The organism is Ensifer sp. GW823-FHT05D09 (assembly GCF_058795755.1).
This window is the reverse complement of record NZ_JBXAIA010000013.1, coordinates 1-57,671: the sequence shown is the minus strand read 5'-3', so window position 1 is coordinate 57,671 and position 57,671 is coordinate 1. Positions and strand designations below refer to the sequence as shown.

The window sequence follows — 57,671 nt, the reverse complement described above, 5'->3', positions numbered from 1 at the left end:
CTCCGGCCAGCGCTGCACGGCCGTCAAGCGCATCCTCTGCCAGGAAAGCGTCGCCGACCGCTTCGTGCCGCTGGTGCTGGAGCGCGCAAAGAAACTCCGCTTCGGCGACCCGATGGATCGTGCGACGGACCTGGGCACGGTCGTGCATGCCCGTGCCGCCGAAACCTTCGAGCGCCGGGTGCATATGGCGGCCGAGCAGGGTGCTGAGATCCTTTACGATCCCGGTCGCCGTGGTGCCCTTCTGCCGCCGATCGTGGTCGATCGCGTGCCGCATTCGAGCGAACTCGTGATGGAGGAAACCTTCGCGCCGATCATTCCGATCGTGCGGGCGCCTGATGATGACGATGCGCTGATCGCACTTTCCAACTCGACCGCCTTCGGCCTTTCGTCGGGGGTCTGCACCAACGATTTCCGCCGGATGCAGAAGTACATCGCCGGGCTCAAGGTCGGGACGGTCAACATCTGGGAAGTGCCCGGCTACCGCATCGAGATGTCCCCCTTCGGCGGCATCAAGGATTCCGGCAACGGCTACAAGGAGGGTGTGATCGAAGCCATGAAGAGCTTCACCAACGTCAAGACGTTTTCCCTGCCCTGGTAAGCTGGGCCCCGGTGATCCGGGCGTCCCCGGCCTGGCCACCATTTCTGGGAGCTGCCGATCGGCAGCTCCCTTTTTCTTGGCCTGCTGCAGCCCTTTTCGGCGTATGCCGCTCGGTGATGCAGCCGGTGGCAGTTTCATCGTCAATTGCCCCGCGGGTGCTCAATAAAGCGGCAGAAGATCCATAGTTTTTACTTTGCCAACGATAAGAATAATAAATTTTACTAATTGAAATGACCCACGCAGAATGCCTCCTGAAGCGTGCAAGACAAGGGCAGCGACAGATTGCCAGCCATGCTTCCCGGATTTTTTCCAGGCCTCCAGAGGAGATTTTCAGCATGAACCGTCATATGTTTTTTATGCTTGCCGGCGCCATGTCCGTGGCGCTTCCCGCCATAGCATCCGCCCAGACAGAACTCACAGTTTACACCGCCGTCGAGGCTGTCGACCTCGATCGCTACAAGGCGACGTTCGAGAAGTCGCACCCCGATATCAAGATCAACTGGGTCCGGGATTCGACCGGCGTGATGACGGCCAAGTTGCTCGCCGAAAAGGACAACCCGCAGGCGGACGTCGTCTGGGGGCTGGCTGCGACATCGCTGCTGCTCCTGAAGACGGAAGGCATGCTGGAAGCCTATCAACCGAACGGCGTCGAGGCGCTCGACAAGAAATTCGTCGACAAGGACAACCCGCCGAGCTGGGTCGGCATGGATGCCTATGTCGCGGCCCTGTGCTACAACACGGTCGAGGGCGAGAAGCTCGGCCTGAAGGCTCCCAAGAGCTGGGACGACCTGACAAAGCCCGAGTACAAGGGGCATGTCGTCATGCCGAACCCGGCCTCATCTGGCACAGGCTTCCTCGACGTGTCCGGCTGGATGCAGATGTGGGGCGAGGAGAAGGCTTGGTCCTTCATGGACAAGCTGCATGAGAACATCTCCGCCTACACTCATTCCGGTTCGAAACCGTGCAAGATGGCAGGTGCCGGCGAAGCCGTGATTGGCGTTTCGTTCGAGTTCCCTGGCGCCAAGGCCAGGAGCGCCGGCGCACCGATCGACATCATCTTCCCGTCGGAAGGATCGGGTTGGGAAGCGGAGGCGACGGCAATCATCGCTGGAACGGCGAACCTCGAAGCCGCAAAAACCCTGGTCGACTGGTCGGTCACCAAGGAAGCCAACGAAATGTACAATGCCGGCTATGCCGTGGTCGCCTATCCCGGCGTCGCCAAACCGGTCGAGCATCTGCCTTCCGACATCGCTTCAAAGATGATCGACAACGACTTCGAATGGGCCGCGAACAATCGCGCCACCATCCTGAAGGAATGGCAGAAGCGCTACGACGCGAAGTCGGAACCGAAGAGCTGACCTCTGATCGACAAAGGGCGGAGTGCATCGCGCTCCGCCTTTCGCATTCTCGAAAATTGCCTGACGGCCAGCGGAGCTTGCAGATGAGACATGCCCTGTCGATCGAACCGACACCCACGAGCATTCCCCCCACCGCCGCAGACGCGGCGTCCTATCTGGAAATCTCCGATCTCTGGAAGAGCTATGGCGACTTCGTCGCCCTTCGTGACATCTCCCTGAGCATAGCAAGGGGTGAATTCATCTGTTTCCTTGGTCCCTCCGGTTGTGGCAAGACGACCCTCCTGCGGGCGATCGCCGGCCTCGACCTTCAGTCCAGTGGCAGGATCCTGCAGGGCGGCCACAACATCTCGACTCTGCCTGCCTCCAACCGGGACTACGGCATTGTCTTCCAGTCCTATGCGCTCTTCCCCAATCTCACCATTGAGCAGAATATCGCCTTCGGTCTTGAAAACGCCGGCCGATCGAGAGCGGAGATTGCTACGCGCGTCGCCGAGCTGCTGGCAACGGTCGGGCTGTCTGAACAGAGCAGGAAATATCCGGCCCAGCTTTCTGGCGGCCAGCAGCAGCGCATCGCGCTTGCACGTGCTATCGCGATATCGCCCGGCCTGCTTCTGTTGGACGAGCCGCTGTCCGCCCTAGACGCCAAGGTTCGGGTACATCTGCGCCATGAAATCAAGTCGCTGCAGCGAAAGCTCGGTGTTACCACCATCATGGTAACGCACGACCAGGAAGAGGCACTGGCGATGGCGGATCGGATCGTGGTGATGAACCACGGCGTCATCGAGCAGGTTGGGTCACCGACCGAAATCTACAGCCACCCGAAAACCCTCTTCGTTGCCGATTTCATCGGCGAAACCAACCAATTCCCTGCAACGGTGTTGAAGGACGGGACGGTCGAGATTGGCCACTCGGCCTTCGATTGCTCAACGAAGGATCTTGTGGTGGGCGCGACTGCGACAGCCGTGGTGCGCCCCGTCGATATCATTCCGCATGGGGCCAACGCCCACGCCGTCAATGCCGTCGACCGGCCTGCGACGCCACAAAACCTTATCGATGCCGAAGTACGCGAGATGGAGTTCCTGGGCATGTTCTGGCGCACGCGCCTGACGGCGCCGCGGCTTGGCGAGCGCACCCTGGTTGCCGACTTCTCCGTCAATGCGGTGCGCAGGCTACACATAGAGACGGGTGGGGTGATCCAGGTGGAAATCCCGCGCGATCGTCTGCTGCTCTTTCCAAGGAGTGCCTGAGGATGAACATCGCCCTCGAAGCACCATACCTGCCGCTAGCCGGCAAGCGACTGCGGCAGGAAACGTCCCGCGACGACCGCATCAAGTTTGGCCTCATGGCCGTCATCGGGCTCTACCTGATCGTCGCCCTGGGTGCGCCGCTTTTCGTCATGCTGTCGAAGTCGCTGTCGACCTATCGCTTCGATCTCGCCGCTTTCGAGTTCCAGGTCAGCGACGAAACGGGCGCGAAATGGGGCCCGGTCGTGACAGCGGATGCGCTCAACAGGAAGCTTGGCGCCGTGGCGGAAGGTGACCTTGCGAGCAGTACTGATGGCCGGCTCGCAGCCACCAAGTTCTTCCCGGACTTCAGCTTCCGCAGTCCTGTCCAGTACCGAATTCGTGGCACCACGGATGATGCTGCGTTTCTCGCCGGTTCGACGTTGGAGAAGGGCACCGAATGGCGTGAGTATGATTCAGGCACCTTCCGGCGCATTATGCTGCGGCCGGCACGCACTCTCGGCCTCGACAATTTCAAGACCTATTTTTCGACGCCGGCACTTGCCCGCTCGATCTACAACTCGGTCCTGATGGCAACGATCAGTACGGTGGTGACGATCTCCATCGCCTTTGCTCTCGCCTACGGGTTGACGCGCAGTTGCATGCCGCTCAAAGGTCTGTTCCGCGGCATCCTCGCCATACCGATCCTCGTGCCGTCGCTCTTGCCCGGAATCGCGCTCGTTTACCTCTTCGGCAATCAGGGCATCTTCAAGGATTGGCTTCTCGGCTACTCGATCTACGGCCCGATCGGCATCGTCATTGGCTCGGTGTTTTTTACCCTACCGCACGCCTTCCTGATTATCCTGACCGCGCTCTCCATCGCAGATGCCCGCCACTACGAAGCCGCTGCATCGCTCAAGGCCAGCAAGTGGCGCACGTTCACGACCGTCACCTTACCAGGCGCACGCTTTGGCATCGTCTCTGCCGCATTTGTCGTCTTCACGCTTGTCATCACCGACTTCGGGTTGCCCAAGGTAATCGGCGGTCAATACGGCATGCTTGCCGTCGATATCTACAAGCAGGTGATCGGCCAGCAGAATTTCGAGATGGGTGCGGTCGTTTCGGTCATTCTGCTGGTGCCCGCCATCCTCGCCTTCGCCGTGGACCGCCATATGCAGAAGCGCCAGGTGGCGCTGCTTTCGGCGCGGGCGGTGCCCTATGTGCCCAAGCCCAATGTCCGCATGGACGGCATCTGTCTTGCCTTCGCATGCCTCGTCAGTTTCTTCATCCTCGGCATGATCGCCATGTGCCAGATCGCAGCGGTCGTGAAGTTCTGGCCCTACGACCTGACGCTGACCGCGAAGAATTTCGCCTTCGACCTGATGGACGGCGGCGGCTGGACGGCCTATGCCAACTCGATCAAGCTTGCGTTGCTGACGGCGTTGTTTGGTTCGGTGATCGTCTTCGCCGGCGCCTATATGGTGGAGAAGGCGGACGCTTTCCGCTTCGGCCGGAACGTCTTCCATTTCCTGGCGATGATGCCGATGGCCGTGCCGGGCATGGTGCTCGGACTTGCCTACATCTTCTTTTTCAACAATCCGGCCAATCCGCTGAATGCCATCTACGGGACGATGACAATCCTCGTCGTCTCGACGGTCACACATTTCTACACGGTTGCACACCTGACGGCGCTAACGGCGCTGAAGCAGATGGATCCGGAATTCGAATCCGTCGCGGCCTCCTTGAAGCAGCCCTTCCATCGGCTGTTCTTCCGGGTAACTTTACCTGTCTGTATGCCGGCGATCCTCAACATCGCGATCTATCTCTTCGTCAACGCCATGACGACGGTCTCTGCGGTGGTCTTCCTCTACGCTGCCGATACCAAGCTTGCCTCGGTCGCCGTGCTCAACATGGATGATGCGGGCGACATCGCGCCGGCGGCAGCCATGGGCATGATGATCTTCTACACCAACGTCGCCGCCAAGCTCATCCACGCGCTGTTCGCCCGTGGTCTCTTGGCCCGAACGCAGGCCTGGCGATAGGCTGAGCTGCCGCTGGCGGAGCATTCCACTTCGCCCGCGCGCCGCCGCTTCTGGTAAGTCGAACGTGGGGAATTGAGGCCGATAACGTCGGTCACACGAACGGTTTTGATGTCGTTTGCGGAAACCGAACGAGGATGCCGACCGAAAAACTTCAATGACGAGTTCGTTGCGATCGGCGGCATCGTCCCACATCGAAATCGCGGGTCGTCATGTTGCGGTCATCTGGTTGACGTACCAGCGAACGTAGCGATCGACATTCGCCTCCTTGGTCGGCGAATAGGGGCCGGGCTCGAAACCGGGGGAGGTGACGCCGAACCATTGGCGGCGGCAGATTTCCCAGTCTTCCGACATCACCTGGTGATGAAAGGCGGCAATTGCTTCCGGATCGTAGTCGCGTCCCTCGACGGCATTTTCGTCCACGAGCCAGTAACCCCGCACGATGGTCTTCGTCGGCGATACCGGCGTTATGCGCACGGTATGGGCATAGTCGGAATTGGCGTGGCACCAGAAATTGATGTTGGTGTTGGCGCGCGCGGTGCCCATGTCGGCATCTGTAAAACCTGCCATCAGCACCCTGCAAACCACCTGCCCATCAGGGCTCTCGGTGACCATGCCCTTTCGCACAGGCGTGCGATTGGCGCGGAACCATTCCGCTGTGTTGTTGGACGAGGTGTTGACGCGCGCAACGTCGAGACCGGCTTTCTCCCAGCGAAGTCGACACTCGCCCAACCGCTCGGCAATTTCGTCCTGGAGATCGGGATTGTCGTTCTCCGTGTCGTACTGCACGGAGACATACCCATGGTGATTGGCCTCGCAGTGATAGCACTCGCGATTGTTCTCGACGACGATTTTCCAATTCACATCGAGTTCATAATCACGGATCAGGGCGACCTTGGCCCGTGCCATGCCCTGTGATTTCAAGATTGGCGACAGATGGTCGCGCAGGTCGTGGAAAGGGGAGGGTGTGTCGGCGAGGTTGACGAAGACAAGCCCATCGACCTCCTCCACACATACCTTCTTCAGCCCATGTATCGTCTTGTCGAAATCCTCACCCATGATCGGCGCCCCGATGAGCCGTCCATCATGCGCGTAGGTCCACGAGTGATAGGGACAAACCAGTCGGGCCGACCGACCCTTCTCCCCGGTACAGATGATGGAGCCACGATGGCGACAGACGTTGTGGTGTGCGTGCAGTCTGCCATCGCGATCACGGACCACGACGACCGGCACCCCACCGGCAGTGAACGTCATGTAGTCGCCCGAATGGGTAAGCTCCACGGAATGGCCTGCGAAGAACCAGCTGTTGCGGAATATAAGCCGTTGCTCTTCGGCGAAGACCTCGGGATCCGTATAGAATGCGCCGGGCAGGCCGGAGCCGGGACGATATGCTTGCAGCCAATGGACGTTCATAAGAATGCCTCCAGTATACTGAACCGAGGGCATTGGAGCTGTTCTTGCCAGGCAGGGCAAACGCGATTACCTTGGGGAAAGGATTAGAAAAATTAAGGGTGACATGGCGTCCGCACACTTGCCGCTGAATTGGCTTCGAGCCTTCGAGGCCGCCGCGCGGCTCGGCAGTTTCGCCGGAGCCGGCGCTGAACTGAACGTCACACCGTCTGCGGTGTCGCAGCACGTTCGAGCGCTGGAAGGAAGGCTCGGCAAGGCTTTGTTCGCCCGCCATGCCAATGGGGTCAGGCTGACGGATCGCGGCCGGCGTTATGCTGAGGAGCTTGGCCGGGCTTTCGCTGCGATCGACGAAGCCAGCCGCCGGATTGCCGGGCATGGCGCGCGCGAGATGCTCGTCGTGCACGTGCCCACGTCGTTTGCCAGTCAATGGATTGCACCGCGGCTCGACCTTTTTCGCGCCAGCCACCCTGACATCGACCTCAGGCTGACGGCACTCGACCAGGGCGAAGACAAGGTCGACGCCACGATCGCCTTCGGACTGGGCAACTGGCCGAAGCATGATGCCATGCTCCTGCTGCGTGACGAGGCATTTCCGGTCTGCGGACCCAAATATGCCGAGGCGCTCACTGACCCCCAGGACCTGGATGGCCATGATCTGCTGCATGTGCCCGGATATGCTGAAGATTGGGACACTTGGTTCACGCATGCGGGCGTAAACGGCGTCGATACCTCGTCAGGGTCGTTCTTCGATCAATCGATCATGGCAATACGTGCAGCCGTGGAGGGAAAGGGCGTCCTGCTCGGCCGTGCAGCACTTGTTGAGCGTGAGCTTTCGAGTGGCTTGCTGGTGGAGCCTTTCGGTGTCCGGCTTCAAGCCGCCGGGTCATACTGGTTCCTGACGTCAGGGCCCAAGGCAAGACTGCCGAAGGTTATGGCGTTTCGGGATTGGCTGACCGAAATGACCTCAAGCTAGCGGGCCTCAAGAAAATTGACCGCCACTTGCCTCGCGCGTCAAAGACCGAGCGGTTGCGAAGAACGCGTGGATTGACTTGCTGTTGCGGCGATCCTTCAGGCAGATCAGCTTTTCATGCATCGAAAGGGGTTGATGTTCGAGCGCGATTTTTACCAGCCGCGGATCGTCGTCGAATTCAGCCTCCGAAACGATCCCAAGACCCGCGCCGGCGGCAACGATCCGCCGGACGGCTTCGCGGCCTTCGGCCTCAATTGCAAAGCGCAGGGGCACGCCTTGTGCCTCAGCGAGCTTCTCGAACATCTGCCTGGTGCGTGAACCCTGCTCACGCATGACCAGAGGCCATGCGCTCAACGCTTCGAGGGGGACACTCTCCCGTGTCGCAAGCGGATGAGAGCGCGCGGCGAAGAGAACGACGGGAGAAACATTGAGCGGAAAAACGTCAAACGGGCGCTCGTCGAGCAGTTCGCCGAGGACGCCGATATCCACGTCATAGGCAAGCAGTGCCTCCACGATGCTGTGAGAATTGCCGCCCACGATCTTGATCTGGATACCGGGAAACCGCTCCCGGAAAACGGTAAGGACGTCGAGCACATGATCGACCGAATCGGCGGCAATCCTGAGTACGCCCGCCCGCAACGATCGTTCCTCCTGCAGGACGTCGAGCGCCTCGCCTTCGGCATCAAAGAGGCGGCGGGTCGTCACAAGGAGCCGGGCGCCCGCGGGAGTCAACTCGATTTGCCGGCGTTTTCGCACAAACAGGGCAACGTCATATTCCTCTTCCAGCCAGCGCACCTGGTCAGAGATCGCAGGTTGCGTGAGGTGCAATGCGCGCGCCGCCATGGAAAAGCTGCCGGTGAGAGCCACGTGATGGAAAGCCCGAAGCTGGACATAGCGCATGATAGGACAAGACCGTTGGCGTGAGAATTCGTTATATCGATAAAATCTTAATTCGGTTAGATAATATCGATTTTGTTCCGCTTCCGATAGATGCGATAGTTTACGCGTCCCAGCACGATGTTACGTCGATCGGAGAGAAGATGAGCGCCACAGCATCCGCATTGGTTCACACGGAGGGCGAAGCCAACACCTCGGTAGCAAGGGGGATCTGGAACGCTCGGGTAAGCGATGAGCGGACGACATCCCTGGTGACACGGGACGCAGACGCGTTTCTCCACCAGAGCCTTTCCAGCCCCTGCCTGACGGCTATCGCCAAAGCGGAGGGCATCTGGATCGAGGATACCGCCGGCCGCCGCTACATGGACTTCCACGGCAACAGCGTCCACCATATCGGTTACGGGCATCCCCGCCTGAAACAGGCGATCAAGGCCCAGATCGACGACTTGTGTTTCGCACCGCGACGTTTCACCTGCGAACCCGCCGTCGAGCTTGCAGAAACACTGGGTCGACTGGCGCCTGGCGATCTCGGCAAAGTGCTGTTTACCACGGGCGGTTCAGATGCGATCGAGGTCGCGCTGCGACTTGCGCGCGCTGCCACGGGCCGCTTCAAAACACTGTCCTTCTGGGACGCCTTCCACGGTGCCGGTTTCGGCGCATCGAGCGTCGGCGGCGAGGCCACCTTTCGCTCTGGGATCGCCGGACCGCTGTTGCCGGGCGCCGAACACGTCGCGCCCTGGGCCAACCGTCATTGCGCCTATGGCCAGGACACGCTCGAAAGTTCTGCCCGCGCCTGCGCCAGCATGGTCTCCTACGTGCTGGCCCGCGAAGGCGATTTTGCCGCGCTGGTCGCCGAGCCCATGCGGGCAACGCCCAATCCGCCGGCGCCCGGCTTCTGGAAACAGGTACGCGAGGCTTGTGATCGGCACGGAACCTTGCTGATTTTCGATGAAATTCCCACGGGCCTCGGCAAGACCGGGCGCTTTTTCGCCTGCGAGCACGACGACGTCGTCCCCGATATACTCGTACTCGGTAAGGCACTCGGCGGCGGCATCCTGCCGATCGCCGGCGTAGTCGCCCGGCGCGATCTCGACGTGGCGGGTGACTATGCGATCGGCCATTACACGCATGAGAAGAACCCGGTGACGACACGCGCGGCGCTGACCACCATTTCGATCATCATCGAGGAGGGACTTGCGGAGAGGGCGGTCGAACTTGGGGGGTATGCGATGGAGCGGCTCAGCGCATTCGGCGAACGCTGCGAGGCTATTGGCGATGTCCGCGGCCGCGGCCTGCTCTTCGGTGTCGAGATCGTTCGCGACCGCGCAGACTTTGCGCCCGACAATGCGCTTGCGGAACGCGCCTATTATCGCTGCCTGGAGGCGGGGTTGAGCCTGAAGATCAGCGGGGGCAATGTCATGACGCTCTCGCCACCGCTGGTGATCACGCGCCAGGAGCTCGACCGGGCTCTGACGATTGTCGAGCAGTCGATCCTGGCGGGCTGACCGAACCGGTAGTGGACAAATCAGGAGCATTGCCATGAAAGCCATTCGAACGGACCAGGAACTCGAATGTCGGGAAATCGACGCGGGACTGCGCGCGCGTGGTGTTGAGCTCGTCACCTTGCCCGATGGCGTTTCGCAGGACACGCTGATGCGCGAGGCGGCGGATGCCGATCTGCTGCTGACGTGCTACACGCCGATCACTGCCGGCATTATCGCGCAGTCAAAGCGCCTGAGGGGTATTGTCAAATATGGCGTCGGTATCGACGCAATTGATATATCGGCTGCCATGGCGCGAGGCATACCTGTCGTCAACGTGCCGGACTACGCTGAGGAGACCGTTGCTGAAGCGGCCTTTGCATTCATGATCGCGCTTGCCCGGCGCCTGCCGGAGGTCGGCCGAGCCATGGAGCGCGACGGCTGGATCTGGCCGGAACGGCGCTGGCTGGGACGCGACATCGCGGGCGCGACAGTCGGGTTGGTTGGAACCGGAAGGATCGGCCGCAGCATGGCGCGCATGGCGGGAGCCGGTTTCCGGGCGCGCATTCTCGGCTACGACCCGCATGTTGACGCGTCGGTGATGGCAGGATGCGGAATCGAGAAGGTCGACGATCTTCACGCGATGCTGCGGCAGAGCGATTTCGTTTCGCTGCACACCGTTTTGAACGCATCGACGCGCCATCTGATCGGCAGGGCGGAGCTTGCCTGCATGAAATCGACGGCGGTTCTGGTCAACGTTTCGCGTGGGGCACTCATCGACGAGGCGGCGCTGGTCGAAGCGGTGCTCGCAGGTCGTCTCCAAGGCGTCGCGCTGGACGTCTACGGTCAGGAACCTCTGGCGAAGGAAGGGCATCCCCTCAGCGCACTCTTCGGACGCCCCGACATTATCCTCTTTCCGCACCTGGCCTTCTTCACCAGCGAGGCGATGCAGCGGCTTTCGGAGGAGACGCTGGCCCGTTGCTTCGAGCTCCTGGATAGCCGGCCTGTGACAATCCGGTCGCACGACCCACGCCTGCGTGCACAGGAGCGCAACGTCCTGTTCGTTTGAGGCAATTTCCCAGCTATTCGGCAGGGCATTGCAATCGCTGTAACGGTGAGGCGCATGATGCATAGCGGGAAAGCCTTCAACCTTCTCGCGGGTCCTGCTCTGTCGAACAATGGTGTGGCGGATGCCCGGACAGAGCGCGGGCGTCTTATGCGATCAACACCGACGCTCCGGAGTTGCGCGACGCAACACTCATTTTCTCCATTTTTTACGCATTCCCGACTGAAAGCCGTTGCGCACTATTCTTGAAAATGACCTAGGCGACACGACGCTCCTCCAAGATCATTCGTCTCTCCTCGCCGCCCGCAAGGGTGCGGCGTCGGCGCTCCAGTTCTGCCGTGCGCGTGTGCTGCGGCGTACAGCCGTAGGTCTCCCTGTAGGTCCGGGAGAAATGCGACGCCGAGGAAAATCCACAAGCCACAGCGATCTCGAAGACCGCAAGCGACGAATTGACGAGAAACAGGTGCGCGCGCTCCAACCGCATCTGGAGATAGTAGCGTTTGGGGGAGCGCCCCATCTCCCGCTTGAACAGGCGTTCGACCTGGCGCCGCGACAGGCCTGTCGATGGTGTCATATCGGCAAGTTTCAACGGTTCGGCTATGTTTGCCTCCATCTGCTCGATGATGTCGATCAGCAGACGGTTGTCGATGCCGACGCGGGTCTGAAGCGGCAGCCGCTGGCGTTCTCCAGCCCCGCGAACGTGCTCCGACAGCGCCACTTCGCAAACGCGGTTTGCCACGTCGCGGCCCAGGTCGTCTTCGACGATGCGCAGGAACATGTCGAAGGGGGCATTGCCGCCGGCGCAGGTATAGAGTTCGCCGTCGATCTCGAATGCCGTCTGGCGGGCTTTCGTTTCGAAGAACCGCTCGGAGAAATCAGGAAAGTGTTCCCAATGTACGGCACAGCGACGCCCGTCTAGCAGGCCGGCGCGTGCAAGGCTGTAGAGGCCGCCTGCGAGCCCGGCGACGGGAATCCGGCCCCGCCGCGACATGCGCAGCCAGCCTTCGGCCTTTCCATCCGCTGGAGGAACAGCACTGCCGCCGCAGACAACGGTCATGTGTGGACGATCTAGCTGCTGCAGTCCGTCCTGCTCCGAGGTGAGCGCTCCATCGGCCGCCATGCGCATTCCGCAGCTTGACCGCGCCGGTTGGCCGTCGCGTGTCAGCATACGCCAGCTGTAATAGGGCCTGCCCATCACGTCGTTGGCGAGCCGCAGCGGCTCGAGCGCGGAGCTGAATGCGTGCTGGTTGTAGCCGTCGAGAAGGTAGAAGGTAAACCGGCGGCCTTGTGTGCATGCCTTTTGCACTGCTCTGCCTCCCTTTGAGTTCATCAGCGCTCGGGACATAATGCAAATAATAGTTACATTATGCAACATAAATAGACTTTCAGGCCCGTAATTTCGCGTGACCGGGCGATGTCGTCGGCCTCACTGTGCAAAACACAACTCAATCAGGCGACGACTCGCCGTGGGAGGCACATCTTGTCAAAACGCCAAAAATGATCGCAGATAACAACATGTCAGATAGTCAAAGCGCTCGCGCCCTCGCTCCCCGCCGCCATGGCGAGATCCTCCGCCGGCTGGTCTCCGATGGCACTGTCAGCATTACTGAGCTTGCCGACCATTTCGATGTGTCGCGGCAGACGATCCGGCGTGACCTGAAACATTTGGCCGAGCGCGGCCAGTTGGATCTTGTTCATGGCGGGGCGACGTTGTTTGAGTCGACCGAAGCTGCCTTCACCGAAAGGCGAGGTGAGAACGCATCGGCTAAGGCATCAATCGGCCGGGCCGCGGCTGCGCTCGTGCGCGACGGCATGGTGGTATTTCTCGACTCTGGCACCACCACGCTCGCCGTGGCACATGCACTGGCGGACCGGAAAGACCTAACGATTTGTACAACTTCGCTGTCAATCGCGCTGCAGATGTGTCGTCAGCCGCAGGTGCGGGTGCATATGCTCGGAGGCGAGATCGACCCGGCGGAAGAGGCGGCCGTCGGCATTGATGCACTGGAGGCAATCAGCCACTTCCGAGTGGATGTGGCGTTCCTCGGTGGCGGCGGATTGTCTCCTGATGGCGAAGTGACGGACTTTACCCGCAACGGCGCGGAGCAGCGCTCCCGCATGACGGCGACGGCGGGCAAGGCCTATTTCGTGCTCGACAGCTCGAAGTTCGGCCGGCTGACTCCGTTGCGGATTCCAAGATTCGAGCTCGCAGCCGGAGTGATCGTCGATCGGCGCCCACCGGAGGCGATCTGCGAGGCGCTGAAGCGCAAGGGGCCGATCGTGATCGTCGCAGAGTGACGTGATGTAATTTTTTGTAACATTCTGTCTTGTTCTTTGCGCCTCTGTTGTTATGGTGTGGCCTTCCATGGCATCGGGAGGTCGTTTCATGGCTCAGAATTTTCCAACGCATGCACAGGTCGTCATCGTCGGTGGCGGTATTATCGGCTGTTCGGTCGCCTATCACCTGACCAAGCTCGGCTGGACGGACGTCGTACTCTTGGAGCAGGGGCAATTGAGCGGCGGCACCACCTGGCACGCGGCCGGCCTCGTCGGCCAGCTGCGTAGCCATGCGAACATGACGAGCCTGATCAAATATTCGACGCAGCTCTATAGCGAACTGGAGGCCGAAACCGGGCTCGCCACCGGTTGGAAGAACTGTGGTTCCGTTTCGGTGGCGAGGTCTGCCGACCGCATGACGGTGCTGAAGCGCACCGCCGCGTCTGCGCGCGCCCAGGGCGTTGCCATCGAGGTGATCTCGCCGAAGGAGGCCCAGGATCTCTGGCCGGTGATGGCGATCGACGATCTGGCGGGTGCCGTCTGGTTGCCCGGCGACGGCAAGGCCAACCCAACCGATCTCACGCAGTCACTGGCAAAGGGCGCGCGCAACCGCGGCGCTCGGATCATAGAGCGCGTCCGCGTCACCGGGATTTCTGTTGCCGATGGGGTCGTGACCGGCGTCGAAACCGACCAGGGAACGATCTCGGCCGAGATCGTCGTCAACTGCGCCGGCCAGTGGGCGCGCAAGGTCGGGCTGATGTGCGGCGTGTCGGTGCCGCTGCATTCGGCCGAACACATGTATATCGTTACCGGCAGGATCGAAGGCGTGCATCCGGATCTGCCGGTGATGCGCGATCCCGACGGCTATATCTACTTCAAGGAAGAGGTCGGGGGGCTGGTCATGGGCGGTTTCGAGCCGGAGGCGAAACCGTGGGGCATGAAGGGCATTCCCGACGATTTTGAATTCGCCTTGCTGCCCGACGACTGGGACCAGTTCGAAATCCTGATGCACAGCGCCCTGCAGCGCGTGCCGCAGCTGGCGACAGCAGAGGTGAAGAAGTTTTACAACGGTCCTGAAAGCTTTACGCCGGACAACAACTTCATGCTCGGCGAGGCGCCAGAGCTGAAGAATTTCTACGTCGGCGCCGGCTTCAACTCGATGGGCATTGCCAGTGCCGGGGGCGCCGGTCGGGCGCTTGCCGAATGGATCGTCAACGGTGCGCCGACCATGGATCTGTGGCCGGTGGATATCCGCCGCTTCGCAACCTTCAACAACAATCCGCGCTGGCTGCATGACCGCGTCAAGGAGACGCTGGGGCTGCACTATGCCATGCCCTGGCCCAACCGCGAGCTGGACACGGCGCGGCCCTTCCGCCGCTCGCCGCTCTATGACCGGCTTGCGGCCAGGGGCGCCTGCTTCGGTTCGAAGATGGGCTGGGAGCGCGCCAACTGGTTTGCGACCGAGGGAGAAAAGCCGGTCACGGACTATGCCTTCGGCCGGCAGAATTGGCACGAAGCGGTCAAGCGCGAGATGAAGGCGACGCGCGAGGCGGTTGGCATCTTCGATCAGACGTCCTTCGCCAAGCTTCTCATCCAAGGCCGGGATGCCGCAGTCACCCTCAATCGCATTTGCGCCGCCGATATCGACGTTGCCATCGGCCGGTCGATCTATACCGGGCTCCTGAACGATCGCGGCGGCTACGAGAGCGATCTGACGGTCATGCGTCTTGCGACCGACCGCTTTCTTCTCGTCACCGGTTCGGCGCAAGCGGTGCACGACGCGGATTGGATTCGCAAGAACCTGCCGGCAGACGCCCATGTGTCGCTCACCGACGTTACCTCGGCCTATTCAGTCCTGGCGTTGATGGGGCCTAAGTCCCGCGATATTCTTACCCGTCTTACCTCTGCCGATCTTTCCAACGAAGGCTTCCCCTTCGCCACGATCCGCGAAATCGATATCGGCTACGCCACGGCCTACGCCAACCGCATGACCTATGTCGGCGAACTCGGCTGGGAGTTGATCGTCCCGACGGAGTTCGCCGTCGGTGTCTACGAGGCGCTGCATGATGTCGGGCGCGATTTCGGGCTGACCGATTGCGGCTATTATGCGCTGGAGGCGCTTCGGCTGGAAAAAGGTTATCGCGCCTGGAGCCGTGAGCTGACGCCGGATATCACACCTTATGAGGCCGGTCTCGGCTTTGCCGTGTCGCTCGATAAGCCTGATGGTTTCATCGGCCGTGAAGCGCTCGTGGCGGCGAAGACGAAGGGCACATCTTCCAAGCGCATCGTGCAATTCACCGTGGACGATCCCTTGCCGATGCTTTGGGGCGGCGAATTGATCCTGCGTGACGGACAGCCGATAGGGGAAGTCCGGTCGGCCGCCTACGCCCATACGCTCGGCCGCTCCGTTGCCCTCGCTCTCGTCGACAATCCCGCAGGCGTCGACCGGGCGTTCCTGGAAACCGGCCGTTTCGAAGTTGAATTGGCCGGTGACAGCTTCGCTGCAACGGTGCATCTTTCCCCCGCCTATGACCCGAAAGGTCTGAGGGTGAAGGTGTAGGGCGAAGCGCGACGCGCACCGTCGACGAAAGCGTCGAGCGGCGGCTGCCGCGCCACTAAATGTGCCGAGCCAGGAACGACGTCTTGTCCAACCCGAAAGTACCCGTTGGTATCGTCGCCGCGCTCGGCATGACCCTGATCATCGGCTAAGGCAGCCTTCGTTACAGATTCAACATCCCGGCGCCTGGTGTGGCGCCGGGCAGCGGTCGCCGCCATACGCGATCGTCCGACCCGTGATGCTGATTGTCAGGTTTTTCCGACCGGTGGTCGCACGCGCCACTACAATCGCCGTTGTTCGGGTACCGAGGAACACCACCATGCCTTCTTCGACAAGCGCGGCCGCCGTCCGCCCGAACGCCTCGTTGACGGACATATTCTTTTGGCTGCCCGCTGTGAGGGCCAGTTCCTTCGTCTGAAATAGAGGGCACTACCCAGGACGAAGCCGAGTTGGCCGCGCTCCGCCAGGTATTTCATGTGACGGCGAACGGTTTCGCGAGACACGTCGAAAAAATCAAATGCTCCGTGATACTCACCGAGCGTCCGTGGCGAGGTGCTTCAAAATTTCGTCGTGGCGGCGCGGCGCGAGTGCCCACGAATGTAGCGAATGGGACATGCCGCCAATGTGGCGGCATGCCCGCCCCGCGCAGGGAAATGTTGCAATTTGTGGCGCCGGCCCGCTCGTGTCGCATCTACAGGCGGATGCGCTCACCGGAAGGATCATAGGCGCAGCGTTCGACGGCCGTCGCCCTGCTGAGGCGGCCAAATGCTTCCACTTCGATTTCACTGAGCGCCATGTCCTCGCCCTTCAGATATCCGAATACGAGCGAAGCGCCGACGGTGTGTCCGAAATCGCCGCTAGTGGTCATACCAACGATGCGGCCGTCCACCGACATTGCTTCGCCGCCATAGACCGGCAGAGGCTCATCGAGCCGGAAGCAGGCAAGTTTGCGTGCGATACCGGTCTCCTTCTGTGCGACGATCGCATCGCGGCCCTGGAAGTTGCCCTTCTTCATGGACACCGCAAAGCCCAGCCCCGCCTCCAAGGGTGTGTCGTCGGGAGTGATGTCGGCGCCCCAATAGAGGTAGCGTTTTTCCATGCGCAGGCTGGAGATTGCCTTGTAGCCGACGTCGGCTATGCCGAACTCGGCGCCTGCGGCCTTCAACAGTTCGTAGACGTATGCCATGTATTCGGTCGGCACATGGAGCTCCCACCCGAGTTCGCCGACATAGGTGACGCGTGCGGCCATGACCGGAGCCCAGCCGATGCGGATGTCGCGACACGTCATGTAGGGGAAGGCGTGGTTACCGACGTCGTCTTCACTCGCTTTGGCAAGGACATCGCGCGACAACGGGCCGCAAACGTTGATGACACCATAGGCGCCGGTTACATCCTGTACGTGAACAGAGCCGTCGCGCGGCATGTGTCGGCGGATCCAGCCGCCATCGCGCGTGCCGAAGGCCGAGCCGGTTACCACATGGAACCGATCCTCGCGGCGGCGCATGATCGTAAGGTCGGCTTCGATTCCGCCGCGCTTGTTGAGGAGCTGCGTGTAGATCACCGCGTTTTCGCTGCGATCGACGTTGGCGGCTGCCAGCCATTGCAGGTAATGAAGAGCACCTGGCCCTGAGACCTCGAACTTGGAGAAGGACGATTGGTCGACCAGCGCCACGCCCTCGCGCACCGCCCGATGCTCCCGACCGATGACCTCGGCATAGGGCGCGCGCTCAAAGGTTTCGAGCGGCGGTTTTGGCTCGCCGGATTTCAGGAAGTAATTGGGGCGTTCCCAGCCGAACTTCACGCCGTTGACCGCCCCTTTCGCCGTCAGGGCCTCGTAAAGCGGCGACCGGCGCAACGGTCGGCAAGCCGAACGTTCCTCTTCCGGCCAGGCGACGGCGTAGTATTTCGAGTAGGCCTCGATGGCACTGTCGCGCAGGTAGGCGAGCCCGCCGTGCGGGTTGCCGAAGCGGCGCAGGTCGAATGCCCAGAGGTCCATGCCCGGGTCGCCCTCCAGAATCCAGTTTGCCATGGCACGCCCGGCACCGCCCGAGGCCGCAATCCCGGACGTGAAGCCGCAGGCAACGAAGAAGTTCTCGAAGTCGCCCGCAAGGCCCATCACCGGCTCTCCATCGGCCGAAATCGGTATGGGACCGTTAACGACCGAGCGCACGCCGAGCTCGTTCAAGATCGGAATACGGTTCGATGCGCCTTCGATCACCTCGGCGATGCGCTCGAGATCATCGGCGAACAGTTCCTGGCCGAAGCTCATCGGCAACTTGCCCAGGCCGTAGGCGGCGCGCGTTTCTTTCTCCCAACCGCCGATCACCATAGCGCCCGGCTCCGGCTTGACGTAGAAATTGGCATCGGGGTCGCGAAGCGTGGGCAGGTCGTCCGGTACCAGCGGTGATTTCTCGGTCACGAAGTATTCGTGCTCGACCACGGTGATCGGCAGGTCGATGCCCGCGAGTTCACCGAGCTGACGTGCCCACAGGCCGGCGGCATTGACCACGACCTCGCAGCCAATGTCACCTTCAGTGGTCTTCACGGTCGTGATGCGGCGATCGTCAATGGTAAACCCGGTTACGGTAACGCCCTCAACGATGCGCACGCCGCCTGCCCGGGCACCCTTCGCATACGCATGGGTCAACGAATAGGGGTCGACGTGGCCGTCCGAGGCAATCCAGGTAGCACCGCGCAGCCCTTTGACGTCAACAAGCGGAAACAGTCGCCGGATCTCGTCCGGACCGACCAGTTCCATGTCGAAGCCGTAACTTTTCGCGGCGGTGTGGGCGCGCTTCAATTCCTCCCAGCGGGCATCGGACGCGGCCAACCGGAGGCTGCCAACGTTCTTCCAGCCGACGTCCTGTCCCGTATCCGCACCGATCCGGGCGCAGAGATCGGCGCTGTACTGCATCAGGCGGGTAAGATTCACCTTGCTTCGCAACTGCCCCATCAGTCCGGCTGCATGCCAGGTCGAGCCTGCGGTCAACGCGGTCTTTTCCAGGACCACCACATCTTTCTCTCCGGCCTTGGCGAGATGATAGGCGATGCTGGTACCGATGGCGCCTCCGCCGACGATGACGATGCGGGCGTGCGAGGGAACTTTGCTAGACATATTCCGCCTTTTGGATGGAGCTTAAGACAACGAAAGATTGCTCGTCTGCTCGTTGAGACGGCTCCTGCCGACGCAACGCTCATTCGTCAGGGTGGAAGACGAAACCTCGTGAAAGCCCGCGGGAACAATGGCCACCAAACGTGTCCTTGCCGCCGGACTTCGGAGCGCCTCCTGGCAATGGCCGGAGATGTCGTGGGGGGGGCGGACCATGCAGGAGCCGCAGATCCTCTACTGGCAGCTCAAGGCGAGTCCGTGATGCACCTTCGACGAAATCTCGGCCGACTGGATTTGAGGTTACAGGTCAGCAGGTCAGCCGCGCAAACGCGAATACCTTTGGGTCAGCGCAAGAAAATCTAATGGTCCTTGCCTTATCGTTGTCTTTTCATGAATTCTTTCAAAAACTTGAATGTGCACTCCGCTTGGCGGGCGCGGCGAACACACCAGATATGACCCTGAGCTACTCTCCTGCCTGTTGCCCCTTCTCGGAACGGGACCAACAGCCTCAATCTTGAACACGACCGGATGCCCTTTGCCGCAAGCCGTCGGTTTAAGGCCGCTCCGCGACGGCTGGTTTCGGCCGTAGGCGTCTACCGTCGCGACGTGAATGCGGGGCAAGCGCGTCGAGAAATCTCGCAAGTCATCGAGAGTTAACGCAACACGCTGGACTTCGCGCCTTCATTGCAAATGAGGCACCCGATCGCATTCCAGTTCGCGGAGAAGCTGGCGGAGATCGCGCCATGCGGACGTGGCGAGACGCTTGATCGCCGGCGATCAGGGCAGGCGGGCTAGATGGCCCACTGCGCCGGCCTCTGTCAGTTCCGACAGGGCCAGCGACTGGTCCAGATGCCGCGCGCGCCAGGCTAGCAGCCGCTCTGCGCATTCGAGCCGAACAGACAGCCAGGCCGGGTCGTCGGCGAGGTTGCGCGTTTCGCCCGGATCATTGGCGAGATCGTAGAGCAATGGCGGCAGGCCGGCACCGAAGTGCACGTATTTAACCGTCTCGGTGCGGACGACGGACAGGTTGAGGGCACGTGAGCCCAGACCGAAATGGGCCTCGGCTGTCCCCTTGGCGATCGAGCGGAAGTCGTATTCCCAGAATGCGGCGTCGCGCCAGGTATCGGGTACTGCGTTATCGAGGAAGGGCTTCAGCGACTGGCCGTCGAGATGCGGCAGAGCCTTGCCGCCGATAAGGTCGAGCAAGGTTGGCATAATGTCCACCGCACTGGTGAAGCGATCGACTTTCGTGCCAGCAGCCTGCGCACACCCAGGCGCCCTGATGATGAGGGGGATGTGGTAGCTGCCATCGAACCATCCGCCCTTTCCGAGCATGAAGTGGTCGCCCATCATCTCCGCGTGGTCTGACGTGAGGATGATGATGGTATCGTCCCAGACGCCTTTGTCCTTTATGCCTTTCCACATGCGACCTAGCTGAGCATCGACCTCCGATATCATGCCGTAGTAGAGCGCACGGATCCTGCGAAACTCGTCCTCGGTCCAGTCGGCGACCTTGCCGGCAGCACCAGGGATGAAGCCCGACTTGTTCTGGTGGTGCTCGAGATGATAGGCGAGGAAGGGGTGATGTGCCTTTTCCGCGTCGACCGTGGAAGCGCGATGATAGCCTGGCCCTTCTGCCGGGTCGTACATCGTGTTGAACGGCTCGGGTACGATGAATGGCGGATGTGGACTGAGGAACGAGACGTGGGCAAACCAAGGCTCGCCTTCGTCCTGCTCACCCAGCCAGCGCAGGAATTCGCCGACAAGGAAAGCCGTAGGCGTCTCGTCCGTGGAATAGGCGGGAACGGCGTTGCTGACCTCCGGGGCATCTGAAGCAGTTGGTCGATGGACGGCGGGGAAGCCGGCGCTGGAATCGATGCCGCGGGCCGCAAGCCAGGACAGCCAGGCCTTCTGATGCTCGGGCAAAAGCTGGCGGGTGGTGAAACCGGGCAGAACTCCCTCATAGCTGCGCAGAAACGGGTCGGCGGGCGCATGGTTGCGCGGGTCGGGTGCAACATCAGTATACCCGAAGAGCGTTGGGTCGTAGCCGGCCCTGCGGGCAGCGCGGGCAATGTTATCGTGGCGGTCGTCGAGCGGCGTGCCGTTGCGGCAGACCCGATTGTTCATCTGGTAGAGGCCGGTGTAGAGGCAGGCGCGCGCCGGTGAGCAGGGCGCGGTACCTGCATAGTGGCGCTGGAACAGCACGCCCTCTCGGCCTAACGCGTCGGCATTGGGCGTTTTTACGACGGGATGACCAACTGCGGAGAGGCTGTCGCCACGCCATTGATCGCACGTAATAAGAAGAATGTTTGGCCGTCCACTCTTGTTTGCCACGCTCACTCCCTGGAAATTGAATCGGGGTCAGCTAAGCCAGATTCATCCTAGTATACAAGCGTCTTCATACCCAATGTTACATGCTGAGTGTTAGCCACCTGACGGCAGCAAGCAGAGGCCGACGACGTTCGGGTCCACGTCGCCGATGACAGCCTCTACATCGCCTTTCAGGTGAAGGGTTGGGTTCAGCCTCGTTCCTGCAAATGTGCCATGAACACTTCTGTCTGTGTCCCGTGGCCTAGGCACGCGGCGGCTGGCGAAATGTCCGCTAATTCGCCAACTGCCAATATGTGTTGAAATCAAGCTATAGCGCGCGCGGGAGACATGATCGCATGCATCTCGCCGTATATCCCCGCAGCAATGTCGGTGCGCGTCATCGCCATATGCAGATTGGCCGTGACGAAGCCGGTCGGATTTCCGCAATCGAAAGTACGGCCGGCGAATTCGAACGCACGGATCTCCTGATTTGCCATCAGCGTGATCATGGCGTCGGTCAGTTGGACCTCGCCGCCAGCACCCGGCGTCTGGTTCTCAAGGATCGAGAAAATCTCGGGCTGCAGGATGTAGCGGCCGGAAATGAACAGGTTGCTCGGCGCCGTGCCCGGGGCAGGCTTTTCCACGAGGCCGTCGACCAGCGCGCCCCCCATCGTCTGCCTCAGGGAAACGATGCCGAACTTGTGGGCCTCTTCCGGCAGGCACCGTTCTACGGCCACCACATTGCCACCGTGCCGCTGGTAAAGATCCGTCATGGATTTGAGGCAAGGCTCGTGATCGACCATCAACATGTCAGGCAACAGAACCGCGAAAGGTTCGTCGCCGACGATGTGACGCGCAGTCCAGACGGCGTGTCCAAGGCCACGGGCCTGTTGCTGGCGAACGAAAGAGATGCTTCCGGCATCGGGCGTCGCCGTCGCCAACTGGTCGGCAAGCGGGTTTTTGCCGGCCTTGCGAAGGGTGGCGTCAACCTCGAAAGCGTGATCGAAGTAGTCTTCGATTGCACCTTTCATGCGACCGGTGACAATGATCACGTGTTCGATTCCTGCGGCAAACGCCTCGCTGACGATGTAGTCGAGGATGGGGCGGTCGACGATCGGTAGCAGTTCCTTGGGAACGCATTTCGTCGCCGGCAGCATTCGGGTGCCGAATCCGGCAGCCGGGATGATCGCCTTGCGCACTTTGTTCGGGATCTTTGCGTTTTGCATGTTCACGCCTCTTCGCTTCAAGCAACTCGGGAGATTTTCGCCTGTGGGGTTTCGAGGATGTCGTGCATCTTGTGCGCGACACCATTTTCGGTGAGGAACCGGCACATTTCGCCGTAGGTGTGGAACCAGGCGCGGTTGTACCGGTCGAATAGGCCCTGGTCCCAATAGTCCTCGAGGCAGAACGTCGTCTGCCCGAAGATGTCGAAACTGGGGATCTTGAATGTGTCTGAGAATTCGGCCGTCCGGCTGTCATAGGTGCAGTAGATCGACGGGACGCCGTTCACCAATGCCATCAGATTGCCGTGCAGGCGATAGCCGAGCACCAGATCCTGGCCGCGGATCAGCTGTTCATAATCGGCGACCACATCCGAATAGAACAGCCTATTCCGGTAGAGATCCAGCATCGCCTCATCGAGGTACCACGACGATGTCCAATGATCGGCCCTGAGCGCGGTGATGGCCTCTGCGCGTTGCGCCTCGTCCCCCAGAACGAGCTTCTTCTCCTCGACTTCGCCTTGCGCCAAAAGCACCGTCTGGAAGCGTCCGGCGATCGCTTTCACCAGATCACGGTGGAAGGTGAGATAGCGTTCGATGTCCTTGGCGTAGGCGCCGGAGACTTCACGCCTGACAGTGACACCGACGTTGCGGACCTGTTCCAGCGGCGGCAGCGTGATGCGCAATTCCGGATCGTTCCGCCGGAAGGCGGTGGGGCAGCCGACGATCCGCACGTTGCGGATGCCAAGGCTCCAGAGAACGTCGGCCGAATAGGCTCCACGCACTCCGACTGTGGTTGTTGATTCGGACATCAGCTGCAGCACAGCGCGGGTCTCGTCGGAGATCCTGATTTTTCCGTCCACCGGCGCCTGTGCGCCTATACCGAAGCCAATGACGGGCAGGCCGAGCGCCTTCAGGACCGTCGCTGCCGCCTCCCAGTTCATAGCATCGTGAATGTAGTTCGATCCCCGCAGGAACACGTAATCGTATTCCTCCCGAAGACGGGCGATCTCGCGTGGTTTGAACTCCGATATCTCCAGAACACCGAGTTTTTCGAAACGCAGCAGCTTCAGCGACGAGTCGAAAACGAACGCATCGCCCATATTGTGATAGGTGTTGATGTGAGACCGGATGTCTTGATGGTTGTACCAGCGAACGCTGTCATGCGCGTAGACCTCGCCGGCGGGGATCATGACCAATATGCGTGCCAAAAGCTTATTCCGTCACTGGAATTGTCATGAGACGCGCATCTCGACGCGATGTGCGGCACTGTTTCTTTCGCTGAGCAGGCTGCGATAGACGTCAAGGTGTTCTCGCGCACATTCCTCGGCGCTGAAGGGCGACCGCATTGTGCTGCGCAAACGGTCCCAAACCGTGTCGTCGTTCAGGACTTCGACCATCCGATCCGCAAGGTGCTGGCCGTTGCCGGCGCGAAAATGCAGGCCATCGGAGCCGTCGCGGACTTTTTCGGCCATGCCGCCAATGTCCGAGCAGATGATCGGGCGGCGGTGCAGCAGCGCTTCCTGGATGACGACCGGCGAATTCTCCCACCAGATCGACGGAAAGATCACCCAATCCACGGAGCGCATGAGCTTTGGCAGATCCGCATTCTGGTAGCTGCCGTAGAAGCGGACGCGGCGACCGGCGCGCTCGATCAGCGTCTTCATCCGCTCCTGGAATTCGACCGGCTGGCGCTCGAGATTGGCACCGAAGATCATCAGATAGGCGTCGTCACCCCATATTTCGTCCGGCACTCGACCGACGGCATCGATCAGCACATCGACGCCCTTGAACGGCGTCATCTGACCGAAGAACGCGAACCGATTGCGACGCGCGTCCGTTCGCGGAACGTCGCGAGCGGGGGCCGCCTCCTTGCCCATGATCCCATTTTCGATGACACGAATGCGTTGCCGATCGATACCCCACTCGGCATAGCGCTTGGCGAGAAAGGTGCTTGGCGAAACGAATGCATCGACCATGTCGAGGAGCATGGTGCGCACCAGCGCTTCGCGCCTGAGAAACCTTGATGCCGGAATATCCGGAAAACAACTGTTGCAGGCTGCGGGCGAAGCCTGCTCGCAGAGCTGGCCTGTCGGTCGCTTCACCATCTGACCATGGTTGTGGCAAATCGGCACGAATTCGTGAAGCGTGAGAAGCACTGCGGCGTCCGGCAGAGCCGACCGTACCGCATAGAGCGCTTCCAGACCGAACCCCAGAACGTGATGGAAATGAACCACATCCGGTTTGACGTCCCGCACGAACCGCAGGAGATCGCGTTCGATCGCCTCGACGTCCTCATTCGCCAGGTGGAAATGGTCATAGGCATCCGTGTGGAACAACACCTCTTCCTGCGGCAGTCGTGCACTCATGAGCGCCGATGACGCGTGGCGTTGAAGTGGAGGGGAAGCCGCCGCGAGATATACCGATTCGACATCTTCCATCGCGTTCAGGCTGCGATGCAGGTTGTGCGACGCGACCTCCGCTCCACCGAGCGAGAACGAGGGATGCGCGTGCGAAATCACCAGGACGCGAAGCTTTGGCCCCTTCATGCAGAAATCCTGTCAAAGAGTTGGTGGCTCTCGCGGCCGTTGCGCCACCGCGACTTAAGTATTTCCGCATCGATGCGTTCGGCGAGCACCGCAAGCTTGCCGTTCTGCTCTCCCGACAGCGGTTCGTCGCAGCCGAGCATCTGGATCGACGGCAGCAGCCAGGAGGCAATGCCTGCCTTGTTGATCCTCAGGCCGATCTCGCGGGCCTTCTGTTTTGAGCCGAGATAAACGCCGCAATCGCGCATCACGTCCTTCAGGACCGCACGCGGCATGATGCAGCATTCAAGCGACGCGACGTCGACCCGCGTCAATTGCAGTGCCGCAATCGCCATCAGCGGATAACCGGCATAACGATCGAGCAGCATTTGATCGCCACCCTCGGAAAGCCAGCTTCCGGCCCATTTCACCGAATGATCATCATAGGCGAGCATTGGCGAGATCACGCTTCCAACGTGGTCCGATCCCGCCGCCGTCAATGCGCCGTACCAGCCCTTGGCCGCCGGCACGAGTGACCCGGACATCGTTATGATCGTCTCGCTTGAAACCTCTTCTGCCCCAACCGACAGGAGATCGAAGCGATCCAGCGCACCGGCGGCACAGACGATGCGGACCGAAAGCCCGTAAAACCGTACCAGCTGTCGCAACCGGGCGAGATCCCTTTGGAAGGCGGACTTGCTGACGGCGATTACGAGTGGAGCGCAACGCGTCTGCGGATCGAGCGCGAACAACGCAAGCAACGGACCGACTTCCGGCATGCCGACGGTAGAGCCGACGATTATTGGGACGCCGGATTTCTCATCGAACACCCCGACGTCGACAATCGCTTCCATGCGCGGCGCGGCACAGGCGGCGTTGGAAAGCAGCGGAACGATCTGGTGATCGACGATCGCCGGCAGCGCCCAGTTGGCCGCATCGAACAGAGACAACTGCTGGAGTGCGGCTGTTCGGGCGGGCATCCGCTTCGGCATCAGGGGCAGAAAGGCGCGGCGCCCTTCTCGCAAGGTGAGCTCTAGAAATGGCGCTGCGTCGAGTTTGCCACCAGGCAGTCTGGCATGGGCGACGAACCCGTGAGCCTGATCGTCGCTGTCGAGCGACGCCCGGAACGCGGGTTGATCGGCAAAGCTTTGCGAAACGTCGATCCGATCGAGCCGCGTCCACATGTCGTCGAGCCTGGCCTCCGTGCTGGGCCGGCGGAGCTTGACTGCAGTCACGTGGTGTTCCGGGTCGAGCATCCAGCCGGAAATCAGCATGTCGCCGTCATCGGTCTCGAAAACCCGATCAACATCCATGCGAACCGGGAAGGGGAGGCTAGATACCGTGTCCTTGCCGGTAAAGCCGTTTGCCGCCGACCGCAAGCGCAGCATGGCTTCCGGCGTGGCCCGGGCATCGAGCAGAACGGAACGGATATGGTCCGGGGTGTCGAGAGCCGCGCTGACCTGTAAGCGGGAATGGGCCGGTGTCAGGTGCCAACCGCCACCAGCGTTGTATATGATGCCCTTGAGCGTGTCAGCGCGCACCCTTCCGCCCGTCTCCAGAACGGCGATGAAGCCCAGTTCGCCCTCCGGTATGTCAGGCCGGGCAAAACTGGCGACGAAACAATCCGCAACTATCACCGCGCCGGCAAGAAGATAGGCTTGGAAACGTCCGGGAACGAACGCGCGGCTCCAGCCCATGATGACGATGACGCCGTCATGGGTCTCGCCAACCAGTTCGATGTAGCCGTCGGATGGCTGCTGCGCCCTTATCAGCGAAAGTCCGGCAGAAATCCTGCCGCGGTTCGATGGCTGTGCCATGAGCTGATCGGCGAGGCGACCGATGACCGCGGCGGTCTCTGCTGCAGCCGTCTGCGCAACAAGGGTTGCCACCTCGTCAATCGAGATTTGTTTTGGGGCTACGATGAAACGCTCACGCGTGCGGCCGTCGTCAACGTCGATCATCGAGATTGGCACGTCGGTTTGCGACAGCGTCAGAAGCGCCGCGAAGCCGTGTGTTGCCGAAGGCGACGGCGCCGACAGGGCCCAGTTTGTCACAAAGGCGTCGTCCTGCGAGGATGTTGCGCCATCAGCCTTGACCGAAACCGCCTGACCCCTCGGGCGGCCGCTGCCAAGGACCAGCACGGTTTCCTGATCAATCCGACAGGAAATGGCTCGACCCTTGCCGAAGCGCGGAGCCTTGGCCGCAGTCGGGCCAGCGGTGGCACCATAGACTTTTTCGTCGATTGCCGTTGCCTGTCGCATCATCATCTCGCCAGCAAAGTCAGCAGTGCGCCGGCGGCAAATCCCACGAGAACGAAGAGGAGCATCACAAGCGGTTTGGTGTCACTGCCCGCCCGCTTCTGCAGGCCCGTAAGTGTCTTCTCCATGCCCGCCACAACGCCATCCATCCGCAGCAGGTGCACGTCCAGATCATCAAGCCGCCGGATCATCTCGGTACGAAAGCCATCGATGCCACCGTTCGGATCGTCCGTGCCGTCAGCCTGCGCCGCATCCGCACCGACAGACGGAATGCGCTGCAGTGAACGTTGAGAAACCTGCAGCTGCCGCTGGGCGGCCATCAGCACGTCCAGCTTGTCGAGCACACGGGTCAAAGGTGCGGCGATCAGGGCTTCTGCTGCTTGCTCATCCGGTTGCGGCACGCGCAGAGGCTGGCCCGCCCCGTCGCCCGTGATCGCCATGACGACGAGATCGCGGCTGCGCTTTTGCACCGCCTCCGGCAGAGCGATCTCGAAAGCGTGCTTGCCGTCACCGATCCCGTTTCGCCTGAGATCCGGGCGATTGCGGTCGGCAATTGCTTCGGCGACTGGTGCGCCATCGAGAAGGACGCGCACCTTGAGCCTTTGCCCCGGGGCAACAGGGTCGAACGCCCAGCCAAACAGGCGTCCGCCATCGATGGCATCGACCCGACCGTTGACGGGTTTGGCGCCATCGCTCTCAGGGGGCGTATCGAGTTTTTCTGCGACTTCAGCCATGGATCCTCTTTATGCGGCCTGAACCTGCTGGAGATTGAAAAGAGCGAGGTAGCGCGAAGCGGTCGTGTCGATGTCGTCAGGCCGAATGGCTCTGCCCGACAGTTGACGGAGTAGCGTCGGCTTTTCGATGATCTGCCGCATGGCAGCCGCGAGCTGGCGCGGATCGTCGGGAGCAACAGTCAGGCCGTTGACACCGTTCCTGACAAGCTCGGCCATTCCGCCGATATTGCTTGCGATCACCGGTCGGCCTTGTGCCTGGGCTTCCTGGATCACCAGCGGCGCATTTTCCCACCAGATTGACGGCACGATGGTGCAGTCGACGGCGCCGATAAGGGCAGCGACATCCTCCCGCCGGTAGGGTCCGCGTCGCTGCACCTGAGGCGCCGTTTCGGAAAACAGACGCTCGATGTCGGCGATGAATTCAGGGGCCTGAAACGGAGCGCCGCCATGGACGCGGAGCTCGAAGTCGACGCCATCAACGATCAGCTGGCGCGCCGCTTCCAACAGCACTTTGGTGCCCTTCCAGGGGTTGAGGTTGCCGAAGTAGCCGAAGGTGGGGCGGCCACCCTTGGGTTTGTCCTTGCTGGTCTCGAATGCTCGCGCCGGCAGTCCGTTGGTGATGACCGCGATACGGCTTTCGGCAATTCCCCATTCGACATATCGCCGCTTCAGGAACTCGCTTGGTGCGACAAAAGTATCAATCGTGCTCAGGAGCGCCTTGAGGTGTTGTTCGCGCAGGGCAAAACGATCGGGCTTGATGTCCTTGAAACAGGCGTGGCAGCGGTCCGGGCCCGAGGCATGGCAGAGTTCGCGCTTGTCGGTGCGCACCATCAGGCCATCGTGGTGGCAGATGGGATAGTAGTCATGCAGGGTCATGACGATCTTGCACGCCGGCAGCGTCCTGCGCACGATATGCGGAAACTCGGCGCCCATCAGCAGGATGTGGTGGAGATGCACTACATCCGGTTGGAACTCGCGCAGCAATTCGGTGAGATCAGGCACGAAACCGTAGAGATCGATCTGACTCATGAAGAAGCGATCGAAATGGCCGGCCCAAAGCAGGATTTCGTCGCCTGTCGGCCCGATGGCCTGGAAGCTCGTGCCCGGCCTTGCCTCGCGGTGAACCTGGTTGACTGCCCCCAGGAACAGCGCCTCGTGTCCTGCCCGTTGATAGGCGCGGAAGAGATCATGCGCGAAGACCTCCGTGCCGCCCGGATGAAGCGCCGGATGATTGTGAGCCACCACGAGAATACGCTTGCTCATGCGTGGCTCCGTCGACGCTCGCCCACGAGAATGTCCTGATAGTGGGTGCCGCCCGGTGCACGCCAGTGGCCCAAGGATTTGAGCACGACCGAGAGGCCGGTGCGACCAAGTGCGTCCTCCAGAAATCCGTCGTCGAAGCCGACCGCTGCCAGCGGCGGTTGATCCGGCACGAACCAGCAAGGCCCCTGGCCGGCGCGCGCGAACGCAAGGCGCGGATCGCGTCGGCCCGTGGCATTCTGTCTGGCGGCGTCGTCGACGATGAAGGCCGTCATGAACAAGCGGCCGCCCAATGCAAGCACTCGGAAGATTTCGGCCAGATAGGCCATGACCTCTTCTGCCGGCAGGTGTGTGACGACCGATGTCATGATGATGAAATCGAACTGTCCGTCGGCAAACGGCAGTTTCAGCTCACGTCCTCTAATCTTCCCAGAGGGGTTGTAGAGTTCATGGGCGATGTCGAGGCGTTGGAAGGCGAAGTTCGGGTAGGCCGGCGTCACTGTCGACCTGCACCAGCGGATACCACCCTCCACGGGGTCGAGGCCTTCATAGCGCCCGCTGTCGCCATCGAGATATTGGGTGAGCGGCACGGCCATGCGGCCGATGCCGCAGCCGATGTCGAGGACGCGATGATGGGGGCGTAAGCCGCCCGTTCGGACAAAATGTCCGAGAAACTCGGCGCCGATTGCCCGGAAATCGCCGTCGCCGACGAAAATGCTGTTGGCATCCGGTTGCGGAAGGAACCGGTTGCGCGAGATGCTGTCGGTCAGCCAGGACAGATGCGCATCGTCAAAGGGCGACGGTGCGCCCACTTCATCGCGCGGCAGGGCATCGATCATGCATTTGTCCATTCAAGTGTGCGGTCATCGGGGGATGCGGGCTCGGGATTACTCGGCGGACGCTCATCACGCGCCATCAGCGCGGCGATGTCGTCGTCCCAGCGCTGGGTGTGGAGCCAGGAGTTGTACTGGCTCGCGACCCCGCGCATGTAGTCTTGGCTGCGCCGGATCGATTGGCGCTCGAAGTGATAGAGGCACGCAGCCGGTTCGTAGCCGATCTCGAAGCCGGCCCGGCGGATCTTCAGGCACAGGTCGCTGTCTTCATAGTCGCCGATGATGTAGTCCTCGGTGAAACCGCCGACGCTGTCGTAGATGTCCCTCGACGTGACGAGGCAGGCTCCCGTAACGCCCGGAACGGTTCTAGCTAGCTGTGCCGGCAGGTAGTTGCTGGGCATGCCCTTGTGAAAGTGGTGGTTCAGCCAGATCCCGCGCTGGTCGCGGCCGAAGTAGAGGCCCGCATGCTGCAGCGACCTGTCTTCGAAGATTAGCCTGGGTCCGACGGCGCCGAATGCCCCGCTCATGACCGGCTCTATCAGGGTCTGCACCCAGCCCGGTTCGCAAGGAACGACATCGGAGTTGAGCATGACAAGCAGGGAGCCGCGCGCCATCCGTGCGCCGGTGTTGCAGGCCCGCGCGTAACCGCCGTTCCGGTTCATCACCACGAGCCGCATGGGAAAGCCATGCAGCAGGTGCAGCCCGCCGAGCAAATGCTCGGTTTCGTCCTGGATCTCCGGGGAATCGAGCACGAAGACGAGCTCGGCATTTGCCATCAACCAGGGATCGGTGGCCATGCCCGACAGCTGGAAGCGGAGAAAATCGAGGACCTTGTAGAGCGGGATGACGATGGAAACGAGCGGTGCTTGTTGCGCCAGGCCGTAGTCTCTCGTCCGCTTCACCTCGACTGTCTTGCCGAGACGCTGCTCTACTTCCCGGAGCGCCGGCGCGAGGATGGTGCGGAAGGCATCGTCGATCGCATGTTGCGGCGGGACCGCGCGAAGGATCTGGTTTCGCTGCAGCACCGGTTCGAAGGGCTGCGGCGGCGGGATGAGGGACTTCACCGCCCCTGACGCGAACCGCATCTGAAAGCGCGGTTGCAGCAGAGGGCCGAGCGGCTGATCAAGGGGGAGGCGGGCGACGAAGCCGGTCACATCAGTTTTCGACTTGTCGGCCTGCGTCTGTGCCCATCCGGGGAATTCGTAAATGTTGCCGTCTAGCGGCACGGCTTTCCCGTCCGCCTGCAGATAGTCGATACCAGCGAGCATGGAGGAGGGATCATGATACCAGCCGCCGACGAGCAGGCTGTCGGAAAGTGCGAGTGCCAGATCGACCTGCCCGGATGGCTGTTGTGCTGCTCTCTGAACGTGACGTTCTTTGAGGGGCGCGCGAATCTGCAGGTCGATCGCGGTGGCCGGTCCGCCGTTCGGCCAGGTAGCGAGGTGCTGAACGAGCAATTCGCGCAGTTCGACCGCGTCGCGATTGTCTGCCCACCAACGCGTCAGGCTCGGACATTGCGCTTCACGCTCCGTAAGCTGCCTGATGGCGGCACCGTTCTTGCTGAGCAGCACGAGCTGAAAAGGTGGGCTGAGGCTCGGCATCTCGGCGATGAAGTGGCAGGTCTGCCAGGCTCCCCGCATGCGGCGCCGGACGATGGCCTTGGGTCGCAACTGGCTGACACTTGCCGAGCCGACGACGTAGATTGAAAGCTTGTCGTCAAACTCCGCATTGATCGTCGTTTCGATCAGGTACCGTCCACGGCCAAGTTCGCAGGTTATGCGCGCCGGCCGAGGCAATGGTGCCAACGCGTTGAGAGCGTCCTCGACGATCAGGCAGAAATAGGGATCTCCGGCAATTTTGAATGCGCTTCGCCAGGTCGTCAGCAAGACGTTGAGAAATCTGATGCGCGCATCCGGCGCGAGCTCCAGAAACAGCTGCTCCATGTCGAGGGGAGGTAGGTTGCTTGCCGGTTCGATGCTGACAGGAACCACGTTACCGTCGCGTTCGGTGGCAATGACGGCTGGCATCGACACCCTTGTCGTGCGCATCGCCCACAGCGTCCGCTGCTGTCCGTCGGCGAGTGCGAGTGTCACGCTGACGAGCGGCACGGGCGGTTTTGCCATCGTCAGCGCCGGCCGTGTCGAGGTCGGCGATACCGGCGGCAGATCCCAGATCACAACCGCCAGGTCCGATCCCAGGCGGAACGTCTTTGCGCCCCGGTAATCGGCACTCGGCTGTTTGATGTCGCTGAACGGCAAATTCGATCCCTCTTGGAGTGCGCGCCCTGCGGGAGGAATGCAGGGCACGCGTTGTCCACGCTTAGTGAACCGTGAAATAGTTCTCGGGATTTGCGTGAATGTCGTCGATGTCGACATTGACCAGGGTCAGTGAATCGCCATGGCCGAGATCGATGATGACATTGCCGCCGACCTGGGTGATGCGCGAAGCGAGGTCGTCAGGGGAGGTGATGTCGAGACCGTTGATGCCCTTCGAGATCTGCAGCAGATCTTCCCCGGGTGTGAAGTCGAGGATGACGTCGTTGCCGCCGCCGCCGTCGAAGACGAAGATGTCGTTGCCGGCTCCACCGACCAGGAGATCGTCACCAGCACCGCCGTTGAGGACGTCGTTACCATCACCGCCGAACAGCGTGTCGCTGCCTTTGCCGCCGGACAGGAAGTCGTTGCCCTGGCCGCCGAGCAGAATGTCGCTGCCGTTACCGCCGAACAGGAGATCGTCGCCCCATCCGCCGGTCAGGATGTCGTTGCCGTTCTCGCCATAGAGAACGTCGTCGCCTTCGCCGCCAAACAACGAATCGTTGCCGTTGCCGCCGAATAGCTGGTCGTCACCTTCGTCACCGAAAATGATGTCATGTCCGTTGCCGCCGCTCACGAAATCATCACCCGCTCGGGCGTGGATGAAATCGTTGAAGCGAGAGCCGAACAGCGCGTCATCGTATGCGCCGCCTTCTAGTGTGGCCATCTGCCTCTCCTCTTGGTGGATAAATCGCACGTCCATCGACCGGGTCGATGTTGATGCGCCGGGAGTGTGCATCGGCATAAAGTATATATCAACAGAGATTCTGTGGCAGAAACGTGAAATCTTCGCGTTGTTATTGTCACTATTTATGGGTATTTGTCATCAGAATTATTATATACTTAGTTTGCGCGAATTATATCGGTGTTTTTGCGGTAACTTGCTTCAAAAATTGTAGTAATTTACCGCGTCTTGCGACCATTCTGGCTTGGTCAATCTTCCCTGAAGGCGCGATTGAAGCTCTCTGTCAGCGGAGACACGAGGTAGTCGATGGCACGGCGCGCCTTGTGCACGATCAGCACCTCGGCCGGCATGCCGGGATAAAGTCGGACATCGGGATCTGCGGCAAGGGACGTCGCATCGATCTTGGCGCGTGCGGTGAAGTAGGAGACGCCCGACTTTTCGTCGACCGACTGGTCCGCAGCGACATAGGTCACCTCGCCATTGAAGGGCAGGCGTGAACGCTGATTGTAGGCTGTCAGCCTGATCTGCGTCGGCGAGCCCACCGATATGCTGTCGATATCGCGCGGGTTCACCCGCAATTCGACGACCAGCGGCTCGTCTTCGGGCACGATTTCCAGGAGCGGCTGCCCGGGCGTAACGGCGCTTCCGGGGGTGCGCAGCCAGATATTGCTGACCACGCCCGCTTGCGGCGAGCGAATCTCCATGCGCCGAAGCACATCCTTTGCAGCAATGATCTGTTCTTCGACGTCCGTCAGGTCGATGCGCGCCGTCGTGATCTCTCCGGCAATCGTCGATTGAAACTCGCTTTCGATACCGATCAGGGCAAGCTGGGCGCCAGCCTTTGCTTTCCCCGCCCGCGCCTTGTCGCCCGCCAGTTCGCCGCGTGTTCGGGCAAGCTCGCTCAGGCGGGTATCGACCTCTATGAGCTTGGCGCGCTGCACGAAGCCCTTCTCGACCAGCGTGGCGATCGCCGTGCGCTGCTCAGTGATGAGGGCGATCTGACGATCGGTCGCCTCCACTTGCGTGAACAGCGATTTTGTCTGCTCGCCATATTCCTCGATCGTTTTCGTCTGCACGTCGATACGTCCGGACTTGGCCTCGTGCCGTTTGTCGAAGAAGACATTCTCCGCCTTGATCGCTTCATCGACGGCGACCCCGCCTGCCTCGCCGAAGTTCTCCGGGAAGGTGATCGCTGCCGCACCGTCCTGTTCTGCCTTGAGCCTGGCGAGCCTTGCGATCAGGCCGATGCGACGGCTGTTGAGCGCGTTCAGGTTGGAGCGTGCCCGGGTGTCTTCCAGAAGGATGAGCGGCTGCCCCACAGTTACCTGTTCGCCCTCCTGAACCATCAGGCGACCCATGACGCCGCCCTCGAAATGACTGATCGTCTTGCGTTTGGAATCGACGATGACGCTGCCGTTGGCAACTGTCGCGCTGCTGAGTTCTGTCGATACCGCCCAGGTGAAGAAGCCGCCGAAGGATAGGAAGATCGTTGCAAACCCCGCAACCATCAGGCGGCGAAGCGCGCGATCTGCGTTGATGTCATCGACCTCGGCAGGTGTCGGCGCCGGCCGGGCGGTTAGTCTTACCGGGGGACGGGCATCGAGCTCGGAATGCTGAGGCCGGAGCGGAAGCGTGTTTTTGTCGGTCATGCGGAAGCAACCTCGCGCAAGGTTTCGCCAGGCCCTGGCACAGCGGTCAAAATGTCGGTTCGCGGCCCGAACTGACTGATACGACCATTTTCAAGGACGAGAAGCTTGTCGGCGACCTGCATGATCGATGGCCGGTGGGCGATCATGATGACGATGGCGCCCTGGTCGCGCATCCGCTGGATCGCCCGCACGAGCGCGCGCTCACCGAGCGAATCGAGATTGGCATTCGGCTCGTCGAGAACGACGAGACGCGGGCGATTGTAGAGGCAGCGCGCCAGCGCAATGCGCTGTCTCTGACCGCCCGAAAGTGTCAGATGACCGTCGCCGACAGGTGTGTCGTAGCCGAGGGGCAGGCGGCCGATCATCTCGTGGACTTCAGCAAGCCGCGCGGCTTCGATGACCTTGTGAGGATCGCCGTCTTCCATCCTTGCGATGTTTTCGCGGATCGTTCCCTCCAGCAGAGACACCGATTGCGGGAGATAGCCGACCTTTTCGCCGAAAGACCCGCGCTCCCAGAGATAGGTGTTGTGCCCATCGAGAAAGACCCCGCCCGACGTTGGCTTCAAGATGCCGACCAGCAGCCGGGCAAGCGTCGACTTTCCGGCCGCCGACGGGCCGACCACGCCGAGCACCTCACCGGGGGAAAGCGAGAAGGAGACGCCCTTGATGATCGGCACCTCGACGCCCGGGACGGCATAGACGAGTTTATCCACAATCATCTCGCCGGCCGAATGTGGCGTCGGCGTCGTCTGGCGGATCGCCATGTCTTCGCCGATCGCCGCCTCGATCCGCCGCCAGCCGGCAACGGCGAGCACCCATTGGCGCCAGTTTTCGATGATCGTGTCGAAGGGGATGAGCAGCCGACCAACGAGGATGCTCGAAGCCATCATCGCGCCGGGGGTGATGGCCTGGTCAAGCACCAGCAGCGCACCTGTTGCAAGCGTGATCACCTGGATCGAGTACCGCAGGCTGCGCGTCATCGACGTCATCGCCTTGCTTCTGCTTCCGCCGGCTTCGAGCGCACCCAACGCGTGGATTTGCAGGGTGCGCCAGCGCCTGGCAAGTGCGGGCAGCATGCCCATCGCCTCGATCGCCTCGGCATGCCTCAGCGAGCCCGCAATCTTGGAAACCGCTTCGACATTCGCCTGGTTGGCTTCCCTGGTCAGTTGGCGCGTTAGTATGTCATTAACCAGCCCGCAACAAATGAGCACCGCCACCGACACAACCCCCACGAGCCCAAACAGTGGATGGAGCAGGAATAGCGCACCCAGAAAGATCGGCGACCAGGCGGCGTCGAGCGGAGCGACCACCGCTGACGAGGTGAGGAAACCACGCAATTCCGACAGGTCGCGAAGGGATTGCGCCGCTCGCGAAAGCCCTTGATTCACGGAGGCTTGGACCGCCGATGCCAGAACCGGGGCATTAAGCCTTCGCACAATGGCACTGCCCATGGCCTGGAATGCAAGGGACCGGATCAAATCGAGGACGCCATAGACGACCAATGCGCTGATCGCGAGCAGCGTCAGCATCGTAAGCGTATCGAAGCTCTGACTGTTGAGAACCCTGTCATGAATCTGCAGCATGAACAGCGGTATCGTCAGCTGAAGCAGGCTTATGCAGACACTCAGCAATGCGGCGTAAAGTGACACGGAAAGAAACACACGCTTGGCTTGCAATATTAGCAATCTTGGATTGATAATTTCGTCCTGGCGCATAACCCCTAAAATTTGACCGTTGCTTATCGTCTCGTTCCGAACAGTATCACGCATGGGCGGTTGCCTGAGGTTAACGTTAAAGCCATCCGTGGAGGACGTGTGGCTTTAAATCGAGGTGAAGCATAGTATTGCTTCGCCATGTGTGGCACGAAAGCAAGAGGTAATGCAAGTTTAAGGTCACAGGGAGGGGGTCGTTGTAGTTCGGTTTACTTCAAGATTTGAAGTAAATTTTGAAATGGAGAGTTGGATGAATGAAAGAGTACTCTATCCGTCCACGGGGATCAAAGATGTGTCGTTGCTCCAGCAGGAGGACCAGGCGTCGGCGGCGGTAGGAGCCCAAGATCAAGCGGACGCCGCGAGCGATTGCCGACAGCTGACCTATTTCGAGCTTGCGCGCCTGATGGAGAGGGTGAGCAGGCGATTTTCCGGCTTGGTTCGCGCCGAACTGACCAAGCTGCGCGTCGACGATATCGGTCCGGCGCAGGCGATGGTCCTGCTGGCGATTGGCGATGCCGAGCTATCGGTCGCCGAGTTGCTCGATCGCGGGCACTATGTCGGCTCGAATGTCTCCTACTACCTGAAACAACTGGCCGATGGCGACTACATCGATCGGGTGGCGTCGCAGCGCGACAAGCGTTCGGCGCGCATCAAGTTGACGGAAAAGGGCCGCCTGCTTCGGGCGAACTTGCGCGACGCGGCTATGGCCTATGAGCGGGCACTCAATCGCGGTCACCAGGATCGGCAGAACCTGGAGACCGCCTTCCAGACGCTGCATCAACTCGAACTCGTCTGGGGCAGCGCGTCACGGTACGACATGTGAGCGGCCGGAACCCAATAAGCACGTCATTCAGGTAGCGGATTAGATAGCATGCATGTGGCATTTGTTCATCGGCGCGGCTTTGGCCAGTTCGCCGCGTTGGCGGCTGACCTGGTTCGGTCGGGCAACAACGTCAGCCTGATCACCGAAACCGTTGATCAGAAAATCCCATCCGTGCGCGTCATTCGCCACCGGGCGGAGGCAGGCCCAAGGGCCTCCGCAGCAATCGCGCGACACCTGGCGGTGCCGGATCATCACACCCGGATCGGACACCGGGTCGCCGAAACGCTCGACGCGATGACACGGCAGGATATGAAGCCCGATATCGTTGTCGGTCACATCGGGTGGGGCAGCATGATGTTCGTCAAGGATGCGCTCCCTCACGTTCCGGCCCTTGGATATTGCGAGTTCTTCTATCGGTCGCAGGGCGCAGACATCGGCTTTGCGGCCGGCGATGAGCCTGATCTCGATGAGCGCAAGAGATTGCGGCTGCGCAACGTCGCACAGTTGTTGTCGCTGGAATCGATGGATGGCGGCATCAGCCCGACCGAATGGCAAAAGAGCCTTTATCCCGCTGATACGCGTGAGCGCATTGCCGTCTGCCACGAGGGTATCGATACGGCGCTGTTTCGTCCCAATCCTGGCGCGTCGGTCAGGCTTCCGGACGGCCGCGTGCTCAAGGCCAACGATCCGCCCGTCGTCACCTTTGTTGCGCGCGATCTGGAGCCCTACCGTGGCTTTCCCCAGGCGCTGCAGGCTGCCGCTCAAATTGTGCGCAAACGCCCCGACGCGATTTTCGTCTTTGTCGGAGGGGAGGGCACCAGCTACGGACCTCCTCCTCCTGGCGGAGGCTCATGGAAATCCCACCTACTCGCCACCCTCGACGTGCCGGCGGACAACATCATCTTTCCGGGCGTTGTCCCGCATCACATCCTTCGCCAGCTTTTCCAGGTCTCGGCGGCACATGTCTACATGACCTATCCCTTCGTGCTTTCATGGTCTGTGCTGGAGGCCATGGCCTGCGGCGCCTTGATCATCGGCTCCGACACGCCGCCGGTTCGCGAAGTGATCCGTACGGGTCACAACGGTATCCTTGTGCCCTTCTTCGATGCCGACGCACTGGCCGAGGCAGTGCTTGGTGCGCTGAACAATCCAGAGGCCTCCATCAGCATGCGGGCGGCCGCGCGAAGAACCGTCGAGCGGCGCTTCCGGCTGGAAGACTGCCTACTACGCCAGCGAGAGCTGATGGCGGCAATGGCAGGTCGTCCGGTGGCGTAGCAGCAATGCCGAGCAATACTTCAAATATTGAAGTATATGTGAAGTTTATTGTTGCGATCTTCATGTACTTTGTCGTTGTGCATCGCAAAATTCACTGCTACGTAAACAGTGTGATGAATGGTTTCGATAGTATATCTGTCGCCCATTTTGGAACTCCACCGATATGCGTTATCGTTTCTTCTGAGGGCGTTGCGTGCAAGAAGTAAGACAATCCGCCTTAGGGCCCCGACTCGGTTTGAAAAAGCTGCTGCTGGCATCGGATCGCGATCGGGCGATCCTGCAGAGCAGCAATGTCGCCCATCTCGTGGATTACCTGGCACCTGACGACGGCTCCTTCGACATGTTGAAGGATAGTTTTCCGATCGCTGCGGTCGCATTCTCCGACAAGGGCGAGACGGATCTGAAGAAGGGGCTGGCACGTCTCTCTGCCTTGCGCACAGTTCCGGAGCTGGCGGTCTTGCGCCTTGACCCCGCCAATGCGGCGGAGAGCTCTGCGCTTCTGCGCGCGCTTGCCGAAGACGGTATCGGACGGCTGGCCCGATACACGTCTTCGATCACATCTGAGCTCGCAATGCTCCGGCGCGAGCGTGAAGAACTTTTTGAGAACTATCGTCTCTTGGAAGACGCCTTCCATGCCCGGAACTGGGAGCCGGTGGCCGAAGTCTTCGCGCATGATCCCTTTGCCGATCCGAAAGATGAGGGCGTCGGACAGCTGTTGAGCAGCGCATTCATCGAGCAGCTTCTCCCCGTATCGAGCCTCGGCGTCGCCGGCTTTGCCTTGCACTTTCATTCATTGCCGAAGGGCACTGGTGAGCTGATCGTCGGCTTGAGTTATCTGGAAAGTGGCGAAGGCATTGCGGAGTGGAACGTTCCCTATGTCGGCCTGGCCACTGGCTGGAACTTCTTTTCGCTGCCGCGTGCCTGTGGCGGCGCGGCGCGGACCCTTCGTCTGCGGGTATCTGCCAGCGGATCGGACGCACTTGGTCTTTCGCTTGGGCACCATATCGCCAGCGAACGATACTCGGCGCGTTCGGAACACCCGCATCCTGACCTCGACCTGCGCCCGCTTGCGTTCAGGGTGTTCACGGGTTTGCCTGGGGTCAAGCCTGCCAGCACTGCGAACATGATTGCCCCGACCAGCTTGCTGGAAGGGCAGTTCACTATCGATTACAGGCTTGGGCTTGAGAAGCTCAGCCAAATTGCAGACGTTTCCGTCACTCAAATCGTCCCGGACTTCCAGACTATCCGGTTTCTCGACCACGAACACGCAATCGTCTGTCATCCCCTGGCAAGCGGCATTTCGGCTGGCGCGATCAATCGTGCCATCGAACCCGGCACGGTCTCGTTGTCGGCAAGCGCCATTATCGATCACCCCAAAGGTGCGCCGGCGGCCGTCAGCTTTCTCCTGAGCCCCGCCAGTTCGAACGCGCGTGCGGAGGTCGCCGAACTCGCCCGCAAGGGCACGGTAAAACCCTCGACCCTGTTCAGTGGTTGGCGGGAGGTCGGTGCGCAGCAATCGATCAGCATCAGCATGCAGATGGACGAGCCGATCCGTGTTCCGATGGATCTGATCATCCTCAGCCGGGCAGCGGGTGATAGCGTCGATTTTTGCTGGCTCAAGGTATCGAGCTTCCGACTGGTCAAGCAATCGACGGAGGCGCTGGATGTCCGGTAACCCGGAGGCTGATCTTATCGCGATTGCGATGCCGCTCTACGGCCATGCGGCGCTTGTCATGGAAGCCATCGAATCCGCACTGGCGTCCGACCTTAGCACATCCCGGCTTGCGATCGTGGTTTCGGTCGATGGCGACCCGTGCCACGAGACATTCGACCAACTGTTGCTCTACGCTGCGGCCCACCCGTTCATTCACGTGATATTCGGCCGCAATGCGGGGCCGGGTGGCGCCCGCAATCGCGCCATCGACTTCATTGTCGAGCACCTGCCCGAGGCTCGGGCGGTGTATTTCCTCGACGCCGACAATCGTGTTCTGCCGCGCACGATCGAAACACTCTACCAAAAGCTCAACGATACTGCCTGTGGCTGGGTCTATACCAACATAGATACGTTTTCCGTGTCCTGGCGTGCGCATTATGGCAATCAATATTCGCGGCTGGCGCATTGCATCACGGACAATATTTGCGACACGGGATCGCTGATTTCCATCGACGTTTTCCGCTCAGGCGTGCGCTTCAGCGACGACCGGCAGAACGGCTTTGAAGATTGGGAATTCTGGTTGTCCTGCATTGAGAACGGCTTCGTCGGGGTGCCCTGCCACGACACGGTCTTTGAATATCGCTTGCGCGCCGAAAGCCGGTTCAAGGAAGCCAACCGGGAACGCGCCACGTCGGTCAGCTACCTCAGAAAACGCCACAAGGCTCTCTACAGACGGCCGATGCTTGTGGATTTCGAGCACGAGGACGCTCCGCGCTATCTCTTCGCTCGCACCGAGAACGCGTCGATCTCGCTGTTTACCGATCCGACCAAGTCACCGACCGTGCTTCGTCTTGATGATATCATCCCGGCGTTCTGGGCGAATGTCGGCGAACCGGACAACGCGCATTTCCCCCCCTTTCTCGTGGCAGGCAGCGGTTCGGCCTTCGACCTCCTGCTGCGCTCACGCATGCTTCCGAACATACTCGCCCACCTGGAGCGGTTGAGCGAAAATACCAACGCATTGTTCGTTCAGCTCGCCAATGATGGCGCGAAGCGCGGGATCGAGGTGGTTGCCCTGCCTGCAGGATCTCAGAATATCGGTTCGGCGGATCTCGTTTTCGTTCCGACCCCTCTCGTCAGAGACGTGATCCTGAACAATGCGGTGGAGTGGTTCGCATCGATCGGCAACCAGCAGGTCTGGCCGACGGTGACGTTGCTCAAGGTTCGCTTTCCTTTCCCCAGGAGCCTGCCGCGCCGATCGCTGATCACGCCGCAGCAGATGATGGTCAATTGCATCAACGCGATTGCTTCAAGCCCCTTGCGTCACACGTCGGGCAAGCGTTGGACGTGGCGGCCTTCGCGGTTGGTGCCCTATGGCGAGCTCTATAGGGAACTGCGCAGAGAAGTCGGTGGCTCGCCCGTCCTGCCGCTCGGACACAGCGCCGGCAAGCGGACCGCCGCACTTTTGGTGCCGAACGCCTCCTTCGGCGGCGCCGAGAAGGTCGTTTACGCCGTTGCGCGAGAACTGAAGCGAACCGGTTTCGAGACGCATCTGTTCGTACTCGGCAGCGCGAAGATGGACGTCATCGACGAGTTCGATCAGAGCTTTGATCACATCCACTTCTGGGATCTCGGCGTTCCTGCATGGGGTGGGTCGGGCTCCTTCCTCGGCCAGGACTTCATCGCCGAAGAGCATGGGGTCGACTGGCAAGCGTTGAAGGGCCAGCTTTCGGGCTTCGATCTGGTGATCAATAACCATGTCATGGCCGTCCACCCCCTCATCGCACGGCTGCGCTCCGAGGGGACGCGCACCGCATGTTATCTTCACGTCGTCGACAACACCGCGTTCAAGCGTCCCGCAGGCCAGCCCTTTGCCGCTATTGCGCACGAACATTGCTATGACGCATTCCTGACCTGCTCGGAGCAGCTGAAGACTTACCTGCACAGTTTCGGCGTGCCGCACGCAAAGGTCTTCGCCGTCGCAAACAGCGCGGGCTTTTCGGTACCACCAAAAGTTCAAACCGAAGTCTTCTCAACCCGCAGACAGCCGCGCGGCGACGCGCAGCTGCGCGTCCTCTACCTGGGTCGGCTCGACCGGCAGAAGGGCATCGATCGGCTAGCCGCGATGCTGTCAGAGCTGAGGGCAAGGAACGTTCCTTTCGAGGCGCGCGCCATCGGCGGAGAAATTCTCGCCGATTCCAGTGTCTCCTGGACTGAACGGTTGAAGGATCTTTCCGTTGACGTCCGTCCGCCGGCCTTTGCCAGCAAGGAACTCATCAAGGCGATGTCCTGGGCGGATGTGCTCGTCATGCCCTCGCGCTGGGAAGGGGCTCCGCTCGTCATCGCCGAAGCGCAGCAGCTCGGATGTGTTCCGATCGCCACGTCCGTTGGCGCCGTCGACGAACTGATCGTCGATGGCGAAGACGGTGTGCTGATCCATGCATCAGCCGACCCCGAAGTCGTCAGGTCGATGGCCGACGTTATCGAAAAGGTTGCTCGCAACCCGGTCCAACTGGCTCCGCTGATCGAGGGCTGCATCAAGACTGCATCCCGTCGCTCGTGGACCTCCTCGTTTTCACAGTTTCTCGCGTGGTGCGACACCTGGGTCGACAACTCGTCCCAGGCAAGAGCTGCCGTCTTTCCCTCGGACCCGGCGGTTGACACCGGCATCCGGGCGGCCAGCTGAGCCCACGCCTTCTTTTAAGCAGAAAGGTCGATTGCATGCCTGCAAGGATTCTCGTGACCGGTATTCCCGGCCACTACACGCGCCTCGTCAATGGCGCTCACGGTCTGTCCGTCTCCTATGCGGAGCGTCAGAAACAGCCGGAGACGAAAGAGGAGTTTCTGCAGGAGCTGCGCAATATCAGCAACACCGGCAACTACCTGATCGGCGAAGGTGCGCTGCGAGCGCTTTCGCCAAACGCCAAGCACGTGCCGTTCTGGCATCTCTACAATTGCGCCAAGAACGGCGTCGGCCTCGACGAGTTCAACGCCAATTTCGATATCTGCGTCTTCACCTGCGCCAATCTGCTGCGCAAGGGTCTCTCGGCCGACGCGGAAGCCGATGTGCTCGAAAAGCTCAAGATGCCGATCGTCATGCTCGGCATCGGACAGCAGAACCGCAAGGACCTGGAAAACAATCTGCCGGAGGGTACCAAGCGGTTGCTCGCCATCCTCAAGGATCGGGAACATTTCTTCCTGACGCGCGGCTTCGAGACAGAAGGTTTCCTCAAGGACCAGGGCTTCAAGTTCGTGCGGCCGACCGGCTGCCCGTCCGTCTATTTCATGCCCGACAACATGCGCAAATCGCTCAAGAAACTACCAGAGGTTGACGTCGCCAAGGCGCGCACCATTTTTTCCGGCTATCTCGGCGGCAACCAGGATACGGTGCTGGATGCGAAGGCTCTGCCGGGCGGCGACAGCGTGCCGCAATACGTGGTCCAGGACGAGTTTCTCCATTTCGACATGAGCGTCGAACCCAATGGCGAGGGTCGCGTCTACGACACGGCTTCCGGCACCATGGTCGGCAACCTCGCCTATCCCGGCGCAGACCGGCTCGGCAAGCCGTTCCAGGTGCGCACCTTCTTCGACACCAACCAGTGGCGCGCCTGGGCTTCGTCGATGGACTTCAACCTGGGCCGCCGCTTCCACGGTTCGATCATCGCCATGCAGGCGGGTGTCCCGAGCCTGATGGTGGCGGTGGACGACCGGATGCGTGAAATGCTCGGCTACACCGGTTTGCCGGCGGTTGACATCAACGAGATCGACGGCGCCGAAAACCGCAGCGAGTTCGTCGCCGGCCATCTGAAGAAGCTCAATGCCTCGGAACTCGTCGACAGATACTCCGACCGCGAACGTGCGTTCCGCTCGACGTTGCGGGAAATCGGCATCGGTCAATAGAGCAATTCCGGTCAGGGTGCGTCCCGGCTTTCTCGCCAGGACGTGCTTGGAAACAGACAGCCAGTGCGTTTCTGGCGGCCTCCGTCAGGCCGGAAACGCTCCGGTTGCACCCGGTATCCTCCCAAGGGCTCGTTCAAAGGACAGTTATGCGTATCTTACTTACTGGGATTCCCTCGTATCTGCAGCGCACGATCGGCTCGGTTTCCGGCCTGACGGTGCATCATCGCCCGTACTTCGACGAGTTGACGGCAAAAAAGGACTTCCTCTCTCAGGTCAGGAAGATTGCCAACACGGGCAATTATCTGATCGGCGAGGGGGCCGCCCAGAGCCTGCGAGGGCACGATGTTACCTATGTGCCGTTCTGGCATCTGGCCAACAACCGATCCTCGGACGAGGTTTACGAGCAGGCAAACCGCGAGTTCGATCTCTGCGTCTTTGCTTCCGCCAACCTGCTGCGCCCCGGGTACTCTGCCGATCTCGAGGCAGAGGTTTTCGCCAAGCTGAAGATGCCGGTTGTGGTGATGGGCATCGGCATCCAGCGCAAGGAGGGCCTCAAGGAACTGCTCCCGGCCGGAACGCTCAAGTTCCTTGATGTGCTCAAAAACAGGGAGAGCTACTTCCTGACGCGGGGCTATTTTACCGCAGAGTTCCTGAAAGAGCAGGGGATGAAGTTCGTCAAGCCGACGGGCTGCCCATCGCTCTACTTCGCGCCCGACCAGATGGCCCGGTCCCTCACGGCGCTTGCCAATCCGGCTCTCGCAGACGCGCAGAAAATCGCCTTTGGCGGTTATCTCGGCAGTGTTGCCGATACGATCGTCGACGCGCACGCCCTGCTCGGTCCGAAATCCGTTGCCAGCTACGTCGTCCAGGATGAGGTCATCGCCTACAATCTGGAACTGCCGGGTGACGACGCGGCGCCGGTTTACGATCGTGCCAGCGGACGGATCACCGGCGAGACGCAGTACAAGCACAAGGAAAAGTGGCAGCGCGAGCACGAGCTTATCGCGTTCTTCGACACCAATCAGTGGCGCACCTGGACCACCAGCAGGGACATGTGTTTCGGCCGCAGGTTCCATGGCTGCATCATCGGCATGCAGGCGGGCGTTCCCGCCCTGATGATCGCGGTGGACGACCGCATGCGCGAAATGCTGGAGTTCATCGGGTTCCCCTACATCGAGGCGGCGACCTGGAACCGTGAGGCGGACAAGCGCACCTATCTCGCCAACTTCCTGTCGAAGATCGATTCCGAGGCGGCGATTGACCGCTATCAGGCCTGCGAGGCCAACTTCAGAAATGTGCTCGGTCAGATTGGGATCTGAGCGCGGCGTATGGAATGCGGTGGCGCGCAGGGTCGTTCTTTGCGCGCTGCTTTCGCTCTTTGCCATAGAGCCAGGCACGGCGAACGCAGAAGGTCGAGGCGCAACCGGCATCCTCGGTATCAACAGGGTCAATCTTGCCTGGCTGCCCGCGGGTGAACAGAGGAAGATCCTGAGCGATATCGCGGCAAGTGGCGCAACGCACGTTCGGCTGTCCCTGTCGGCCCCGGTTGACAGGAGCATCGAAGCAGTCGAGATCGCTCACGGTCTCGGGCTGAAGATCCTGCTCGAAATCCAGCTTACGAATCCTGATTATTATGCCGAAGATGTGGGCCCGCGAACGGGTTACGGGCGCATATGGGACATACGCCGGCTTTCAGACCTCGATCCGGTCAGATATCGGGAAAGCCTCAAGGCGGCGCTTGGCCGCGTGGACGATGCAGGCGTCACGCTTGCCGCAGTCGAGCCGGGCAACGAGATCAACTACAGCGCCTATAATGGCGATCTGGTCGTGTTTCGCGAACCCGGTCCCCCAACACCACGCAGCGTGTCCGATATCCGCAACCGGAAAGCTTTTGAGCGTGGATTGGCGACTTATGTCGAGATTGCCAGAATTACGAGGCAGGAGCTGAAGGCGACGGCCCACAGCAGGAATGCGCTGGTTGTCTCCGCCGGCCTCTCGGACATGAATGCGGCCGAGGCGGACCAAAGAGGCATGGAGCGCCTCGACCCGGAAGACGTGATCTCACTCCTGAAATCGCTCGGGATCGACAGCTATGTCGATGCCTATGGCATTCACGTCTATCCGGGACGCAGGGCAGGGCCGAAGCTTGCCGGCTATATCCGCGGACTCCTTCGTTTCTGTGCGACAGGGGATCGGGGCAAGCCCTGCTGGGTTACCGAGTGGGGGGTGGCAAACACCACCCGCTCATGCCCGCTCGACGACCGAAAACGCGCCGACGCGATCGTGGCGATGCGGTCCGTGTTTCAAACCCTCATGTTGTCGGGGCAATTGACGGCCGCCTTCTACTACGACTGGGACACGCACGCTGCCTATGGCGTCTGGCGATGCGGTGGCCTCAGCTCTGCCGGAGTGAGGGCGATCGCCCCGAACTAGGCCGAGGCATCGCCCGGAGCCATCGTGCGCAGCGACACAGGTTGTGGCGCGACGCCGCTGTAGACGGGATACCGTGCCGCCTTCGTTGCGGGCGCCATCCGGTCGACCTTCGCGGCGTCGAACGCACGGGCGCTTTAGAGAAAGTCAGCCATCTCGGCGTTGTAGTAGACCTTGGTCCGCGGTCCAGCCAGAATGGGATCAATCATGCGGACGCATTCCTTGTAATGCTCGGTCTTGCGATGTTCTTCCAGGGCCTCTGCAGATTGAAAGACTTCGTAGATCAAAAAGGTGTTTTCGTCCTGCGGATCGCGTAGGACGTCGAAACGCAGGTTGCCCGGCTCGCTGCGAGTGCCTTCGTAATTGATGCGAAAGGCCTCGAGAAATTCGGCCGCATGGCCTTCCTTGACGTTGATGCTGACCATCTGAATGAGCATGTCGTATTCCTTGGTAAAGTTAGAGCGGCACGCTGGTGCGTGCGATGAAAGGGTTTAGAGACCGGGAGCCTTCCACATGGCCGTGGTGACGCCTTCATCGACCAATTGACGCTGAAGCGCGTAGGCCCGGGCCCAACGCTCACCAGCGTCATCGTAAATCGCCTTGTGCTCGACATTGGGTTCGAAATGCCGGTCCCAGCGAACCCAACTCTCGGCGGCCTCGACGAAGTCGCGGTGAAGACCAATGCCGATTGCAGCTGCGGCCGCACAGCCGAGAGCCGTCGCCTCTTTGACAACAGGCGTGACAACCGGCAGTCCGGTTGCGTCCGAAAGGATTTGCGACCAGTGGGCGGACTTGGAGGCGCCGGCCGCAAAGACGATCTTCTTAGGCGTCTTGCCGGAAAGCTGGAAAATGGCGGCGAGGTTGCGAGCCGCGACAATGGCTGCGTTTTCCTGCAGGGCGCGAAAGATTGCTGCCTTGCCGGATTTTTCTGGGTCGATGGAGAGGTTCAGCAGTGACGGGGCCGCGTGATACCATTTTCCATAGTGCATCACGTCCGAGAACACCGGGATAATGCCGTAGGCTCCCGGAGGAACCAGCGCCGCCTTCTGCTCAAGCAAACGATAGGCGTCACCACCGCTGCCGGCGGCGGCGATCTCCTCGGCACCAAAGCTGTCGCGAAACCAGCGCATGACGATGCCGACGAAGAAGCTGATCGCCTCGGCCTGGTTGAGACCCGTCACGACGTGAGGGTTGATGCGCAGGTCCATCGACGGATCCGTAACGGATGGTGCCACATTGACCACCTGCTGCCAGAAGGTACCGCCGAGCACGGCGCAATCACCTTCGTTGACGACGCCGAGACCCGCCGCGCCGATCTGGCAGTCGCCGCCGCCCATCACCACCGGTGTACCCGCGGCAAGGCCGGTTTCATCAGCTGCCTTTGCCGTCACGTGACCGATCACGGCCCCCGGCTCGGCACTCGGCGGGAAGATATCGTCGCGCATGCCGGCGCTGGCCATCGCATCCGGGAGCCAGTTGCGCTCCATCAGGCTGTAGAGGCCGGTCGTACCGCCATTGGACGGATCGCTGGCGATCACGCCCGAAAGCCGGGCGAGCACCCAGTCCGAAAGCATGCTGACGCGATGCACGCGATCATAGACATCGGGAAGGTTACGTTTCAGCCAGAGCAGCCGGGGTAGGGCGCCGAGCGCAAAGGTCTGTCCGGATTGGGCGTATAGTTCCGCCTCAAGCTGCGGGAAGTCCCGCTTCAGGTCGCGCACCTCATTGTTGGCGCGGCTGTCGACATTGGCGCAGGCCCAGATTTCATGGCCGTCGCGATCATAGGCGACAATGGCTTCGCGCATGCTGGTGGCACTGACGGCTGCGATGTCCGCTGCCCGGATCCCCGCATCGGCAATGACGCGCCGGATCGCCCGCGCCAAAAGGGCCCAGTTGCCTGCAACATCGAAATCCATCGAGCCGGCAAAGCGCGGATCAGGCTTGTGCCACCACTCATGTTGGGCGCTGGCGATCTGATTGCCATCGTGGTCGAAGACGACAGCGCGGCCGCTGCCCGTGCCCGCGTCGACTGCGAGGAGATAACGTGCGTTCATCGTATGCTTAGCCCTTGATCTCGAGCAGTCCGGCGGCCGTCGTTTCATCGGTGATGAGGATACCGACGAATTTTCCCCGCAAGGCGGAATGGATGGCTTGTACCTTTTGCAGGCCACCTGCCGCGGCCACCACCTTTTCGGCCCGCGACAGGGTCGCAAGCTTCACCCCGATCACGCGATCGTGCAGCGGCAGATCCAGCACCTCGCCCTGTTCGTTGTAAAACTGGCAAAGGATGTCGCCGACCGCACCCTTGCGACGCAGCGGCTCGACTTCATCCGGCGTGACATAACCGGAGCGCACGACTGTCGAGGCGGGTGAAAGCTCACCGATGCCAACGAGCTGGAAGGAAGCGTTGAGCGCCATATCGAGCAGGTTGGCGACGGCCGGTTCCGAAGAAAGGTTGCTTGCAACCTGTGGGTCTCTGACGACAAGTGGCGCGGGCACAAGATGAACGCTGCTACCCCAGTTGGCCGTGCGCATGCCGTCCACATAGGTTCCGACGCCGCCGGTCAGGCTGACGAGACCGATATCGCGTTCGTTGGCGAGATGGCCAAGCCGCTGGATGGTGTTGCTGACGGTAGCGCCCCAGCCCACCGCCAGGAGGTCGCCATGCTGCAGGCGTTGCATGAGGAATTGGGCTGCCGCCTGGCCGAGACGATCACTCGGGTCCTGGTCGGGCAACTGCGGCACGACGTAGGCCTCCAGCAGCCCATAGCGCTCCTTGATCTCGCGTTCCAGCGTCAGGCAACCCTGATAGCGTGAATTGATGCGCACCTGAATAATGCCGGAACGGCGGCCGCTTTCCAGAAGGCGAGACACCTTGATGCGCGACATGTTCAGTCGCTCGCCGATCTCGTTCTGGGTCAAGCCATCATTGTAGTAGTACCAGGCAATGCGGGTGAGGGTTTCCTCGTCCGCATCCGCGTAACTCCACTCGCCATTGTCCGAAGCCATGCGGCCCATTCCTTTGGGTTGTTATGATCATTTGAGTATCTCAAAAACATTTGATACGTCAACGGTGTTGAGCGCCGAAAGAATCTATTGCCTGGCAACCAACTGATTTCGTGCAATTATTCGCACAATCGTTGCCAGATTAGCGATCCGAGGAGTGGTTAGGTACGGATGAGCATATTGACGGCATACAGCCATTATGATCACATGATGCCAGTCGAATACATTTGAACAGGTGGGGAATGGCGAAGGAACAAGCGGCCGGGAGGGTCGCCCTTCTAGAGGACATCTGGAAATCCTATGGTGCGGTGCCGGTCCTGAAGGGCGTCTCATTGGCGCTCGAAGCTGGAGAGGTGCACGCGCTGCTTGGAGGCAATGGCGCCGGCAAATCCAGTCTGATGAAGATCATGTCCGGGGTGATTCCCGCCAATTCGGGCCGCATTGAAATCAACGGCCGGACGTTGACGCACGCCTCGCCGGCGCTCGCCCAGGATCTCGGCCTCTATCTCGTGCCGCAGGAAGCGCATATCCTGCCAAACCAGACGGTACTAGAAAACATCTGCCTGGGCTTGAAGCCGTCGCCACGCTCGCTGCGGCCTCGCGTCGAGACGCTTGTCGCCGAGCTTGCCGTTGCCGTGGACCTCGATGCGCAGGCTGCCTCGCTGGAGATTGCCGAGCGGCAGATCGTCGAAATCCTGCGCGGGCTGGTGCGGGACGCGCGCGTCCTTATCCTCGACGAACCGACCTCGGCTCTGACCCCCTTTGAGACGAGCGCACTTTTCGAGCGCGTCCGCAAACTGCAGGGCCAAGGCGTCGGCATCTTTTTCATTTCCCACAAGCTGCGGGAAATCCGGGAGATCTGCAGCACCATCAGTGTGCTGCGGGACGGCGTCATCGTGCTCTCTGGGCCACTCGACGAGTATACGGACGCAGAGATCGTCGAGGCAATGAGCCGCGTACAGCTTGCAGCCGACGGAGGAACCGCCAAGGCAGGGCGCAAGGTGGCGCAGATCGGTCAACCGAGGCTCACGGTGCGCGGGCTGTCGGGAGAGGGGTTTCGCGATATCGACCTCCATGTCCGGGCAGGGGAAATCCTCGGTCTTGCCGGTGTCGTCGGTGCCGGACGTACGGAGTTTGCAGAGACACTTTTCGGCCTGCGCAAACAAAGCGCCGGCAGCGTCCATCTGGAAGGCAAGGCGCTGAAGGGCCGATCGCCACGGTCGTGCATCGATCATGGCCTCGTCTATCTGCCGGAGGACCGCCAGCAGAACGGCCTGTTCCTCGAAGCGCCACTCTACTGGAATGTTTCGTCCTATCTGATCCATCGCCTGCCGTTTTTCCTGCGCTCGGGAACCGAGCGCCGGATCTTCGACGGCTTCCGCGACAGCATGGGCATAAAATGTACCGGCGCCGGGCAGGCAGCCCGCGGTCTCTCCGGGGGCAACCAGCAGAAGGTCCTCATGGCAAAGTGCCTGTCGGCGGGGCCGAAGGTTTTGATCCTCGACGAGCCGACGCGCGGGGTCGACGTTGCCGCACGCAGTGACATCTACGCTCTGATCCGCACGCTCGCCAGCGAAGGCGTCGCCATCGTCCTCATATCCTCGGACTTCGACGAGATTGAGCAATTAGCCGATCGCGTGCAGGTCATGGCCTTTGGCCGGCACGGCGGCGAGCTTTCGGAGGCGATCAGCGTCGATGCCATCGCCAGACTGGCCTTCGGCGCCTCGGAGGCTCACCATGCTTGATCTCTTTGCCCGCAACCGCGTTGTTACCCTCATCCTCATCCTGGCCCTTGCCTACGCGGCAATCGGCGCGGCAGCGCCGGGTTACCTCTCCGGTGCAACGCTCTCGACAGTGCTTTCGAGCAGTCTGGTGCTGATGCTGATCTCGCTCGGCACCATGGTCGTCATCCTGACGCGCAACATCGATGTGTCCAGCGGCTCGGTGCTCGGCCTGAGTGCCGCCGTGCTTGGCCTGCTGTTGAATGCGGGGTTCAGCCTTCCGCTGGCGATCGCGCTTTGCCTGCTCACCGGCGCCCTGGCAGGTGCATTCAACGGGCTGATGGTCGCCTATCTCGGCATACCATCGATCGTCGCCACGCTTGGGACCCTTGGCCTCTACCGCGGCATCATGCTGGTATTGACCGGTGGACGCTGGATCGAGGACCTACCCCAGGACTTGAAGGCCCTTTCAACCAATCTGGGCTTCGGCTTTTCAGCGTTGACAGTAGTCGTCGTGCTGCTCGTCGTTGCGCTCTGGCTGTTCCTGCGCAAGACGCGCTTCGGCCGTTTCTTCTACGCGGTCGGCGACAACAAGGCGGCAGCGCACCACCTCGGCGTGCCGGTGCGGCGCGTGCAATTTGCCGCTTTCGTTGCCGCTGGATCTTGCGCGGCGCTGGCCGGCATCGTCTTTGCCGCCCAGATCGGCTTCATCCCGAACCAGGCGGGCAACGGCATCGAACTCAAGGCGATCGCGGTCAATGTTCTCGGCGGCGTCAGTCTTCTCGGTGGCACCGGATCGGTCGCAGGCGTTGTCGCCGCGGTGATCTTCATCACGTCGATCGACAGCGCGCTCGTCTTCCTGAAGATCCCGGCCTACTGGAACGACTTCATCGCCGGTGCGCTGCTGCTCTCGGTGCTCCTGCTTGACGGCCGCATCCGTCAACTGATCGAGCGGCGCATTCGTGCGCGCCGCTACGCCATCCATGATCGTGCGCCAGTCCACGATGCCACGTCTTCAACAACTGGGATCGCGGAGGCGAGCCGATGAAAAAGTTGATCTTCCGCTGGGAGACTGCATTGCTCGCCATGCTGGTGGCGGAACTGGCAATCTTCGGCATCATCAACCCGCGTTTTCTCAATCCTGCGAACCTGATCTACGGGACCTCGGATTTCGTCCAGATCGGCATCGTTGCCTTGCCGCTGACCTTGGTGATCATCGCCGGCGGCATCGATGTGTCCTTCGCATCGGCCATCGGCCTTGCGGCAATCGTCTTCGGCGTCGCGACCTTCTACGCCGTACCGCTGCCGCTATCGATCGTGCTTGCGCTTGCGACCGGTGCGCTGTGTGGCCTCTTCAATGCTGCGGTCATCCACCTGTCGAAGATCCAGCCGCTCGTCGTGACCCTCGGCAGTCTCTATCTGTTTCAGGGGACTGCGACCGTCGCCTCCGGCCTTGTTGGGGCTGGCGGCTACGAAGGGATCGGCAACTTTCCCGAAGCCTTCAACGGGTTCGGCTACGCACAGCTGTTCGGGCTGCCCGCGACCCTTGCCGTCTTTCTCGGACTTGCCTTCGTTCTGGTCGTGCTGCTGCATTTCACGCGCTTCGGCCGTGCCGTCTTTCTTGTGGGACAATCGGAGAGTGCAGCCCGTTTCGCCGGCATTCCCGTGGCCACCATCCAGACCATTACCTACGTCGTCACCGGGCTATGCGCCGCAATAGCCGGGCTTGTCATGTCCGCCTATTTCGGCTCGGCGCGCGTCGATCTCGGCGCCGCGACGCTGCTTCCGGCCGTCACGGCGGCCGTCCTTGGCGGCGCGTCCATTTACGGCGGCCAGGGTTCCATTCTCGGAACGCTCATCGCCACATTCGTCATCGGCTATCTGCAGCAGGGCCTGCAGGCGAGCGGTGTTTCAAGCCAGATTTCCAGCGCACTTTCGGGAGGGTTGCTGGTTATAGCGGTCGCATTGCGCCACGGAAGCGCTTTGCTTGCCGATTTCGTCGCCGTTGCCAGGCAGCAGAAAGGCCGGGCGGTAATTACTTCAGGAGGAGAAAGAAAATGACCAACACCATGATCAAAATCGCTGCCCTTGCGGCCAGCCTTCTTGCCGGCACCATGCTCGCGTCCGGAACGGCTCAGGCCGAATCCCAGATCGCCTTCATCCCCAAGCTGGTCGGGGTCGGTTTCTTTACCAGCGGCGGTGCTGGCGCCGTGAAGGCCGGCGAAGAAGTCGGCGCGAAGGTCACCTACGATGGTCCGACCGAGCCGAGCGTCTCCGGGCAGGTGCAGTTCATCAACAACTACGTCAACCAGGGCTACAACGCCATCATCGTTTCATCCGTTTCGCCGGATGGGCTGTGCCCGGCGCTGAAGCGTGCAATGGAGCGCGGAGTGCTGGTGATGACCTGGGACAGCGACGTCAATCCGGATTGCCGCAGCTACTACATCAACCAGGGCACGCCCGAACAGCTTGGCAGCCTGCTCGTCGACATGGCCGGCGAGGGCGTGAAGAAGGAAAAGGCGAAGGTTGCCTTCTTCTATTCGAGCCCGACCGTCACCGACCAGAACGCCTGGGCGGAAGCTGCCAAGGCGAAGATCGCCAAGGAGCATCCCGGCTGGGAGATCGTCACCACGCAGTATGGCTACAATGATGCGCAGAAGTCGCTGCAGACGGCCGAAAGCATCCTGCAGACCTACCCGGATCTCGACGCGATCATCGCGCCCGACGCCAACGCATTGCCTGCCGCCGCCCAGGCCGCCGAAAACCTGAAGCGGGCCGACGGTGTCACCATCGTCGGGTTCTCGACCCCCAACGTCATGCGTCCCTACATTGAGCGGGGCACGATCAAGCGGTTCGGCCTCTGGGATGTGACCCAGCAGGGCAAGATCTCGGTCTTTGTCGCTGACCACGTCTTGAAAAATGGGCCGATGAAGGTCGGTGACAAGCTGGAAGTCCCAGGCGTCGGCACGGTCGAAGTCTCGGCCAACAAGGTCCAGGGCTACGACTACGAAGCCGAAGGCAACGGTATCGTACTGCTGCCCGAGCGGACCGTCTTCACCAAGGACAACATCGGCAACTTCGACTTCTGAGCCAGAAAACACCATGCCGGGCGGCCTATGAGTGGCCGCCCGTTCTCACTTTGCTGAAGAATGGAAAACCATCATGAAGAGCCGCTGGAACGACATCGACGCCGACCGTTACGTGGAGGCCGCCCGGTCCGCCGGCCATAGCGAAGCGTTGGGGCTGCGCATCTATACCTCGCGCATCATCGGTGGCGATCCAGACCTCGTGCTGCACGGCGGAGGCAATACCTCGGTCAAGGTGAGAGGCGAGGACGGCAGCGCTCTCATGCATATCAAGGGCAGCGGCTGGGATCTCGACACCATCGAGGCGCCGGGTCTGCCGGCGGTACGGCTGCCGGAACTTCTGGCCGCGCGCGACGGGCCCAGGCTTTCCGACCCTGACATGGTCGCCTTGCTGCGCGCCAATCTGTTGGATGCCGGCGCACCCAATCCCTCGGTGGAGGCGCTTTTGCATGCCTTCATCCCGCACGACTTCGTTGACCACACGCATGCAACCGCGATCCTCGCGCTGGCGGACCAACCCGATATGCGCGATACCGTTGCGCGCATCTACAGCGACCGGGTCGCCTACGTGCCCTATGTGATGCCGGGCTTTGACCTGTCTATCGAAGCAGATCGTATCTTTCAGGCTCACCCTGATTGCGAAGGCCTCTGGCTCGAAAACCACGGCCTGTTCACCTTCGCCGGCACGGCCCGCGCATCCTACGAACTGATGATCGAATTCGTTGATATGGCGGAACAGGAGCTTGCCCGAAAAGAAGTTGTGCTGACGGGCCCCCAGCCAAATGACCGAGTGGCTGACGCCGGTCTGACGGCGCGGCTGACCAAGGCATTGGCCGGCGCCGACTCCCCCTTCGAACACGCGTTGTCGGTCGACTTTCGCTCGACGCCAGCCATTCGCACCTACGCGTTGCGGCGTGATCTCGAGAGTGTTTCTCGAAGAGGTACGGTAACGCCGGATCACGTCATCCGCATCAAGCCGTGGCCGATGATAATCGAACCAGAAGCGGATGCGGACGAGGTGGCGGCAGCAGTTGAACGCTATCGCGCCGAATACCGCGCGTATTTCCAACGGAATGCCGGCCGAACGCCTGATGCAAAGACCATGTTGGATGCCTATCCACGCGTCGTGGTCGTGCGCGGCGAAGGTATGTTCGCAATCGGAGGAAACGCCAAAGCCGCGCGGATCGCAGGAGACCTGTGCGAGCAGGCAACACGGGCGATCAATGCTGCCGAATCCTATGGCCGCTACACGCCGATTGGAGAAGCTGATCTGTTCGACATGGAGTACTGGGTGCTCGAGCAGGCGAAGCTGAAGGTCAATCAGGCGTCCTGACCTTTTGGGTATGGGCCCCGGAGGCAGGCAAAGAAAGAGAACAAGATGGCGCCGTGTCATGACGGCGCCGGATAACAGCTCCGGTTGCTTCGCCTCCATCGGGGAAGCACGCGGCGATCCTGCGCAGTTGCGGCATCACCGCGAACCGGAGTTTTGACCTGGTGAGAGCCCATCAAGCAGGAAGTCGAGGCCCTTCCTGAAAGTGCCGTCCCAATCGCTGTCCAACAGCAGACGGGAGCGTTCGATTGTCGGATAGTGTTCGCTGAGGCGTGTAAGACGCTGTTGCGCTGCAGCTTGGTCATCATCCGAGAGGCCGAAGCTCGCCCGGGTGATCGTGGCGCCCATCACATAATTCCACAACGACCATATCGCGACGTTCAGATCTGCGTCCGCTACACCGGCTCTCGACAGGATTTTGCCCAGCAGTTCCAGGCGATTGAGAATGTTCGGCCCAAGCGCCCGGCGCGACAACAGTGACGCCGACCAGGGATGGCGCAGCATGCTTGCGCGCCAATCTTGGAGCAGATGAACAACATCACTGCGCCAGTCTTCAGGCTCGTCCGCTTGCAGAGGTCCGCGATATAAAAGCACCGCATCGAGCGCCAGATCAAAGACCTCCTCCTTGTTGTCGACATGCCAGTACAGGCTCATCGCGCCCGCGCCGAGGCGATCGGCCAGCCGACGCATCTTCAATCCGTCGACCCCTTCGGCGTCCAGCAGCTCCACCGCGGTGGCCACGATCCGATCCAGAGAGAGAGGCGGGTCACCGTGTGGTTCCTGCACGGACTGGAGTGATACATTCTTCCGTTGAGACCGGTTGCTCTGCGCGCTGCTGCGTTTGGCTGCCATCCGCTTTCCCCGCTGATCAGAACGTCGTTCTAAGCCGACAATGCGACACATGTCGATACTCACCGATTGACTCGTACGCTGTACGATGTAATTTAATCGTACAGCGTACGAGTCGATCTTTGTAACGAGCTAAAATTCAATCCTGCAGACCACGAGGGTCCATCGCTCGCGGTTCTCAAGGCCGAGAGAAAATCATGTCACGCACAATCAAGCATGTGCTTATCGGAGGGGTTATCATCATGGCTATGGCAGTTCCCACGGTGGCGCCAGCGAATGAGAAAGATCGCAAGCTGACCATCGTCAATCCACAGACACTCTACGACCCGACGCCGAGCGGCTACAGCACAGCGGTGATCATGCCGCGCGAAGGCCGGGTCGCCTATATCTCCGGGCAGGGAGGCCAAGACAGCACCGGAGCCTTGTCGCCTGACTTCGCTGTTCAGGTTAAGCAGGGCTACGCGAATTTGCGCGCTGCCCTTGATGCGCTCGGCGCCGGGACAGATCAGGTTGCCAAGCTCACGGTTTTCGTAGTCGACCATGATATGTCCAAGCTTGGGGTATTGACCGAGAGCGTCAAGGAAATGTTTGGCGAAGCGCTGCCGGCGCAGACATTGATCCCGGTACCCAAACTGGCGGTCGACGGCATGCTGTTCGAAGTGGAGGCCGTGGCCCTGCTTGATTAGCGCGGCAGCCCCGCGACATCATTCGCCGCATCTCGGTGATGTGGCGGTCCGGCGTTCCCGCGCTCTGCAGCCAGAGCGGCCTTCCGGATTATTTGTGCTCGTGATGAGCCCCGCCTTGCGCGGTGTGGAGATGCTGCTCCTCGGGTTGTGCTCGCAATTCGTTAATCTGCGCCGTCCTGGTGGCCAGATACGAGATGAGGTCCGATGCGTCGCTCGCCGACAGGCCGAGGTTTGGCATGCGGACGCCTTTGTATTTCGCTTCGAGATCGGCGAGGGTCGGGTCTTTCTTTGCGCGCAGTCTGGCCGGATGCATGATCATCTCCGACAACCACAGGCGATCACGCCTGTCCGTGACGCCGAGAAGATCGGGACCGATGTGATCGGTGACGCCCACGGTGTGGCAGGGCGCGCAGATTTTCTTGAACAGG

The 57,671-nt window shown here is 61.1% G+C and carries 43 protein-coding genes (1 of these 43 running past the window's edge); 22 read left to right on the top strand and 21 right to left on the bottom strand.

The window, feature by feature from the left end; all coding sequences use genetic code 11:
- The 4 genes from phnY to AC1Q80_RS27655 all read left to right on the top strand — a co-directional run.
- Nucleotides 1-598: the 3' end of a phosphonoacetaldehyde dehydrogenase gene (phnY, locus tag AC1Q80_RS27670; protein ID WP_492362518.1), read on the top strand. Its footprint begins 857 nt before the window's first position; the window shows 598 of its 1,455 coding nt (coding positions 858-1,455); its start codon lies off the left edge, out of view; it ends in the stop codon at nt 596-598.
- A gap of 335 nt (nt 599-933) precedes the next feature.
- Nucleotides 934-1,956, top strand: a complete 1,023-nt coding sequence (locus AC1Q80_RS27665) for a putative 2-aminoethylphosphonate ABC transporter substrate-binding protein (RefSeq protein WP_492362517.1) — start codon at nt 934-936, stop codon at nt 1,954-1,956.
- An 83-nt stretch (nt 1,957-2,039) separates the two neighbouring features.
- On the top strand, nt 2,040-3,203 hold the full coding sequence (locus AC1Q80_RS27660) for a putative 2-aminoethylphosphonate ABC transporter ATP-binding protein (protein WP_209789866.1): 1,164 nt from the start codon (nt 2,040-2,042) through the stop codon (nt 3,201-3,203).
- 2 nt (nt 3,204-3,205) lie between these two features.
- The gene (locus AC1Q80_RS27655) at nt 3,206-5,221 is read left to right on the top strand and encodes a putative 2-aminoethylphosphonate ABC transporter permease subunit (RefSeq protein WP_209789865.1); all 2,016 of its coding nucleotides are present in this window, start codon (nt 3,206-3,208) and stop codon (nt 5,219-5,221) included.
- A 207-nt stretch (nt 5,222-5,428) separates the two neighbouring features.
- Here AC1Q80_RS27655 and AC1Q80_RS27650 read toward each other — a convergent pair whose 3' ends face one another.
- Entirely contained in the window at nt 5,429-6,631 is a 1,203-nt protein-coding gene (locus AC1Q80_RS27650; RefSeq protein WP_492362516.1) for an aromatic ring-hydroxylating oxygenase subunit alpha, read from the bottom strand.
- A gap of 103 nt (nt 6,632-6,734) precedes the next feature.
- Here AC1Q80_RS27650 and AC1Q80_RS27645 point away from each other — a divergent pair, with 103 nt between their 5' ends.
- Nucleotides 6,735-7,601 (top strand): LysR substrate-binding domain-containing protein, encoded by an 867-nt coding sequence (locus AC1Q80_RS27645; protein ID WP_492362515.1) that lies wholly within the window; start codon nt 6,735-6,737, stop codon nt 7,599-7,601.
- 6 nt (nt 7,602-7,607) lie between these two features.
- Here AC1Q80_RS27645 and AC1Q80_RS27640 read toward each other — a convergent pair whose 3' ends face one another.
- A complete protein-coding gene (locus AC1Q80_RS27640; RefSeq protein ID WP_173422054.1) occupies nt 7,608-8,498 on the bottom strand; it encodes a LysR substrate-binding domain-containing protein in 891 nt (296 codons plus the stop codon).
- A 140-nt stretch (nt 8,499-8,638) separates the two neighbouring features.
- Between AC1Q80_RS27640 and pbfA the strand changes: the two genes are divergently transcribed.
- Entirely contained in the window at nt 8,639-10,000 is a 1,362-nt protein-coding gene (pbfA, locus tag AC1Q80_RS27635; RefSeq protein WP_492362514.1) for a (R)-1-hydroxy-2-aminoethylphosphonate ammonia-lyase, read from the top strand.
- A gap of 34 nt (nt 10,001-10,034) precedes the next feature.
- On the top strand, nt 10,035-11,045 hold the full coding sequence (locus AC1Q80_RS27630; protein WP_492362513.1) for a 2-hydroxyacid dehydrogenase: 1,011 nt from the start codon (nt 10,035-10,037) through the stop codon (nt 11,043-11,045).
- Between the two features lie 253 nt (nt 11,046-11,298).
- Here AC1Q80_RS27630 and AC1Q80_RS27625 read toward each other — a convergent pair whose 3' ends face one another.
- On the bottom strand, nt 11,299-12,348 hold the full coding sequence (locus tag AC1Q80_RS27625; protein ID WP_492362512.1) for a GlxA family transcriptional regulator: 1,050 nt from the start codon (nt 12,346-12,348) through the stop codon (nt 11,299-11,301).
- Between the two features lie 191 nt (nt 12,349-12,539).
- Between AC1Q80_RS27625 and AC1Q80_RS27620 the strand changes: the two genes are divergently transcribed.
- Both AC1Q80_RS27620 and AC1Q80_RS27615 read left to right on the top strand, forming a co-directional pair.
- Complete coding sequence (locus AC1Q80_RS27620) at nt 12,540-13,340, top strand: DeoR/GlpR family DNA-binding transcription regulator (RefSeq protein ID WP_492362511.1); 801 nt, start codon at nt 12,540-12,542, stop codon at nt 13,338-13,340.
- Between the two features lie 88 nt (nt 13,341-13,428).
- Nucleotides 13,429-15,879, top strand: coding sequence for a GcvT family protein (locus tag AC1Q80_RS27615; protein ID WP_492362510.1), 2,451 nt, complete (start codon nt 13,429-13,431; stop codon nt 15,877-15,879).
- Between the two features lie 688 nt (nt 15,880-16,567).
- On the opposite strand, the gene AC1Q80_RS27610 is transcribed toward AC1Q80_RS27615, so the two are convergent.
- From AC1Q80_RS27610 to AC1Q80_RS27550, 13 genes are all read right to left on the bottom strand, one after another.
- The gene (locus AC1Q80_RS27610; RefSeq protein WP_492362509.1) at nt 16,568-18,991 is read right to left on the bottom strand and encodes a GcvT family protein; all 2,424 of its coding nucleotides are present in this window, start codon (nt 18,989-18,991) and stop codon (nt 16,568-16,570) included.
- A 771-nt stretch (nt 18,992-19,762) separates the two neighbouring features.
- Nucleotides 19,763-21,319 (bottom strand): alkaline phosphatase family protein, encoded by a 1,557-nt coding sequence (locus AC1Q80_RS27605; RefSeq protein ID WP_492362508.1) that lies wholly within the window; start codon nt 21,317-21,319, stop codon nt 19,763-19,765.
- 299 nt (nt 21,320-21,618) lie between these two features.
- On the bottom strand, nt 21,619-22,521 hold the full coding sequence (locus AC1Q80_RS27600; protein ID WP_492362507.1) for a UTP--glucose-1-phosphate uridylyltransferase: 903 nt from the start codon (nt 22,519-22,521) through the stop codon (nt 21,619-21,621).
- Nucleotides 22,522-22,538: 17 nt separating this feature from the next.
- Nucleotides 22,539-23,726 (bottom strand): polysaccharide pyruvyl transferase family protein, encoded by a 1,188-nt coding sequence (locus AC1Q80_RS27595; RefSeq protein ID WP_492362506.1) that lies wholly within the window; start codon nt 23,724-23,726, stop codon nt 22,539-22,541.
- Between the two features lie 24 nt (nt 23,727-23,750).
- Nucleotides 23,751-25,064: a glycosyltransferase family 4 protein gene (locus AC1Q80_RS27590; RefSeq protein ID WP_492362505.1), complete on the bottom strand. Its 1,314-nt coding sequence runs from the start codon at nt 25,062-25,064 to the stop codon at nt 23,751-23,753.
- The gene (locus tag AC1Q80_RS27585; protein WP_492362504.1) at nt 25,061-27,307 is read right to left on the bottom strand and encodes a hypothetical protein; all 2,247 of its coding nucleotides are present in this window, start codon (nt 27,305-27,307) and stop codon (nt 25,061-25,063) included. Before AC1Q80_RS27585 ends, AC1Q80_RS27590 begins: the two co-directional genes overlap by 4 nt.
- The gene (locus AC1Q80_RS27580) at nt 27,304-28,032 is read right to left on the bottom strand and encodes a hypothetical protein (protein WP_492362503.1); all 729 of its coding nucleotides are present in this window, start codon (nt 28,030-28,032) and stop codon (nt 27,304-27,306) included. Before AC1Q80_RS27580 ends, AC1Q80_RS27585 begins: the two co-directional genes overlap by 4 nt.
- A 9-nt stretch (nt 28,033-28,041) precedes the next feature.
- Complete coding sequence (locus tag AC1Q80_RS27575) at nt 28,042-29,295, bottom strand: glycosyltransferase family 4 protein (RefSeq protein ID WP_492362502.1); 1,254 nt, start codon at nt 29,293-29,295, stop codon at nt 28,042-28,044.
- Nucleotides 29,292-30,131 carry a class I SAM-dependent methyltransferase gene (locus tag AC1Q80_RS27570; RefSeq protein WP_492362501.1) on the bottom strand — a complete coding sequence of 280 codons (840 nt, stop codon included), beginning with the start codon at nt 30,129-30,131 and terminating at the stop codon, nt 29,292-29,294. The genes AC1Q80_RS27575 and AC1Q80_RS27570 overlap by 4 nt, the downstream gene beginning before the upstream one ends.
- Nucleotides 30,128-32,383, bottom strand: coding sequence for a glycosyltransferase family 2 protein (locus AC1Q80_RS27565; protein ID WP_492362500.1), 2,256 nt, complete (start codon nt 32,381-32,383; stop codon nt 30,128-30,130). Before AC1Q80_RS27565 ends, AC1Q80_RS27570 begins: the two co-directional genes overlap by 4 nt.
- Before the next feature lie 61 nt (nt 32,384-32,444).
- Nucleotides 32,445-33,104: a calcium-binding protein gene (locus AC1Q80_RS27560; protein WP_173422070.1), complete on the bottom strand. Its 660-nt coding sequence runs from the start codon at nt 33,102-33,104 to the stop codon at nt 32,445-32,447.
- Nucleotides 33,105-33,370: 266 nt separating this feature from the next.
- On the bottom strand, nt 33,371-34,771 hold the full coding sequence (locus AC1Q80_RS27555; RefSeq protein WP_492362499.1) for an HlyD family type I secretion periplasmic adaptor subunit: 1,401 nt from the start codon (nt 34,769-34,771) through the stop codon (nt 33,371-33,373).
- Nucleotides 34,768-36,540, bottom strand: coding sequence for a type I secretion system permease/ATPase (locus tag AC1Q80_RS27550; RefSeq protein ID WP_492362498.1), 1,773 nt, complete (start codon nt 36,538-36,540; stop codon nt 34,768-34,770). Before AC1Q80_RS27550 ends, AC1Q80_RS27555 begins: the two co-directional genes overlap by 4 nt.
- A 193-nt stretch (nt 36,541-36,733) precedes the next feature.
- Between AC1Q80_RS27550 and AC1Q80_RS27545 the strand changes: the two genes are divergently transcribed.
- The 7 genes from AC1Q80_RS27545 (at nt 36,734) to AC1Q80_RS27515 (ending at nt 46,568) form a co-directional block, all read left to right on the top strand.
- Entirely contained in the window at nt 36,734-37,306 is a 573-nt protein-coding gene (locus AC1Q80_RS27545) for a MarR family transcriptional regulator (RefSeq protein WP_173422073.1), read from the top strand.
- 48 nt (nt 37,307-37,354) lie between these two features.
- A complete protein-coding gene (locus AC1Q80_RS27540; protein WP_209789844.1) occupies nt 37,355-38,581 on the top strand; it encodes a glycosyltransferase family 4 protein in 1,227 nt (408 codons plus the stop codon).
- A 193-nt stretch (nt 38,582-38,774) separates the two neighbouring features.
- On the top strand, nt 38,775-40,256 hold the full coding sequence (locus AC1Q80_RS27535; RefSeq protein WP_492362497.1) for a DUF6212 domain-containing protein: 1,482 nt from the start codon (nt 38,775-38,777) through the stop codon (nt 40,254-40,256).
- Complete coding sequence (locus tag AC1Q80_RS27530; protein ID WP_492362496.1) at nt 40,246-42,921, top strand: glycosyltransferase; 2,676 nt, start codon at nt 40,246-40,248, stop codon at nt 42,919-42,921. The genes AC1Q80_RS27535 and AC1Q80_RS27530 overlap by 11 nt, the downstream gene beginning before the upstream one ends.
- Before the next feature lie 35 nt (nt 42,922-42,956).
- On the top strand, nt 42,957-44,135 hold the full coding sequence (locus AC1Q80_RS27525) for a polysaccharide pyruvyl transferase family protein (protein ID WP_173422077.1): 1,179 nt from the start codon (nt 42,957-42,959) through the stop codon (nt 44,133-44,135).
- Between the two features lie 146 nt (nt 44,136-44,281).
- Nucleotides 44,282-45,454, top strand: coding sequence for a polysaccharide pyruvyl transferase family protein (locus tag AC1Q80_RS27520; RefSeq protein WP_492362495.1), 1,173 nt, complete (start codon nt 44,282-44,284; stop codon nt 45,452-45,454).
- A gap of 19 nt (nt 45,455-45,473) precedes the next feature.
- Entirely contained in the window at nt 45,474-46,568 is a 1,095-nt protein-coding gene (locus AC1Q80_RS27515) for a vWA domain-containing protein (RefSeq protein ID WP_427858282.1), read from the top strand.
- A 134-nt stretch (nt 46,569-46,702) separates the two neighbouring features.
- Here AC1Q80_RS27515 and AC1Q80_RS27510 read toward each other — a convergent pair whose 3' ends face one another.
- Genes AC1Q80_RS27510 through AC1Q80_RS27500 form a run of 3 tightly spaced genes read right to left on the bottom strand, consistent with a single transcriptional unit; the run spans nt 46,703 to nt 49,574 of the window.
- Nucleotides 46,703-47,002, bottom strand: coding sequence for an antibiotic biosynthesis monooxygenase (locus AC1Q80_RS27510; RefSeq protein ID WP_173422080.1), 300 nt, complete (start codon nt 47,000-47,002; stop codon nt 46,703-46,705).
- Nucleotides 47,003-47,056: 54 nt separating this feature from the next.
- Nucleotides 47,057-48,619, bottom strand: coding sequence for an autoinducer-2 kinase (gene lsrK / locus AC1Q80_RS27505; RefSeq protein WP_173422081.1), 1,563 nt, complete (start codon nt 48,617-48,619; stop codon nt 47,057-47,059).
- A gap of 7 nt (nt 48,620-48,626) precedes the next feature.
- Entirely contained in the window at nt 48,627-49,574 is a 948-nt protein-coding gene (locus tag AC1Q80_RS27500) for a sugar-binding transcriptional regulator (RefSeq protein ID WP_173422082.1), read from the bottom strand.
- A gap of 239 nt (nt 49,575-49,813) precedes the next feature.
- On the opposite strand from AC1Q80_RS27500, the gene lsrA reads away from it, so the two are divergent.
- The 5 genes from lsrA (at nt 49,814) to AC1Q80_RS27475 (ending at nt 55,711) form a co-directional block, all read left to right on the top strand.
- The gene (gene lsrA, locus AC1Q80_RS27495) at nt 49,814-51,316 is read left to right on the top strand and encodes an autoinducer 2 ABC transporter ATP-binding protein LsrA (protein WP_209789836.1); all 1,503 of its coding nucleotides are present in this window, start codon (nt 49,814-49,816) and stop codon (nt 51,314-51,316) included.
- Nucleotides 51,309-52,340 carry an autoinducer 2 ABC transporter permease LsrC gene (gene lsrC, locus AC1Q80_RS27490; protein WP_492362494.1) on the top strand — a complete coding sequence of 344 codons (1,032 nt, stop codon included), beginning with the start codon at nt 51,309-51,311 and terminating at the stop codon, nt 52,338-52,340. Before lsrA ends, lsrC begins: the two co-directional genes overlap by 8 nt.
- Nucleotides 52,337-53,353, top strand: a complete 1,017-nt coding sequence (locus AC1Q80_RS27485) for an ABC transporter permease subunit (protein ID WP_492362493.1) — start codon at nt 52,337-52,339, stop codon at nt 53,351-53,353. Before lsrC ends, AC1Q80_RS27485 begins: the two co-directional genes overlap by 4 nt.
- Nucleotides 53,350-54,381 (top strand): autoinducer 2 ABC transporter substrate-binding protein LsrB, encoded by a 1,032-nt coding sequence (lsrB, locus tag AC1Q80_RS27480; protein WP_209789833.1) that lies wholly within the window; start codon nt 53,350-53,352, stop codon nt 54,379-54,381. Before AC1Q80_RS27485 ends, lsrB begins: the two co-directional genes overlap by 4 nt.
- Nucleotides 54,382-54,454: 73 nt before the next feature.
- On the top strand, nt 54,455-55,711 hold the full coding sequence (locus AC1Q80_RS27475) for a class II aldolase/adducin family protein (protein WP_492362492.1): 1,257 nt from the start codon (nt 54,455-54,457) through the stop codon (nt 55,709-55,711).
- 135 nt (nt 55,712-55,846) lie between these two features.
- On the opposite strand, the gene AC1Q80_RS27470 is transcribed toward AC1Q80_RS27475, so the two are convergent.
- A complete protein-coding gene (locus AC1Q80_RS27470; protein WP_492362491.1) occupies nt 55,847-56,560 on the bottom strand; it encodes a TetR/AcrR family transcriptional regulator in 714 nt (237 codons plus the stop codon).
- Nucleotides 56,561-56,754: 194 nt separating this feature from the next.
- Here AC1Q80_RS27470 and AC1Q80_RS27465 point away from each other — a divergent pair, with 194 nt between their 5' ends.
- Nucleotides 56,755-57,243, top strand: coding sequence for a RidA family protein (locus AC1Q80_RS27465; protein WP_492362490.1), 489 nt, complete (start codon nt 56,755-56,757; stop codon nt 57,241-57,243).
- 88 nt (nt 57,244-57,331) lie between these two features.
- On the opposite strand, the gene AC1Q80_RS27460 is transcribed toward AC1Q80_RS27465, so the two are convergent.
- Nucleotides 57,332-57,671, bottom strand: a 340-nt coding sequence (locus AC1Q80_RS27460; RefSeq protein ID WP_492362489.1) for a c-type cytochrome, incomplete at its 5' end; no start/stop codon positions are given.

Coding starts and splice junctions, on each gene's coding strand:
- AC1Q80_RS27580 (WP_492362503.1), bottom strand. CDS start 28,032: ATGGCTGAAGTCGCAGAAAAACTCGATACGCCCCCTGAGAGCGATGGC.
- AC1Q80_RS27500 (WP_173422082.1), bottom strand. CDS start 49,574: ATGGCTTCGGACAATGGCGAGTGGAGTTACGCGGATGCGGACGAGGAA.
- AC1Q80_RS27615 (WP_492362510.1), top strand. CDS start 13,429: ATGGCTCAGAATTTTCCAACGCATGCACAGGTCGTCATCGTCGGTGGC.
- AC1Q80_RS27555 (WP_492362499.1), bottom strand. CDS start 34,771: ATGACCGACAAAAACACGCTTCCGCTCCGGCCTCAGCATTCCGAGCTC.
- AC1Q80_RS27665 (WP_492362517.1), top strand. CDS start 934: ATGAACCGTCATATGTTTTTTATGCTTGCCGGCGCCATGTCCGTGGCG.
- AC1Q80_RS27600 (WP_492362507.1), bottom strand. CDS start 22,521: ATGCAAAACGCAAAGATCCCGAACAAAGTGCGCAAGGCGATCATCCCG.
- lsrA (WP_209789836.1), top strand. CDS start 49,814: ATGGCGAAGGAACAAGCGGCCGGGAGGGTCGCCCTTCTAGAGGACATC.
- AC1Q80_RS27545 (WP_173422073.1), top strand. CDS start 36,734: ATGAATGAAAGAGTACTCTATCCGTCCACGGGGATCAAAGATGTGTCG.
- AC1Q80_RS27575 (WP_492362502.1), bottom strand. CDS start 29,295: ATGAGCAAGCGTATTCTCGTGGTGGCTCACAATCATCCGGCGCTTCAT.
- AC1Q80_RS27485 (WP_492362493.1), top strand. CDS start 52,337: ATGAAAAAGTTGATCTTCCGCTGGGAGACTGCATTGCTCGCCATGCTG.
- AC1Q80_RS27655 (WP_209789865.1), top strand. CDS start 3,206: ATGAACATCGCCCTCGAAGCACCATACCTGCCGCTAGCCGGCAAGCGA.
- AC1Q80_RS27630 (WP_492362513.1), top strand. CDS start 10,035: ATGAAAGCCATTCGAACGGACCAGGAACTCGAATGTCGGGAAATCGAC.
- AC1Q80_RS27510 (WP_173422080.1), bottom strand. CDS start 47,002: ATGCTCATTCAGATGGTCAGCATCAACGTCAAGGAAGGCCATGCGGCC.
- lsrB (WP_209789833.1), top strand. CDS start 53,350: ATGACCAACACCATGATCAAAATCGCTGCCCTTGCGGCCAGCCTTCTT.
- AC1Q80_RS27645 (WP_492362515.1), top strand. CDS start 6,735: ATGGCGTCCGCACACTTGCCGCTGAATTGGCTTCGAGCCTTCGAGGCC.
- AC1Q80_RS27475 (WP_492362492.1), top strand. CDS start 54,455: ATGAAGAGCCGCTGGAACGACATCGACGCCGACCGTTACGTGGAGGCC.
- AC1Q80_RS27610 (WP_492362509.1), bottom strand. CDS start 18,991: ATGTCTAGCAAAGTTCCCTCGCACGCCCGCATCGTCATCGTCGGCGGA.
- AC1Q80_RS27550 (WP_492362498.1), bottom strand. CDS start 36,540: ATGCGTGATACTGTTCGGAACGAGACGATAAGCAACGGTCAAATTTTA.
- AC1Q80_RS27530 (WP_492362496.1), top strand. CDS start 40,246: ATGTCCGGTAACCCGGAGGCTGATCTTATCGCGATTGCGATGCCGCTC.
- AC1Q80_RS27570 (WP_492362501.1), bottom strand. CDS start 30,131: ATGATCGATGCCCTGCCGCGCGATGAAGTGGGCGCACCGTCGCCCTTT.
- lsrC (WP_492362494.1), top strand. CDS start 51,309: ATGCTTGATCTCTTTGCCCGCAACCGCGTTGTTACCCTCATCCTCATC.
- AC1Q80_RS27560 (WP_173422070.1), bottom strand. CDS start 33,104: ATGGCCACACTAGAAGGCGGCGCATACGATGACGCGCTGTTCGGCTCT.
- AC1Q80_RS27640 (WP_173422054.1), bottom strand. CDS start 8,498: ATGCGCTATGTCCAGCTTCGGGCTTTCCATCACGTGGCTCTCACCGGC.
- AC1Q80_RS27465 (WP_492362490.1), top strand. CDS start 56,755: ATGTCACGCACAATCAAGCATGTGCTTATCGGAGGGGTTATCATCATG.
- AC1Q80_RS27650 (WP_492362516.1), bottom strand. CDS start 6,631: ATGAACGTCCATTGGCTGCAAGCATATCGTCCCGGCTCCGGCCTGCCC.
- lsrK (WP_173422081.1), bottom strand. CDS start 48,619: ATGAACGCACGTTATCTCCTCGCAGTCGACGCGGGCACGGGCAGCGGC.
- AC1Q80_RS27540 (WP_209789844.1), top strand. CDS start 37,355: ATGCATGTGGCATTTGTTCATCGGCGCGGCTTTGGCCAGTTCGCCGCG.
- AC1Q80_RS27585 (WP_492362504.1), bottom strand. CDS start 27,307: ATGATGATGCGACAGGCAACGGCAATCGACGAAAAAGTCTATGGTGCC.
- AC1Q80_RS27620 (WP_492362511.1), top strand. CDS start 12,540: ATGATCGCAGATAACAACATGTCAGATAGTCAAAGCGCTCGCGCCCTC.
- AC1Q80_RS27590 (WP_492362505.1), bottom strand. CDS start 25,064: ATGAAGGGGCCAAAGCTTCGCGTCCTGGTGATTTCGCACGCGCATCCC.
- AC1Q80_RS27525 (WP_173422077.1), top strand. CDS start 42,957: ATGCCTGCAAGGATTCTCGTGACCGGTATTCCCGGCCACTACACGCGC.
- AC1Q80_RS27520 (WP_492362495.1), top strand. CDS start 44,282: ATGCGTATCTTACTTACTGGGATTCCCTCGTATCTGCAGCGCACGATC.
- AC1Q80_RS27660 (WP_209789866.1), top strand. CDS start 2,040: ATGAGACATGCCCTGTCGATCGAACCGACACCCACGAGCATTCCCCCC.
- pbfA (WP_492362514.1), top strand. CDS start 8,639: ATGAGCGCCACAGCATCCGCATTGGTTCACACGGAGGGCGAAGCCAAC.
- AC1Q80_RS27470 (WP_492362491.1), bottom strand. CDS start 56,560: ATGGCAGCCAAACGCAGCAGCGCGCAGAGCAACCGGTCTCAACGGAAG.